Origin of the sequence: Pseudonocardia halophobica (assembly GCF_050948485.1) — a bacterium.
Taxonomy (GTDB): domain Bacteria; phylum Actinomycetota; class Actinomycetes; order Mycobacteriales; family Pseudonocardiaceae; genus Pseudonocardia; species Pseudonocardia halophobica.
The window spans coordinates 4137751-4194048 of record NZ_CP192046.1 but is presented as its reverse complement, the minus strand read 5'-3'; the positions used below and the strand labels follow the sequence as shown (position 1 = coordinate 4194048).

The following is a 56298-nucleotide window of genomic DNA, read 5'->3' as shown; positions in this document are numbered from 1 at the left end:
GCCGCGCTGGAGACCCTGGCGGTGGTCGCGTACCGGCAGCCCGTCACCCGTGCGCGGGTCGCGGCGGTGCGGGGTGTGAACTGCGACGGCGTGCTGCGTACGCTGCTCACGCGCGGTCTGGTGGAGGAGGCCGGTGTGGACGGGCCCACCCAGGGGACGTTGTTCCGCACCACCGAGCTCTTCCTGGAGCGGCTGGGGCTGTCCTCGCTGGAGGACCTGCCGCCGCTGGCCCCGCTGCTGCCGGACATCGACGCGATCGACGAGCTGTAAGAGAAGGACCCCGTGAGCAGGACCCCGAGAAGGACCCCCGCATGAGCCGCCCCACCCGCCCCGACTCCTCCGCGCAGGCCGAGGGGGTGCGGCTGCAGAAGGTGCTGGCCCAGGCCGGCGTGGCCTCGCGTCGCGCGGCCGAGGAGCTGATCGCCGCCGGCCGCGTCTCGGTCGACGGCGAGGTCGTGCGCGAGATGGGTCGCCGCATCGATCCGGACACCGCCGTGGTGCACGTCGACGGCTCGCGCATCCAGCTCCGGGACGACCAGGTGTACCTGGCGCTGAACAAGCCCGCCGGGATGCTCTCCACGATGTCGGACGACCGGGGCCGGCCCTGCGTCGGCGACCTCGTCATGCAGCGCACCGAGCTGCTCAACCAGGCCGGGCGGCTGTTCCACGTCGGGCGGCTGGACCAGGACACCGAGGGCCTGCTCCTGCTGACCAACGACGGCGAGCTGGGCCACCGGCTCATGCACCCGTCGTTCGAGGTGGCGAAGACCTACGTCGCCGAGGTGATGGGCCAGGTCGCCCGGGACGTCGGCAAGCGGCTCCGCGAGGGCATCGAGCTCGAGGACGGCCCGGTCCGGGTCCACTCGTTCCGGCTGGTCGACTCCCTGCCCGGCCGGTCGATGGTCGAGCTGGTGATCCACGAGGGCCGCAAGCACGTCGTCCGCCGGCTGCTCGACGAGGTCGGGCACCCGGTGCAGCGGCTGGTCCGCACCGCGATCGGCGAGGTCCGCCTCGGCGACCAGCGGCCCGGCAAGCTCCGCCCCCTCAACCAGAACGAGGTGGGTTCGCTCTACAAGGCCGTCGGGCTGTAGGGGGCGGCGGTGGCGGTCCGGGCGATCCGCGGCGCGATCCAGGTCGACGGCGACTCGCGGGAGGAGATCCTCGAGGGCTCGGCCGAGCTGGTCGGCGCCGTGCTCAAGCGCAACGAGCTGACCAGCGACGACGTGATCTCGATCCTGTTCACGGCCACGCCGGACCTCACGGCGGAGTTCCCGGCCTACGCGGCCCGGCTGCTCGGGCTCACGGACGTCCCGCTGATGTGCGCCACCGAGATCGCCGTGCCCGGGGCGATGCCGCGGGTGCTGCGGCTGCTCGCGCACGTGGAGACCGACCTCGCGCGGGCCGACCTGCGGCACGTGTACCTGCGCGGGGCCGCGGCCCTGCGCCGCGACCTGCCGTCCTGACCGCCCCCCGAAGGCGCCCCGCGCCCCGCCAGGCACAATGGTCGGTGGCCCGTGCCCGGTCGTCAGCCGCCGGTGGAGGGTTTCCGAACATCTGCACGAGGGGTGAGGCATGACCGGGCCGACAGCGTCCACGGCGTCGACCGGGTCGACGGGACCGGCGGATCCGCCGGGGGACGGCGTCCTCAACGACGTCGTCGCGATGGACGGGCCCTCGGGCACCGGCAAGTCGACCGTCTCGCGGCGGCTGGCCCGCACGCTGCACGCCGCCTACCTCGACACCGGCGCGATGTACCGGGCCGCCACGCTGGCCTGCCTGCGGGCCGGGCTCACCGCGGACAGCGACCCCGGGCGGATCGCCGCCGTCGCGGTCGGGGCGGAGCTGGAGTCGGTGACCGACCCGGCCGCGCCGCGGATCCTCCTGGCGGGCGAGGACGTCGAGGCCGAGATCCGGGACGAGCCGGTGACCAGGGCGGTGTCGGCGGTCTCCGCGGTGCCGGAGGTGCGGACCGCGCTCGTCGCCCGGCAGCGGGAGCACATCGACCGCGCCCTCGCCCGTGGCCGCGGGATCGTGGTCGAGGGCCGCGACATCGGCAGCGTGGTCGCGCCCGAGGCGAAGCTGAAGGTCTACCTGACCGCGTCCGAGGAGGTCCGGGCCGCGCGCCGGGGCCGCCAGGACGCCAAGGCCGGACGCGTGAGCGACCCCGCGAGCACCCTCGCCGACGTCCAGCGCCGGGACCGGCTGGACTCGACCCGCAAGACCTCGCCGCTGCACGCGGCGGCCGACGCGCTCGTCGTCGACACGGACGAGCTGTCCGTCGACGCCGTGCTGGTGGAGCTCCTGCGGCTGGTCCGGGAGCGTGGGCTCGTCACATGAGCACCACCCCGGTCGACGGCGCGGCCGACCTCCCCGCCGGTGCCGACCCGAGGCTGCACGACCTGGCCCGCTGGGTCGGGACGTGGTGCTTCCGCCCCGTGCTCCGGGTCCACGTCCACCACCGCGAGCGGATCCCGGCGACCGGCCCCGTGGTGCTCGTCGCGAATCACAGTTCGCTGGTCGACGGACCGCTGATCTTCGGACTACTCGGGCGGCGTTCGGTGTTCCTGGTCAAGCAGGAGATGTTCACCGGCATCCTGGGTAGGGGGCTGCGCGGGATCGGGCAGCTGGCCGTGCGGCGCGGCGAGCCCGACAGGGCGCCCCTGACCGCGGCGCTCGGCGTGCTGCGCGGGGGAGGGCTCGTGGGGGTGTTCCCCGAGGGCACGCGCGGCAGCGGCGACGTCGCGGCGGCCCAGCAGGGCGCGGCCTGGCTGGCCCGCACCTCCGGCGCGCAGGTCCTCCCGGTCGTCTGCCGGGGGACCCGCCGGCCGGAGGGGAGCGGGCGGCGGTGGCGCCCGCGGGTGGACGTGCTGGTGGGCGAGCCCCTGCCGGCCCCCACCGGGAGGGGCCGCGCGGAGCTCGCCGCGGCCACCGAGACCGTCCGCGGCGCCCTCGCCGCGCTGGTCGCGGACCTCGACGCGATACGAGCCACGAACATTCGGAGTAGTGCCTGATGGACGACACGATCACCGGCGGCGACCGCGCCGCCATGGCGGAGCTGGGCCTCGACCCGGACGACTTCGCCGGCGCCGACGACGAGTTCGGCGACGGCGGCGAGGGCGCCGCCGAGCAGGGCCCGACGCCGGTCCTCGCCGTCGTCGGGCGCCCCAACGTGGGCAAGTCCACGCTGGTCAACCGCTTCCTGGGCCGCCGCGAGGCGGTCGTGCAGGACATCCCGGGCGTCACCCGCGACCGGGTCTCCTACGACGCGCTGTGGAACGGGCGGCGGTTCACCGTCGTCGACACCGGCGGCTGGGAGCCCGACGCCGTCGGCCTGCAGAAGGAGGTCGCCGCGCAGGCCGAGCTGGCCATGCGCACGGCCGACGCGATCCTGCTCGTCGTCGACTCCCGGGTGGGCGCCACCGAGGTCGAGGAGGCCGCCGCCCGCGTGCTGCGCCGCTCCGACCGGCCGGTCCTGCTCGCCGCGACCAAGGTCGACGACGAGCGCGCGGTCGCGGACACGGCCGCGCTCTGGCGGCTGGGGCTCGGCGAGCCGTACCCGGTGTCCGGCCTGCACGGCCGCGGCTCCGGCGACCTGCTCGACGCGGTCCTCGAGGCCCTGCCCGAGACCCCGCGGGAGACCTTCGGCGCGACCTCCGGCGGGCCGCGTCGCGTCGCCCTGGTCGGGCGGCCCAACGTCGGCAAGTCCTCGCTGCTCAACCGGGTCTCCGGCGAGGTCCGCTCGGTCGTGCACGACGTCGCCGGCACCACCGTCGACCCGGTCGACTCGCTCGTGGAGCTCGACGGCGAGATCTTCCGGTTCGTCGACACCGCCGGCCTGCGCAAGCGGGTCAAGACGGCGTCGGGCATGGAGTACTACGCCTCGCTGCGCACCCAGGCCGCGATCGAGGCGGCCGAGGTCGCCCTCGTGCTGCTCGACGCCAGCGAGCCGATCTCCGAGCAGGACCAGCGCGTGCTGGCCATGGTCGAGGAGGCCGGCCGGGCGCTGGTGATCGTGTTCAACAAGTGGGACCTCGTCGACGAGGACCGCCGGCTCGCGATGAAGCGCGAGCTCGAGCGCGACCTCGTCCGGGTCCGCTGGGCGGAACGCATCAACATCTCCGCGCTCACGGGCCGGGCGATGTCCCGGATCGCGCCCGCGATGCGGACCGCCCTGGCCTCGTGGGACCAGCGGATCCCGACCGGCCGGCTCAACAGCTGGCTGTCCGAGGTGATCGCCGCGACCCCGCCCCCGGTGCGCGGCGGCAAGCAGCCCAAGGTCCTCTTCGCCACCCAGGCCGGCACTCGGCCGCCGACGTTCGTGCTGTTCACCAGCGGTTTCCTCGAGGCGGGGTACCGCCGGTTCCTGGAGCGCCGGCTGCGTGAGGAGTTCGGGTTCGAGGGCTCGCCGATCCGGCTCTCGGTCCGCGTCCGGGAGAAGCGGGACCGCAAGGGCAAGCGGCGCTGACCGTCCCGGCAGGGTGAGTCCTCCCTCGGACGATCCCCGACCGACTACCCTCCCCCCATGGCCGTTGACTCCCCCAGCGGTCCCTCCGGACCCGTGCGCGTCGTCCTGGCGGACGACGAGTCGCTGCTCCGGGCGGGTCTGCGCACCGTGCTGGAGGCACGGGGGACCGTGGCCGTGGTGGGGGAGGCGGCCGACGGCGACGGGCTGATCGCCGCCGTCGACGAGCACCGGCCGGAGGTCGTGCTGGCCGACGTGCAGATGCCCGGCCGCTCGGGGCTCGACGCGCTGCGGGTGCTCTGCGCGCGGCCCGACGCCGTGCCGGCGGCCGTGCTGACGACCTTCGACCTCGACGAGTACGTCACCGAGGCGCTGCGGATCGGGGTGCAGGGGTTCCTGCTCAAGGACGCCGAGCCCGAGGCGCTGATCCGCGCCGTGCTCGACCTCGCGGCCGGGGGCGCGGTGCTGGACCCGCGGATCACCGCCCGGCTGCTGCCGCGGCTCGTCCCCGAGCCCGCGCCGCGGCCGCCGCGCCCGGCCGACCTGACCCTGCGCGAGACGCAGGTGCTGCGGCTGCTGGCCGACGGCGAGTCCAACGCGACCATCGGGTACCGGCTGGGGCTGGCCGAGGCGACGGTGAAGAAGTACGTGTCGGCGCTGCTGGTGAAGCTGGGCGCGGAGAACCGGGTGCAGGCGGCGCTGCTCGCGCAGAGCTGGGGGGCGTGAATGCCGCAAGGGGACGGACGGCGGGTGGTGCGGGGGGTACCACGGCGTGGTGGACCGGCCTGGCGGGTCGGGATCGAGCTCGTCGCGGTCGGCGTACCGGCGGTCTTCGTCCTGCTCGGCGCGCCCGGCCCGTATTCCTGGTCGGTCACCGCGGGCCTGGTCGGCTGCGCACTGCTGCCGCTGCGGCACGTGCGGCCGTGGCTCGCCGTCGTCGGGTCGCTGTGGGCGATCTGCGGCGGCCTGGGCTGGCCCGCGCAGATCGTCGCGCTGTTCGCGCTCGGCCGCCGGACCCGGCTCGGCGCCACCGTGCCCTGGCTGGTGGTGGTCGTCCTCGCCGCGGTGGTGCCGGTGCTGCAGCGCGAGGTCCTCAGCTGGCAGTCGGTGATCCTCACCGTGGTCTTCGCCGTGCTCTCCGCCGGTAGCCCGCTCGGGTTCGGCCTGCTCACGGCCACCCGGGAGCGGCTGACGGCGAGCCTGCGCGAGCTGGAGGACGCCCGCGAGGCCACCGTCACCGCTCGGGAGAGCGCCGCCCGCGCCGAGGAACGGGCCCGGATCGGCCGCGAGGTGCACGACGCCGTCGGCCACCACGCCACGCTCATCGCGGTCGGGGCGGCCGCGCTGTCCGCGTCCACCGAGGAGCAGCGGACCCGTGAGGCGGCGAAGCTGCTGCGGACGCACGCCAAGGAGGCGCTGGCGGAGATGCGCAGCGCGCTCGGGCTCGTCGGGCCGGCCCCGGCCGGCGCGGCCGGGCTCGGCGGGCTGGTCGACCGGGCCCGCGAGACCGGGCTCGACGTGGAGCTCGTCGCCCTCGGCATCGCCCGGACCCTGCCGGTGGCGCCCGACCAGGTCGTCTACCGGGTGGTCCAGGAGGCGCTCACCAACGCCGCCCGGCACAGCCCCGGCTCCGCCGTGCGGGTCGAGGTGGACTGGCGGGTCACGGACCGGATCCGCGTCGAGGTCGTCAACGGGCCCGCCGGGCGCCCGGTGCGGGGCACCTTCGGCACCGGCGGGGCAGGGCTCGCGGGGCTCGCCGAGCGGGTCGGCGCCGTCGGCGGGGAGCTCGCGAGCGGGCCCGATGCGGGCGGCTTCCGGGTGTGCGCGGTGCTGCCGCTCGCGCCCGAGACGCCGCCGACGGGGGAGCGCCGGGTCGAGCTGCCGGACCGTGCCGCGACCGGGCGGGACACGGACACGGGACCGATCCCCATCCCCTGAACGGGTCACACCGTGATCACCACCGCGCGTCCCGAAAGGGGCGCGTGACTACGCCGGCCACGTCCCGAGGACCGTCCCGCCCCCCTGGTCGGGCGGTGGTTACCGACGGGTACCCACGAAAGTCGCCTTCACGGGGCGACGGACGGCGGTGGTGCCGCCGGGCCGTCCGAACGAGACTGACGGGGACCGTCACGGTGGTGCCCCACCGTGTGGCCCTCGGCGGGTCGTTCGCGGACGAGTTGGGGGAGCCAGGTCCGGGCCGGTGCAGGGAGACGATCGGTGGTGCGGTAGGCTGATCGAGCCCTCACGGGGGCGGCCGGGACGTGGCGCAGCTTGGTAGCGCACTTGACTGGGGGTCAAGGGGTCGCAGGTTCAAATCCTGTCGTCCCGACGGTCGGCGGAGGCCGGTGTCCATTCGACGGGGACACCGGCTTCCGTCGTTCTCCGTGCAGGTTCGCCGTCCACGAGAGCGGCGCGTCCGATCATGTGGTGATCATCTCCCTGCTCGTCCGTGATCGACGAGACGTCCGGCTCGGGACCGGACCCCACCGTCCGGTGACCGGCGCCGCGGCTGTCGTCGGCACGGCGGCGATTGACCGCCGACGTGAGGGGAACGTCTCTGCCGAACGTGGAGCGCGATGGAGGCGGAGATGGCCCAGGACCAGTTCAGCCAGCAGGACCCGACCGAGCAGCACGCCGCGCCGGGCAGCGGCGACCGTACCGTCGAGTGGCCGGGGCGCACCGCCGACATGGACGTCCGGCCCGACCACGGCGAGGAGACCTACCGCGGGACCGGTCGGCTCGAGGGGAGAAGGGCGCTGATCACCGGCGGTGACTCCGGGATCGGCCGCGCCGTCGCGATCGCCTTCGCCCGCGAGGGCGCCGACGTGCTGATCACGTACCTGGAGGAGGAGAAGGACGACGCCGAGGAGACCGCGCGCTGGGTGCGCGAGGCGGGCCGGACGGCGATCACGGCGGCCGCCGACCTGCGCGAGGAGCAGACCTGCCGCGAGGTCGTGGCGCGTGCGGTCGACGAGCTCGGCGGGATCGACGTGCTGGTGAGCAACGCCGCCTACCAGATGTCGCAGGACGGCGGCATCGACGACATCACCACCGAGCAGTTCGACCGCGTGATGAAGACCAACGTCTACGCGTTCTTCTGGCTCGCCAAGGCCGCCGTCCCGCACATGTCCCCCGGGGCCTCGGTGATCGCCACGACGTCCGTGCAGGCCTTCCAGCCCTCCCCGCACCTGCTCGACTACGCCACCTCGAAGGCCGCGATCGTCAACTTCGTCAAGGGCCTGGGCCACAACCTCGTCGACCGCGGGATCAGGGCCAACGCCGTGGCCCCCGGACCGGTCTGGACCCCGCTGATCCCGGCCACGATGGACGAGAAGAAGCTGGACTCCTTCGGTGCGCAGGCGCCCATGGGCCGCGCCGCGCAACCCGCCGAGCTGGCCCCGTTCTACGTGTTCCTCGCCTCGCAGGAGTCCAGCTACATGACCTCGGAGGTGCTCGGCGTCACCGGGGGGTCGCCCATCACCTGACGATGCTCGGCAGGAACCGCCCGCGGTCGACCCGACGGGTGGACACTGCCCTGATGTCCCACGGCGGCGTCGCCCTGCGCCTGCTCGGTGACCTCGAGGTCACCGGGTCCGGCGGCCCCGTGACGCCGCGGGCCGGCCAGGAGCGGCTCCTGCTGGCCGTGCTGGCGGTGGACCGGGGCAGCCCGGTCGGCCGGGACCGGCTCGTGGAGGTGCTGTGGCCGGACCGGGCGCCGGCGGGCGCGGTGAACGCGGTCCAGAACTACGTGCTGCGGCTGCGGAGGGCGTTGGAGCCGACGGCGCTGCGGATCGTGAGGGCCGCGGGCGGGTACCGGCTGGAGGTGCCCGCCGCGCGGGTGGACGCCGAGGTGGCGGAGCGGCTCGTGCAGGAGGGGCGGGCCGCCATCGCCTGTGGGGAGCCTGCCCGCGGGGAGGCGGCGTTGCGCACGGCCGTCGGGCTCTGGCGCGGCCCGGTCCTGGGCGAGTACGCCCACCTGCCCTTCGCCGAGACGGAGTGCCGGCGGCTCGAGGAGCTGTACGAGTCGGCCTGCGAGGACCGCGCCGACGCCGAGCTCGCGCTCGGTCGCCACCGCGCGGTGGCCGGTGAGCTGCAGGCGATGGTCGAGCGGGCACCGTTGCGGGAACGTCGGTGGGCGCAGCTGATGCTCGCGCTCTACCGCGACGGTCGTCAGGCCGAGGCGCTGTGCGCCTACCGGACCGTGCGCGCGACGCTCGCCGACGAGCTCGGCATCCCACCCGGCCCGGCGCTGGCCGCCCTGCACGAGCAGATCCTCCGCCAGGACCCCGCCCTCCGGCCACCGCGCACCGCCGGGCCGGGGTCCGGCCGGGTCGGCGGCGGCCTCGTGGGCCGGGCCGCCGAGCTCAGCGCGCTCGCCGACCGGTTCGAGGCGGCTCGGGGTGGGCACGGTTCCGTCACCGCGGTGGCGGGGGAGCCGGGGATCGGGAAGACGGCCCTGCTGCGCGCCTTCGCCGAGGCGGCGGCGGCCGGGGGCGCAGCGGTGCTGCGTGGGCGCAGCCTCGAGGGGGAGTGGCAGCCTGCCTACCGTGCGGTCGCCGAGGCCGTCGACGCCCACCTCGCGGCCCTGTCGCCCGCCGAGCTGACCCGGGCCGCCGGGCCGTTCGCGGACGTGCTGGTCCGGCTGGTGCCGGGGCTGGCCCGGCGGGGCCTGACCGCGGACCACCGGGTGGACCCGTCCCCGGACGAGGAGCGGATCCGGATCCTCGACGGCGTCGCCCGCTTCCTGGTCACGCTGTCGGCCGACCGGCCCGTCGCCCTCGTCCTCGACGACCTCCACTGGGCGGACGCCAGCACGCTGGCACTGCTGCGGCACCTCGCCCGCGACGTCGGCGAACGGCGGATGATGATCGTCGGTGCGTACCGCAGCGACGAGGCCGGCCCCCTCCTCGGTGATGCGCTGGCCGCTCTGCGGTCGGAGGCCGACCCGACCGTTCTCCGGCTGGCGGGTCTGGACCGGTTCGTGCTGCGGGACCTGCTCGGCGCGGTCTCCGGGGTCGGTGTGTCGGAAGCGCTGGCCGGCGCGATCGCACGGCGGACGGGCGGAAATCCGTTCTTCGCCCGGGAGCTGCTCCGGCAGCTGCGCGAGGACGGGGCGGTCCGGCCCGGTCCGGACGGGCTCCTCGCGGGGACCGTCGCGCCGGACGCGGTGCCGGAGGGGGTCCGCCAGGTTCTCGCCCGGCGCCGGAGGCGCCTGCCGGAGGCCGCCGACCTCCTGCTCGACCACGCCGCCACCTTCGACGGGCCCTTCCCGTTCGCCACGGTCGCCCGGGTGGCCGGGCTGTCCGAGGACCACGCCCTCGACGCGCTCGACGTGGTCCTCGCGGCCGGTCTCGTCGAGCCCGATCCGGCACCCGACCGTTACCGGTTCGGGCACGCGCTGATCCGGGAGGCGGTTCTCGCCGACCTCAACCCGTCGCGACGCCTCCGGCTGCACCGCAGACTCGCCGAGGGTCTCGACGCCGACCGGGCGTCGGGCTCGCCCGGGATCGGCGCGGGGGAGGTCGCGGCGCAGTACCACGCCGGCGCCGCGCTCCCGGGCGGCGGAGCAGGCGTCGGCCGGGCGATCGAGGCGGCCGACGAGGCGGAGGCGGCCGCGGCGCACCAGGAGGCGGCCCGCTTCCTCGCGATGGCGGCCGACCTCGCGGTCCTGGACGCCGACCGGCGGACCACGGTCGTCGCGCGGCTGGGGCTCGCCCAGGTGTGGGCCGGGAACTTCGACGCGGCCGTCGAGGCCGCGAGCGAGGCGGCCGAGCGGCTCGCGGCGGGCGACCCGGCCGCGGCCGCCGCCTACCTCGCCACAGTGGCTTCCGCCCTGGCCAGCGCGGACAGCGACGAGCACGCGTGGGGCCTCGCCGCCCGGGGACTGCGGCTGACGGGCGGCCGGCGCGACGCCGTCTGGGCCACGCTGACGGTGCACGAGCTGGACCGCCGGGAGGCCGCCGACCCGACGTTCCCCGGGATCACGCTCGACCACGCCGACCGCCGTGAGGCGCTGCGGATCCTGCTCGCCGAGGGGTCGCTCGCCGACCGTCCCGACCTCGCGCGGCTCGCGGTGGCGGCGACCTACGGCCGGCGCGACCGCATCCCGGACACGCTCGCCGCGGACCCGACCGTCCGGCTCCTCGTCCTCGGCGACCTGCACGGCGCCGTCCCGTTGATCGAGGACGCCGTCGCCGCGGCCCACGACCGGGGCCGCCGCGCCCTGGAGGGCTATCACCGGACGCTGCTGGCCCGGGCCCACGCCGCGCTCGGCCGGATCGAGGACGCGCGCTCGGGCCTGGCCGAAGCGCGCGCACTCGCCGCACGGTCCGGCTACCCGGGGTGGGGCTGGCAGCGGATCCACGACATCGGGACGCTCGACGCGATCGCCCACGCCACGGACGTCGGCTGGACGGACGTGCTGGCGCAGCTCGACCAGGCCTACGCCGCGGCGAACGGGCCGGGCCGGCGGCTGGAGGCGTCGGCGAGCGCCTGCGGGGCCAAGGCGGCGGCGCGGCTGGGCCGCACGGACGAGGCACTGCGCCGCTGCGCGCGGGTGCTCCCCGGCCTGCGGCGCGCCCCGGCCTGGGCCATGAACCACCTCCGGACGCTGAGCGACGCCGTCGAGACGCTGTGGCTCGTCGCCGGGCCCGGCCCGCACCACCATCCCGACGTCCCCGTGCTCGACCGGATCGCCCGCGACACGGCCCTGCCCGCCGACTTCCGGTTCCCGATGATGGACATCCACCTCACCCTGGCCCGGCTGGCCGCACTCGACGGCCGCCCCGCCGAGGCGACCAGTCTCCTCGACCGGGCCCGGACCGCACTCGACGAGCGGGGCGCCCGGCCGCTGCGCGCGATCGTCGATCACGACGCAGCCCTCGTCGCCTCCTACGACGGCCGTCCCGACGAGGCCGCCGGCCTGAGAGCGTCTGCGGTGGCCGTGTTCGAGCAGCTCGGCATGACCGGCTGGGTCCGCCGTGCCGAGCGAACTCGCGTGAGTGCGCGGTGACCGCGGCGAGACCGGTCCGGAGCAGCATGACGCCTCCGACGAACACGGAGGTGCGGGATGCCCGCGATCAGCAGTGCCGAGGCCCCTGCGGTCATCGACGGCGGTGGGGTCGAGCTCAAGGGCCACGAGATCGGCGGCGAGATGACGGTCGGATTCGTCCGGTTGCCGCGTGGCACCGACCTCGGTCCGGCTCTCGAGGGCCTGCCCGGTGACCTGTGCCCGTGCCCGCACTGGGGCTACGTCCTCTCCGGACGGATCGAGGTGCGCTCCGAGGACGGCGCCGAGCTGGTCACGGCCGGCCAGGCCTTCTACTGGTCACCGGGCCACGCGCCGATCGCGCTGGAGGACACCGAGTACGTCGACTTCTCACCGACCCGGGAACTCGCCCCGGTCGTCGCCCACCTCACCCGTTCTCCCGGCTGACCCGGCCCGGAACAGGAGCCCGACGGTGGGGAAGGCCGACGTGATCACGATGCTCGGCGTGCCGGTCACACTCACGAGCAGCGCCTCCGACGGGCGGCTCGCCGTTCACGACCAGTCCCGGCTGCGCGGCGCCGCCCGCCATGCGCGACTCGTACTCCCCGGGACGATCGGCGAGGTCATCGCCCGGGAGCTCACCGCCTACGCGGACTTCGGACGGCGTTTCCGGAACGACCCCCTGATCGATCGACTCGCCCAGGAGGTCCTGGCCATCCGTCCGCCCGGATCCCGTTCCGTCTGAGCCGTTCCTTGTCGCCGATCCCCGTTCCCGGGACACTCGCCCACGCTCCTGAGGAGGGGCGAGCGTAGACGAGGCGGCAGGGGAGGCGCTGTCGATCCGGCTCCTGGGCGGCGTCGCGGTCGGCGTCGGCGTCCGGTGGGTCGGCGACGGCGCGTGGCGCCTGCGCAAGACCCGCACCCCTGATGAAGCTGCTCGCCCTCGAGCCGGAGCGGCGCGTCCACCAGGACCGGTTGTGCGAGCTGTGGTGGCCGGGCCACGACGGGGCCGCCACCCGCAACAACCTGCACCAGGTCCTGCACGCCGCCCGGCGGGCGCTCGGGACGGTCGGGGTCGACGGCGGGATCGTCCTGCGTCGTGAGCTGGTCGCGTTGGCGCCGGGCCGGCCGGTCGTGCGCGCGGACGACGAGCACGACCCCGAGCTGATGTGGGGGCTGCGGGGCGGGCGGGGGCAACTTCGGAGTGGTCACCGGGTTCACGTTCGCGCTGCACCCCGTCGCCGAGGTCACCGCAGGCCTGGCGCTGTTCCCGCTGACCCGGGCGGCCGAGGTGGTGGCCTTCTACCGCGAGTACGTCACCGGCCTCCCGGACGACTTCCGGACGCTGCTGGGCTTCCTCACCGCGCCGCCCGCGGAGTTCGTCCCGCCGGACCTGCGGGATCGGCCCGTCGTCGCCGTCGTGGGATGTCACTGCGGCGCGGCGGGGGACGCCCAGGACCTGCTCGCTCCGCTGCGGGCCCTCGGGCCGGCCGCGGACCCGTTCGGGCCGATGCCGTACCCGGTCTGGCAGACGGCCTTCGACGCGAAGGTCCCGGCCGGGCGCCGGTACCACTTCGCCGGCGGGTACACCTCCGGCTGCCCCGACGACCTGGTCGGGGTCGTCGTCGAGGCGGTCCGGAACCGCCCGTCGACCGCGAGCGAGTTCCACCTGCACCACATGGGCGGCGCGGTCGCCCGTGTCGGGGCGGAGGAGACGGCCTACCCGGGGCGGGACGCCGCGTTCACCTTCAACGTCATCGGCATCCGGGACGACCCCGTCGACGACGGGGCGAACCAGGCGTGGGCCAGGGACCTGGCCCGCGCGACGGCGCGCCACGGCGAGGGAGGCGGGTACGTCAACTTCCTCACCGAGAACCAGGAAGCCCTGCGGGACACCTACGGCTCACGGCGCTACGCGCGGTTGGTGGAGCTCAAGCGGCGCTACGACCCCACCAACCTGTTCCGTCTCAACCAGAACATCGCGCCGTGCCACGTGGTCGCGGCGGCCGCGGAGGGGTCGGCCGCCGCGCTCAGGGCTACCGGGCCGATCTCTCGATCTCGCCCGCGACGACCGGATCGGCGAGGTACTCGGCGATGTCGTGCGCCCGGTCCTTCGGATTGCCCGTCCGCACGTCACGGACCTGATCCCAGTCGTCGCCCAACGGGCAGCCGATGGCCACGGCATCGGCTGCCGCCCAGGCGTTGAGCCACGACCCGACGCGCGCAGGGCGCACGGGACCCCCGGCGAGGAGCCGCTTCTGCACCGCGTCCAGTCCGAGCGGACTGCCCGCGGTCACCAGGACCGGGACGTCGAGGCGATCGGGAAGCTGTGTCAGAAGATCGATCGCGACGACGCTGCCGAGGCTGTGGCCGACCAGGACGAGCTCGCCGTCGTCCGGCAGGCAGCCCCGAACCGCGTCGAGCACTGCGGTTCGCACGGAGTCGCGGTCGAGGTAGGCCGCGACGTCACGGAGGACGGCCGCGATCACGAGATCGTCGAGACCGCTCCGGTCCGCCAGCCACGAGAGCGGGCCCTGCAACGCTTCGACGAGACCGCCGAGAAGCCCGCCCTCCTGCGCGGTCCGGCGCTCCTCGAGCGGCATGCCGGCGCGCGCGGCCGCCTGGTCGATGAGCTCGGCGTAGACCACCCGGGTGGACGATCCGGTGGGGGCGAAGGTCTCGGCGGCCGTCGGGGCGGGCGCCCGCTCGGGCACGTCGAGAGCGGAGATCAGTGCGTCCCCGTAGAACGGGAACCAGACGTCGGCGGCGTCGAGGGGGGCCAGTCCACCGGCGGCGAGCCCGCGCGCGAGTCCGCCGGCCCACGCCGCCCGCAACCGGACGGGGTCCTGGCCTTCCTGACCCCGGCCGTGCAGGAAGACGACGGCGCGGCACCCGCGGGCTCGGCCGATCAGGCCTGCCGTCCGGCGTTCCGTGATCGGGGTACTTCCCACCGGCACGCGCGCGCGGGGACGCTGCGAAGGGACGGCGGCGGGGGTCAGGTCGACCTCGCCCGGCACCGCGCCGCTCGGGACGGCCTGGGGCCCCAGCTCGGTCAGCACCCCGCGTTGTGCGGGGGGCAGTTCGATGTCGTCGAGGTGCGTGAGCAGCACGCTGACCCGCACACCCTCGTTGGCGATCCAGCTCTGCCCGTCCGGACCGGGCACGCCGGCATGGTGCAGGGCCACGACCTCCCACTGGTCGTTGAGGACCGGGGAGCCGGAGTTCCCGGGCTCGGTGTCGGTGCGGTAGTGCAGATAGTCGGGCAGCTGGTTGAGCAGGGCGTTGTCGCGGACCGCGACCTCCTTGGCCCGGCCGTTCGGATGCCCGACGATGTTGACCGGCTCGCCGATGACGATCTTCCCCTGGTTGGCGATCAGTCGGTGCCAGCCGTGCACCGAGCCGGGCCTCCGGCCTCCGTCGCCCTGCGCGACCGCCACGAGGGAGAAGTCGAGATCGACGTGTGTGACGAAGAGTGTGGCCGGGTCCAGGTCGTACCGGTCGGCCCGCTTCGTCACGCCGTCGACGTCGAGCTCGAGATCGAACTCGACGAACGACGAGGTGGCGGTGTCGGGATCCGGGAGGACGTGGTTGTTCGTCAGGAGGAGCCGCTCGCCCACGAGGAAGCCCGTGCCGAAGCCGGCGAGTCGCCCGGACTCCAGGATGGAGATTCGCCCGACGGCTCGCGCCGCACGCTCCCCCCGGGCGAGGAAGTTGACGCTCTGCAGTTCGCTCGCGGCCCCGAGGATCCGTTCGAACAACACGGTCGGCCGGAGTGCGTGCCCGTCGGAGAGGGCGTGCGAGAGTGCGCTCGCACCGACCTCGCCGTTGGCCAGCAACCGGGAGGCGCGGGCGCGGAGCTGATCCTCGTCGTCGACGACGACCGGAGTACCCGCTGCCTCCTGGCGGCGCCGGATCTCCTCGCGTTCGGCGGCTGTCCGCCGGTACCGCTCAGCCACACGCTCCTGCTGCTGCCGCACATCCATCGGTGCCTCCCGGACGGACAGGAGCCGGTGAGGTCACACCGGCCTGAAGATCTCGGTGGCGCTCGACGCAGAAGCGGGGCGTCCACTCCTAGAGGACGACGTTGCTGAAGTCCTCGTGGATACGTACGCGCTCCGGAGCGGCTTCCCAGCCACCGGAGTCGAGGGGCAGCTCGTACGGCTGCAGATGGGTGAAGTTCAGCTCGGTCCTGCCGACGAGGTCGCCGAGGCGGACCCGGTAGACGCCCGCGTCGAACGCCGCCTCCCGGCCGAGCATGTCCTCGATGAGACGGGTCTGGTCGAGCAGATAACCCGCAGCGGCGAGACCGTTCCCGCTCTTCACGTAGACGAGGATCTTCCAGAACGCGAGGGGTAGACGGACGCCCTTGTAGAGGGGGTCCCGGACACCGAACACCGGCCCGGTGAACACGGTGACCTTCCGCTCCGCCGCATCGGCGTTGTCGAGGATGTAGTTCTCCAGACCCTGCCACAGCTCGCCGGACTGGTTGAACCGCTCGTGCTGAGGGGAGCAGTTGGTGAAGTGGAAGGTGTCGTCGTTGCCGCGGCGCGCCTGCGGACCCCACACGGGGTCGAGCCGGCGGACGAGGTGGCCTCGGTCCAGCGCGTTCCGCGCGTAGAGGTCTTCACCGATCTGCTCGGACTCGGCTATCCGGGGATCGAAGTACCATTTGTCACGGCCGCGCTCGAGCTCCTCGGACTGCGCCCCGTCGATGTTGACCGCTGTGTAGTAGGCGAGCTGCCTGCGTCGATTCATGACGAGGCTGAAATGGGTGTAGGGCAGGACCGTCGAGTCCGCCCCGGCAGTGGCGAGGACGTTCTCGGCTGCGTTCTGCCGCTGCTCGGAACTCAGCGTCGGCAGCGGTACGGGCGTCCCGAGGAAGTCTGCCGCGTAACCGGTGTAGCCGGCGTAGTAGTCCAGGGGACGTGCCGCCTCCAGGCCGGCCGGCGCGATCTCCGGAGCGACGCGAACGGCGTCGACGACACGGGCGGTCCCCGACGGCTCGGGCGGACCGAACGTCACCGAGACCTGCAGGGGGATCGACAGCGTGACCTCGTGGGTGGTCATCGGGCCGACCCTGCTTCGGTCGTTCGATCAGTGGGCCGGCGCCCGTATCCGTTCCTGTCGATCGACACCATGCTGCACCGTCGTTCTCCTCGTGCGGACCCGCCTCGTCATTCCTGCACGGTCTGCGACGCGGACGTCTCGATCCAGTGTGTCCGGCGGTCGGGGGGTCGCCTGTACGCACGTCTACGTATTGACGTCGTGGCGCGTCCCGGAGCGATTCTTCGGCTGACGTCGTGTTCCCTCGGAAGGGCCGGAGCAATGGGTGCGAGACGGTCGCTCATCGACTCAGTCGAGACCCTGCGCCTGGTTCGGCTCGAATCAAGTGCTGCCGGTCGAGTTCCTTGGGCTGCTATCAGACGTTTCGCCGCTGTGGCTGTCGGAGGGCGTCTTATCGGTCGGCGTCGTGACGTCGCTCTTCTTATTGTTGTCATTCATGTCGTTCCCGCTACACCCCTTGGGCATCCCATTTTTGTCCATGCCGCCGCTGCATCCTGACCCGCCACTGGTCGTGCGCACGTTGTCGACGAAGCGCGTCACATGGAATCCGTTGGCGGAGAGGCTGGCGCACAGGTAGTTGTCGCGGTTGGCGTCGGTGGCCCTGACGTCGTCGGCCGTGGCCGGTGGCTCGATCATGCGCAACATCTCGGGAATGCTCATCATCTTCCAGCCCGCCGAGCAACTCCCTTGCGTCGCGGCGGGTGTGACCGCCGCCGCGAGCTTCACCTCTTGCTGCACCAGGGGGCCCGCCACGAGGCCGGCCGCGGCCCAGGCGGAGGCGCCGACCAGGGCAACGACCAGCGGACCGAGAACCCTCCGAGTGGTCACCGAGCGCGAACGCCCCGCCCTCGATCCGTGGGAATGATGGAGGATCTCGCCATGGGCACTCATCGCCGCCTCCTTGCATGGCCCAGTGCACGAGGCTAGACCTCGGCCCGATCAATTACCGTACGTACATCTGCTTAGGCCGATCGGTAGCACTGTTCCCTTTGCGTCTCCGGCGCGATCGCGTCGAGGTGTGGGGACGGTCATCAGAATTCGTCGAGACAGCTGGCGCGTTGATTGTGCCGCGCACTTCGAGATTCATCACGAACCGGGCTCGGCGAGGTTTTCGGCGTTGAGGAAGAGCGTGGGCATCATCGCGCGGACCGCTCCCACGACCACGCTGTCGCCGGACGAGAGGCTCGCCACCGCGCCCATCGCCATGCCTCGCACCCTCGCTCCGTCCGCGACGGCGTTGAACATCTCGGCGACGTCGAGCCATGTCACGCCGGGGCGCAGTCGCAGGTCGTAGCGGGCCGCCAGCTGCTCGTAGGTCGACGCCCACGCGGCGATCCACTGCTCGTACCGGGCCTTGAGATAGCGCTGTACCCGTGGATGGTTGGGCAACGCGACCCAGACGATGGTCTGCAGACTCCACAGCGGGTCCCGCATCGTCGCGCTCATCACGGCGTCCGCGAGGTACCGTGCGAGCTGGGGGAACGGCAGGCCGGCGGGCAGATTCAGCGCCGCCTCCCGCAACTCGTTCATCGTCCTCTCGGTGAGCGACGGCCGCATGAGGTAGGCGATCAGGTCCTCCGTGTAGCGGCTCTTGTAGCGCCACCGGTCCCGGAACATCCCGACCGTGAGCATCGTGGGGCGGTCCTCGCCCGCGGCGATCTGGTCCGCGCGCTCGATCAGCCGCGCCTGGGAGAGCCCGGCGAACAGCCGGGTGCCGGCGTCGTGCTCGTCGAGCATGTCGGGGCCGCGGTGGTCCAGGAGGTCGTCCCGCAGCAGGTGCAGGCCGATCTCGAGGAACGCCCTGGTCTCCGGACTGTTCGCGATCTTGGTCCGGGTCGTCGGGCGGGCGTCCGCCGCGACGTTGGACAGGATGGTCGACAGGTCCTCGTCCCGCTGCATCGTCTCCTCGCCCGAACCTCCGGACCGCCACCTCCAGCGTAGGACCTCCAGGTCTGGAGGTACCAGGCTCGACCGCAGGCTCTCGTGGCTCCGCGTGCGCGTGAGCGGTCTCGCCCCCGCTCCCGAAAGGGCTTGGACGTGCTCCTGCCTGCGCTCCGAAAGTGGTCCTGACCAGCAGCTCCGGGACCTGAGAAGGGCCACTCAGATGCCTCCACGTGACGTCCGCCGGCTGTCGACGCCCCTGCCGGGTCCCCACCTCACCGCTCCGGACGTCGGGTCCGTGGTGATCGCCGCCGCGGCCGGCGACGAGGGTGCCTGGCGTGCCCTGGTCGAACGCTTCGGGCCGATCGTGCGCCGCGTGGCCCGGGGCTTCCGGCTCGACGAGCGCGACACCCAGGACGTCGCCCAGACGGTCTGGCTGCGGCTCTGGGAGAACCTGGCCTCGATCCGTGAGCCCCGGGCCCTGCCGGGGTGGATCGCGACGACGGCGCGGCACGAGTGCCTCCGTGCCCTGCGGGGCCGTGTCCGGGTCGTTCCGCTCGACGAGTCGGGGCCCGAGCCTCCGACCGATCACCCCGATCCCGACGACGCCCTGCTCCGTGCCGAGGCGGCGGAGGCCGTCCGCCACGGGCTCGCCGAACTGCCGCCCGTCCAGCGGGACCTGCTGGCCCTCCTGGCGGCCGAACCCGACCTGACCTACCGGCAGATCGGCCGACGGCTGGGAATGCCCGTCGGCAGCATCGGGCCGACCCGGGCGCGCGGGCTGGCCCGGCTCGGGGCGACGAGTGCCGTCGTGCGGTACCGGGCGGTGTGAGACGTGCTCAGGACCACGGGACGAACACCGATCTGCCCTCCGGAACGACGCCGGTCAGCTCCGGACAGTGGCGCCGGAGCACCTCGGCCATACCGCCCCGCTCCACCCAGTCCAGACCGAGCTCGGTGTAGACCTCGGGCCGGTAGTCCACCGTGAGGAAGCGGTCGCTCCGGAGCCGTCGGGACGCCATGAGGAGGAAGATGCGGAACGCGGTGTCGCTGAAGCCGAAGCCGGCCGGGGGCTGCTCGGCCAGCAGCCCGACGACGGTGTCCACCCGGTCCACCTCGCCGTACAGCTCGGCGAGCGTGGCCCGGGTCGACGGGTCGTCCGTCAGCTCGGCGAAGCTGCGCACCGGAGGCATGTGCAGGGCGGCGCGGAACTCGTTGTACCGGGGAACCCCGCGGGTCCGGGTGCGGAGGATGTCGACCACCGCGAGATCCACCATCTCCCCGTCCCGCTCGAACGACCGGAGCGCGTTCGGGAAGTTGTGCAGGGAGACCGCTCCCGGGTTCGCGCTGCCGAAGGAGAACACCGCGTCCGGCAGGCCGATCCGGCGGTGGACCTTCTCGGCACCGAGCCCCTGGATGTCGAGGAACTCCGTGCGTTCCCGCTCCCGGCCGGACGCGTGGTCGAGGAACACGTAGTCGTCCGGGATGAGGGGGTGCATGCGATAGACGGTGACGAACTCCTCCGTGAGCGCGAACGGCACCCCGTCGTGCCCGGGCGACGAGCCGGGGATGCCGTGGACCGCGCCGGGATCGAGCAGCCGCAGTCCGAACCGGGTGAGCAGGCGATCCTGTGCACCCCGCCAGTTCACGTTCAGCGCCTGGTCGATCACGTCGGTCGCGAGGACGGCCGGGGTCCACTCCACCGTGTGGATCTTGGCGATGAGCGCGGACACCACCAGGCGGGCGGTCTGGTACGTGCGCTCGGGCCCGAGGCCGGGATACTCCTGTTCGAGCGCGTCGCACACGGCGTTGTGCTCACGGGCGAAGAGCGTCTGCACGATGCTGAGCCCGAGCCACCAGCTGTCCGAGAAGCCGGTCAGCGGGAGGCCGCGATCGAGCGGCAGGTGGCCCCCGTCGAGGACCAGGCGCGCACCCGCGCCCTTGTCCTCCCGCAGCTCGCGGGCGCGCTCCGCGTCCGCGCCGTAGACCTCCGAGCCGTCCCACCAGTGCGAGGTGGCGTTGATGCCGGCGTCCGCGTCCCGGGCGATCAGCATCTCGCGGTCGAGGGGACCCTCTCCCGGGCGGTTCCGCCACGGGCGGCCGGCAGGAAGGGGAAGCCTGATCGGATCGTCCGCGAGGGGCTTCCGCCGGTGGTTGACCCAGTCGTGGACCTGGAACTGGATCCACGCGGCGGCGAGGACGTTCAGCGACGGTGCGGGGATGAATCGTCCGCGCGTCATCAGCCGGTCGGCCACCGAGATCGGGTCGGGCGATCCGAGCACCGTCGGCCCGTTCGCCATGTTCCGGCCGAAGGCCGTGCCCACCGAACCCATCGCGGGCTCGGACAGGTCGTTGTCCCGCCCGGTGTAGGTCCGCGCCGTACGGGCCTCCGCGGACGGGGTCGCCGGCGACCGCACCTCCACCGAGTCCGGCCGCGCCGGATCGATCAGGTTGTGCTGCCGCAACCGCCGCCGCATGAGGGAGAGGTTCAGCAGCGCGAGCGGCGTCGGAAGCGTGTGCCACGGACGGACCCGGTCCACCACGCGGAACACCGTGCCCGCCGCCGCGGCGGCGAGGACCTGCCTGCGGGGCTCGTCCTCGGGGTACCGCTCCGCCGAGCGACAGGCGCTGCTCGCCTCGTACGCCGCCCGGCGAGCCCGGTTGAGGTTCCCGAGGGGGCGGAAGTCGTCCGTGGTGTTCCACGGGTTGAAGGCGAGACGTTCGACGCGGTGCTCGGCGAGCACCGACTCCGCGCTCGCGCACTCCCGCTGCGGCAGCACGAGCCTCGCGACCGGTTCCCACGGTGCGTCCCAGCGCTTCGCCGTGTCCTCGACCGGGGTCCGTCGCCCCGAGACGAACCGCTGCACCTCGAACGCGAAGACCACCTCGCCGGCGCTCAGCCGTCGGGCGAGGTCTCCTCGCAGCCGGCTCGCACCGTCGACCTTCGCCGCAGCGGGGGTGGCGAGCGGTCGGAGCCGGTACCGGACCGGGCCGGCGGAGCCCCAGAGGATCGCCCCGCGCGACCAGTACGTCTCCTCCGCGAGGCTGTCCACCGTCCTGGCCGATCTCGCGAGGTTCCGCACGATGCGCAGCGTCGCCCGCGGTCCGACCCGCAGCGGCAGCCTCGTGAGGAGCCCGACGAGCTTCCCGGTCCGGGAGGTCCGGCCGGCCGTTGCGACGGCCATCGCCACGAACTCGCGCGCATTCGCCGCAGGCGAGACCTCGAAGTTGGTCATGAGCAGGTCGTGGCTCACCCCGTCCGCGTGCACCCGGGCGGCCAGGCCGTACAGATCCGGTTCGGTGTCGGGGCGCGGCATCCCGCTCGCGGCGGAGAGCCTCACCGTGACCGGCAGCGTGGCGCCCGGGACGAAGCACCCCTGCCGGAGGTCGGGGTCGAGAGCCGGCCCGATCTCCAGGCGGGCGTCCTCGACACCCAGGAGCGGCCGGGCGTGGAAGGCCCGGCGGACCGACCGGAGGCCGGCCCGGCGCCTGTTCCGCTCCTGGACCCGCATGATCTCCCGGGCCATCGCCTCGAAGATCGGGATCTCGGCCGCCGGGGAGCCACCGTCGTACCGCTCGTACCGGCTCGTTCTCGTGACGTCCATGTCGCGGTCCTTCCGGTCGGAGCCCGTCTCCCGGTGGGAGGCGAACCCGTTTTCGCCTGATACCGGTCGGTGACGTCGAGCTTCCGGAGCACCGCGGTGGGGCGGCCGCCGCGACCGCGGCGCACGGACCGACGAGGTGACCCGCTCGGGCGTGGGTCGTCGGCCCGCCATCGCCGTTGCAGCGCGTGCGGACGGTCCCGGGATCCGTCGAGCCGCCGCAGGTAGCTCGGCGCACAACGCTAGCCCCGGCGTCCGGCGAGGACCGTACGTACATCTGCCTACGCCGGTCGGACGTGTCGTGCCGCTGTCCGTCGGTCGCCCACCCCCGAGCGGAGCTCGGCGCCTGGTCGGATCTGCCCGCTCAGCCCAGGTACTCCTCCGCCCCCAGGTCCAGGGCGTGGGTGAGGTGCCGCTCGGCCATCGTCGCGAACATCCGACGGCCGCGGTCGTCCACGCCGACGAGCATCGACGCCCCGATCGTCATGCCGACGCCGCAGAGGGCGGCCCGGCGGTGGTCCTCGCGCAGCCGTGCGAGCGGGTAGTCCTGCACCCCGTGCGCGGTCAGCGCGCGGTGGTAGCCGGCCAACAGGGCGTCCTCGTGGGCGCGCCGGTCGGCGACGGTGAGGCTCGCGCCGAGCAGGTAGGCCACGTCGCTCGCCGCGCTCGCCTGTCCCACCGTCTGCCAGTCGACGACCACCGGCCTCCCGGCTCCGAACAGGACGTTGTCGACGCGCAGGTCCCCGTGGGCGAGGCAGCGCGGGGCGGTGTCCCGTTCGGCCCAGACCGGCAGGGTCTCGACGAAGCGGGCACCGAGCTCCGCGCCGCCCGCCGGCAGGTCCGGGCCGTACTCGGCCTGGAAACCGGGCCACAGCCGGGTGAGCAGCGCACCCGTCGCCTCCCGCTCGGGGTGGGGGCGGCGCAGCCAGTCCTCGGCGTCGAGCCGTGGGTCGGCCCAGTACGCCGCGTGCAGCCGGGCCGCCTCGGCCAGCACCGCGGCCGCCTCGTCCGGTGTGCAGCCGGCGAGCTGGTCGCCCTGCCGGGCCGGGGCCAGGTCGTCGAGCAGCAGCGTGAAGTCGCCGGTCGCCTCGTCGTACGAGGCGAGCCGGCAGCCCGGCAGCCGGAGCCCGGCGCCCGCGGCGAGGCGCTGGTAGAAGCGCACCTCGCGCCGGTACTCCCCGCCGGCGCGGCCGCGTTCCCGGCTCTTCGGGTCGGGCGACGGGAACTTCCCGACGACCGTCGCCGGTCCGGCGCCGGGCGTGTCCCAGGTGAGATGGAACCGGACGCTCTGCCCGACCAGGCCGGTCCCGATCCGTTCCGCCCGCACCGTGGTGACCCGGGCCGGGCCTCCGAGCGCGCCCGTCAGCCACTCGGGCGTGACGGCCGCGGGATCGGCGACGGGGGCGGGCAGCTCCGCGGTGCTCACCGCGCGGCCGGCGCGTCGAAGGCGCCGGTGAAGCCCGACGGCCGGTGCGGCCCGATGGCGAGGTGCTCGAACACCCCGATCCCGCTGCGGCCGTCGCTCTCCACCCGGACCAGCTGCTGGACGTGCACGTTCTCCGGCGCGGCCGGGTCGAGGTCGGCGGTGCGCCACTCGGAGCCGCCGGTCTCCTGCTCGCCGTGCCACACGCCGTGGGCCCAGGCGGGGTGGAAGTAGCCGATGCCGCGCATCCGGAAGGTGAGCAGCGGGGTGACGCGGGTGGTCCGCTCCTTGCCGTCCCAGCCCGCGGTCCGCAGCGTCGCGGCCCGGGCGAGCCGGGCGCCGGGCTCCCACTCGATCTCGACGTCGGCGGTCCGGGCGTGCTCGAGCGGGGTCGACTCGTCGGCCCCGGGCCGCAGCGGCACCACGCAGGCGCTCTCGTAGACGTGCCGGCCCTCGGCGTCGTCGACCAGTGCGAGGTGCGTGCAGTGGTCGTCGAAGTGCAGCGGCGCCCACACCCAGAAGAACTGGGGCGGTTCGGCGGGCGGCGCCCCGCCGGCCGGCTCGCCGACCGCCCGTACGCCCCACGACCGGTCGCGCGTCCCGGGCGCGCCGCTGCAGGTCAGCTCGGCGTCGCCGCTGCGGAACCGGCCCTCCCACGTGCCCCACTGGGTCAGCCGGGTGTAGTCCATCGTCGGGGTCACTCCGGTGTGCCGGATGATCCGCGGCTCCTCGACGGCGGGCGTGCGGGCCCGGAACACGAGGTCGGCGGCGAGCGCCTGGTCCGGGGCGTCGACGCGGACCCGCAGCACCCGCAGCGGCTCGACCACCTCGACCGTGATCGGTCCGACCGCCGTGGCCGCGGCCCGGTCGAGCGGGGCGCGGGCCGACGAGTGGACCGAGCGCTGCACCCCCTCGTGGAGCACGCTGAACGACGCGTCGACCACGCGCCGGTTCGGGTAGAGGCCGAGCGCGAGGGCGAAGAAGAAGCCGCCGTCGGGGTCGTAGCCGTTGAAGAAGTACCGGTCGTAGTAGTTCCGGTCGCCCGTGCCGGGGACCGCGACCGGCTCGGCCGTCTGGTGGAGCGGATAGTCGTCGAACGTCGTGATCACGCGGACCGCCTTCCCACGCCGCCCCGTCGCGGCGTGCCCGCCCCGGACGTTATGAGCCGGTGCGCGGCGCGGTCAAACACCTGTATCAAAGAGCCTTCACCCGGCGCGCCCGGCCGGATACCGTCGATCACGTGCCGACGACGTCACCCCTCGTGGACCTGCTCGATCCCGCCGCGTTCGCCGGCGGCCACCCCCACCGGCAGTACCGCTGGCTGCGCGAGCACGACCCGGTCCACCGCCACGCCGAACCGGACGGTCCGGGCTTCTGGGCGCTGACCCGCTACGCCGACGTCCGGGCGGTGGGCCGGGACGCCGAGACGTTCTCCTCGGAGCCGACGATCATGATCGCGGACCCGCTCGAGCCGGGCGACGGCGTGCACAAGATGATGCTGATGGCCGACGGCGCCGACCACACCCGGCTGCGGCGGATCGCCGCAGGGGACTTCGTGCCGCGGGCCGCCCGCCTGCTGCGGCCCCGGATCCGCGAGCTGGCCCGGGAGATCGTCGGCGCGGTCGAGGGGCGCGGCGAGTGCGACCTCGTCACCGACCTCGCCGGGCTGATGCCGTCGTACGTGATCGCCGAGCTGCTGGACATCCCGCACGCCGAGGGCGTGGCGCTCTACGACCTCACCGAGGCGATCCATGCGAGCCCGGACGAGGAGCGGGCCGGCCCGACCGGCGCCGAGGCCGTCGAGCAGATGTTCGCGCACGCCCACGCGCTGTGGGAGCGCAAGCGCGCCCACCCCGGGGACGACCTGGCGAGCCGGATCGTGCACGCCTCGGCCGGCGACCGCCCGCTCGACGAGCTGGACTTCGCCCTGTACTTCCTGCTGCTGATCGACGCGGGCGGGGACACCACCCGCAACCTCGTCGCGGGCGGGATGGAGGCGCTGTTCGCGCACCCCGACCAGCTCGCCGAGCTGCGCGCCGATCCCGACGGGCTGCTGCCCACCGCCGTCGAGGAGCTGCTGCGCTGGGTGAGCCCGGTCGTCCACATGCGCCGGCGGGCCACCCGCGACACGGTGCTCGGCGGGCGGGAGATCGCGGCCGGCGACAAGGTCGTCCTGTACTACGGGGCCGCCAACCGGGACCCGGCCCGGTTCCCCGACCCGGAGCGGCTGGACCTGCGCCGCACCCCCAACGACCACCTCGCGTTCGGCGGCGGCCCGCACTTCTGCCTCGGCGCGCACGTCGGCCGGATGGAGATCGACGCGATGCTCCGCGAGATCCTCGCGCTGCCCGGGCTCGAGCCGGCCGGTCCCGTGGAATGGCAGCGCTCGACCTTCATCGCCGGGCCCCGCCGGATGCCGGTGCGGTTCGTGCCGCGCTGACGCCGCCCGCACACAGAGGCGCCGGCCGGTCGAAGGGCGTCTCGACCGACCGGCGCCTACCTGGCTGCCTGGCGAGCATCTCGACGGACACCACCTCCTACCGGGGCCGGCGGCCGGGGCGGCCGCACACGACAAGGGTCGCTCCGGCGGCCCCGGCGGGGCACCGGCCCCGCGACGCCAAACCGCGGGCGCGGCCTGGGCCCGGCGAGACGGGGCGGGATCCCGCCCCCCGATCCGCGCATGATCCGCCCGCGTGCGGGTAGGCGCACCGGCTGCCGTGGTGAGGAGGCGCCAGATGCCGTGCTGCGCTACCGACCGGGCGCTGCGCCGGGAGAACGAGAACCTGCGGCGGCTGATCGCACTCTCCTCCGCCCTGACGGAGCTGCTCGACGGGGACGAGATCCTCGACCGCGCCATGGCCGCGGTCGCCGCGCTGACCTCCTGCAGCCCGGTCGCCACGCTGCTCGACGAGGGCCGCGGTGGCGCCCGCTCCCCGGACGGGCGCCGCGTCGACCGGCCGGACCTGGCGGCGCGCCTGGCCGAGCTCGGCGACGCCGACGGCGACGTCGCCGCTCAGGCGGGCACCGGCTGGGCCAGGGCGTTCGCGTTGCGCGCCCTGGACGCCCACGAGGGGCACCTCGTGGTGGCGTGCGACGACATGCCGCCCCGGGAGCACCTCGACGTGCTGCGGATCCTCGTCCAGCAGACGAACCTGGCGCTCGGTACCGCCCGGCTGCGCGGCCGCGAGCACGCCGCGGCCCAGGAGATGCGCCGGACCAACGCGTCGTTGGCGGAGGCGAACGCCGGGCTCACCGCCGCCGTCACCGACCTGCGCCGGCGCCGGGACGCCCAGGAGCGGCTGGCCGCCGCGGTGGCCGCGGAGTCGGGGGAGGCGGGCATCGCGGCCGAGGTGCACCGTCTGACCGGCCTGCCCGTGGCCGTCGAGGACGCCGTCGGCGGGCTGCGGGCCTGGGCCGGGGCGGGGCGTCCCGAACAGCCCTGCCGGGTCGAGCGGCGGCGGCGCGCCGCCCTGCTCGACGCGGCCTGCCGCAGCCCCGTCCCGGTGCGCGACCGCGACCGTCTGGTGGCCGTGGCCCGGCCGCGCGAGGAGGTGCTGGGCGTGCTCGCGCTCGTCGACCCCGGCTGCGACGCGGGGGAGTACGAGACCTTCGTCCTGCAGCACGGCGCCCTCATGCTGACCGTCGAGCTCAGCCACCAGCGGAACCTGGTCGAGACCGAGCTGCGGCTGCGCCGCGACCTCGTCGACGACCTGCTCACCGGTACCGACGACGCCGGTGCCCGCGCCCGGGCCGAAGCGCTCGGGCACGACCTCACCAGCCCGCACCGGGTGCTGGTGCTGCGCTGGCCGGCGGAGGAGGGCCTGGTCGGCGCCGTGGAGCAGGCCACCCGGGCCGCCCTCGGCGGGACGGCCCTGCTCACCCGGCGTCCGGACGGCCTCGTCCTGGTGGCGCCCGAGCCCGAGGAGCCGAACGGGAGCTGCCCGTGGCAGGAGCTGTACCGGGCCGTGACCGACCGGCTGCCCGCCGGCGCCGGGAGCGGCGCGGGCGCGATCGGCGTCGGCGCGGTCTGCCGCGACCCGGCCGGACTCGCCCGCTCCTTCCTGGAGGCGCAGCGGGCGCTCACCGTGCGCCTCGGCTCCGGCCAGCCCAGCGGGGTGACCCGGTACGAGGACCTCGGCATCTACCGCGTCCTCACCGTCGACGGCGACGACGGCGAGGTCCGCGGGTACGTCCGGGAGTGGCTCGGTCCCCTCCTCGACTACGACTCGACGAACGGCGCCGAGCTGGTGCGCACCGTGTGGCAGTACCTCGAGCAGGGCGGCAACTACGACGCCACAGCCCGCGCGCTCCTGATCCACCGGAGCACGCTGCGCTACCGGCTGCGGCGGATCAGGGAGATCAGCGGGCTCGACCTGGGCGCCGTGGACACGCGGCTCAACCTGCACGTGGCCGCGCGGGCCTGGCACCTGCTCCGCGGGACCGTGTGAGGGAGGAGGACCGCTCAGCCGGTGTCGGCGGTGGCGTCGTGCGGCGCGCCCACCGGTTTCGACTCCGGTGACCCGCGCTCGCGCAGGAAGACCGCCAGCACGGCGAACGACCCGACGGCCAGCAGCTCGGACTGCCAGTTCTGCAGCGTGCGGTTCCAGAAGTCCGGCTCGGCCAGGTAACCGGCCCAGGACACGGTGTCCTGACGGTCCGCGAGCTGCTCGGCGTTGAACGCGGCCCACCCCGCGACGGTCTGCGCGGTCCACGAGGCCAGGAACACGAGCCCGACGACCAGGCCGAGCGAGCGGGAGTACACCCTGGTGCGCAGGCCACCCGCCGCGGCCGCCGGCGGCGAGTCGCCCCGGGCGTACCGGCCCACGGCCTGCTCCTGATCGGACTCGCGGCCCGCGTCCCCGAGCGGCTTCGACTCCGGCGAGCCGCGCTGCAGCAGCCACACCGTCGCGATCGTGTAGAGGAAGAACTGCAGGTACTCGGACTGCCAGTTCTCGGCGACGTCCACCCCGAAGCTCGACGACGTCACGTACGTCCAGAAGCCGGGGTCCTCACCGCCCGAGGTCAGCTGCTGCTGAATGAAGTCCGCGTACCCGGCGACGGCCTGCCCGCAGAGCACGAGCAGGAAGCCGACGCCGAACGCGAGGCTCAGCGCGTTCTCCCGGAGGAAGCGCCTCATCGGTGGAGCACCCCCGCGGCCATGAACCAGGCCAGGCCGAGGCCGATGATCAGGAGGTAGGCCAGGAAGAGCGCCCGGGTGCCGCTCATGGTCCCTCCAGGGTGCAGACGTAGGGCGCCTCGCCGCGGGGGACGCAGCCGGCGGCGGCGACGCGCCAGCCCCCGGACGTCCGGGTGAGGAACAGGGTGTCCGCGGTCGTCCGGACCTGCGCCCGGTCGGCCCACTCCTCGGCGCCGACGACCGTGCCGCCCGGCAGCGCGACGCGGGCCAGTGCCGTCTCGCACGGGCCGCCGCGCTGGTGCTCCAGCGTGTCCCGCGTCGCGGGCGCCAGCAGGCCGCACTCGGTCCGGACGTCGCCCGCCGCCGCGGCGCCGACGAACTCCCGGGCGACGGTCTCGGCGCCCGAGGACACCGTGCCGCACCCCGTCAGCAGGAGCGGAGCCACGAGCAGGGCCGGCACCGCCGCCGCGGCCCGGTGACCGACCCGCCCGGCACCCGCCGGTGAGCGAGACTCCATGGTCGGGTGTATCCGCGGGCGCGCAGTCCAAACAGGAAGTCGCCGAGCGGCCGGACCTACAACGACATGCGGTGCCGCTCCCCGGTCGCCCACCCCTCCGCGAGCGGGACCGAGTACCAGATCTCCAGTGTCACCGAGGCGAAGAGCCACTCGCCGTCGACGCGGGCGTAGGTGTCGGCGAAGCGGCCGGAGAACAGGAAGCTCGTGCCGTGGTAGATCGGGGTGGCGAACAGGTGGCTGGTGCCGGTGGCCGTGTCCCCGGCGTCCCCGTCCACCTCGACCGAGTGCCCGTGCACGAACTGCCGCACGAACGGCGCCCCCGCGTCGGCGGGGAGCAGCCGCGGGATCGCGGCGAAGAACTCCCCGACGGCCGCGCGGCCCGAGGCCCGGCCGAGGTAGTCGTAGTCGAGCTCGGCGTCCTCGGTGAACAGCCTGCCGATCTCCGCCCACCGGTCCGTGTTGACGAAGTCGTGGAAGCTGTTGCGCAGCCGCCGGATCCGGTCCTGGGACTCCAGGACGTCGACCCTCCGCCGCAGGGCCGCGAGCTCGGCGGCGACATCGGCGGCGAGGTCGGAGCTCATCGGGCCCGGAAGGTGAGCGGCAGCGACTGCATCCCGTGCATCACGTAGCTGGGGTCGTAGCGCGGGACGAACCCGGGCTCGGCGAGCGCGATGTCGTCGAGCCGCTCGAGGAGCACCTCGAACCCGATCCGGGCCACCGCCCGGGCCAGCGGCGCCCCGATGCAGGAGTGCGGCCCGTGCCCGAACGCCTGGTGCGAGCGGAGCTTCTCCCGGTCGGCGTCGTACTCGTCCGGGCGGTCGAAGACCTCCGAGTCCCGGTTGCCCGAGGCGTAGACGACCCAGACGTGCGCGCCGGCCGGGATCGGGACCCCGCCGAGCTCGGTGTCGGCCGTCGCGACCCGGAACAGGCCCTGCACCGGCGACTCCAGCCGCAGGCCCTCCTCCAGGCAGCGCGGCAGGTCCTCGGGGTGCTCCCGGACCCGGGCCATCAGCGCCGGGTCCTCGCAGAGCATCAGCATGAACGACGAGATCAGCTTGGTCGTGGTGTCCGCGCCGGCGCCGATGAGCTGGCTGAAGAACCCGACCATCTCGTTCGGCGTGAGCGGGGCGTCGCCCTCGTTGCGGGCCTGGACCACCGCGGTGATCAGGTCGTCCTTCGGGTTCTGCCGGCGGTCCTCGACCTCGTTCTCGAAGAACGTCCAGAACTCGATCTGCGTCTCCAGCGTGCCGAGCAGCTCCTCGTCCGTCATGGAGGTGCCGATCGTGGAGTTGATCGCGTCCGCCCAGCGCCGGAAGTCCCCGGAGTTCTCCACCGGTACGCCGAGCAGCGTCGCCAGCGCGTGGATCGGGGCGGGGGAGCAGAAGGCGGGGACGAGGTCGACCTGCCCGTCGCCGGCGAACCGGTCGACGAGGGCGTGGCACATCTGCCGGATCTGCGGCTCGATGCGCGCCACGGACCGTGGGGTGAGCGCCTTGTTGAGGATCCGCCGGTGCCGGCTGTGGTGCGGCGGGTCCTGGGTGAACAGGACGTCGCCGCGGCTCATGACCACGCGGACCCGCTCGGCGAACTCCGGCGTCACGCCCGTCATCGCCCGCGTGATCGCGGCGATCGCGCCGGACACCGTGGGGCCCATGGGGTTCTGGCTCGAGAACAGCCGCGGCTGGGTGTTGACTCGTTCGATGTCCGCGTGCCGGGTCACGACGTAGATGTCGTACTCCGGGTCGTGGAAGACCGGGGCGGTGCGCCGCAGCTCCGCGTAGTGGGGGTACGGGCAGCGCATCGCCTCCTGGTCCTGGTCGAAGACGGGTTTGGTCGGTCGGTTCTCCGTGGTGGTCATGCGCGTCCCCCGACTGCGGTGGTGGGTTCTACCTGGCTCCCTGACCCGCGTCGACGCGCAGGACGTGGCCGGTGATCTGGTCGGCGTTGTCCGACGCGAGGAAGAGCACCGCGTCGGTGATGTGCTGCACCTCGGTGCGCCACTTGGCGCCGGGCATGTTGCCGGCGGCGGAGAACATCTCGTACGCGTCGTCCGGCGTCATGTCGACCTCGCCGGCGAGCCCGAGCACCATGCCGGACCCCTGGCCCTCGCCCGGCCGGATGGTGGCCGGCGCGATGCAGTTGACGTTGATCCCGAACTCGGCGAGCTCGAAGGCCCACGCAGAGGTCAGGCCCTCGATGGCGTGCTTGGCCGCGACATAGTGCGAGAGCTGGGCGTGCCCGGACCCGGTGACGCCCGACGAGATGTTGACGATCTTGCCCGCACCCCGACCGATCATGTTCGGCACCACGTACTTCGCCACGTACATGTGGCCCTTGACGATCGTGTCGATCACCGCGTCGAGGACGTGCGAGCGCATGCCCTGGATCGAGTCGAGCGCCGCGACGCCGGCGTTGCACACCAGGACGTCGATGCGCCCGTCGAAGAAGTCCAGCGCCTTCGCGACGGCGGCCTCGACCTGGGACTCGTCGCGGATGTCGCAGGGCAGCGGGATGATCCGCCGGTCCTTCTCCTCGATGGCCCGCACGGTGTCGTCGAGCATCTGCGCCGTGGCGAGCGGGTAGATGTCGGTGATCGGCTCGGTGATGTCGAGGGCGGCGATGTCGGCACCGGCGTCGGCGAAGGCCTTGGCGTGGCTGAAGCCCTGCCCCTTCGCCGCCCCGGTGATCAGCACATTCTTGCCCTCGAGCCCGCGCAGCACTGCGGCCATGGGGTCCTCCTCAGGTGCTGGGGCGTCAGGGGGTGACGACGGGGGCGGGCTGCGAGCCCGACGGCGCGGGTCCGGCCTCGTCGGGGGTGAGGGCGCCGCCGCCGTGGACGTGCCGCGCCGCGGCCTCGCCCGCGCCGCCGTTCGCCGCCGCCCAGCGGACGGAGTCGACGATCATGTCGTAGCCGGTGCAGCGGCAGAGGTTGCCCTCGATGCCCTCGCGGATCTCGGTGTCGTCGGGCGACTCGTTCTCGAGCAGCAGGCCGGTCGCCGCCATGACCATGCCGGGGGTGCAGTAGCCGCACTGCAGGCCGTGGCACTGCCGGAAGCCCTCCTGCACCGGGGACAGCCGGCCGTCGCCGGCGAGGCCTTCGACGGTGAGGACGTCCGCTCCGTCCGCGGCCACCGCCAGCACGGTGCAGGACTTCACCGTCTTCCCGTCGAGCATCACGGTGCAGGCGCCGCAGTTGGAGGTGTCGCAGCCGACGTGGGTGCCGGTGAGCCCGCGGGTGTCGCGCAGGTAGTGCACCAGCAGGAGGCGGGACTCGATCTCGTCCTCGCCCGCGGTGCCGTTGACCGTGATCCGGACCTTGTGGTGGGACATCTCAGCTTCCGTTCTGCTGGAGGACCCGCCAGACCTTCTGGGGGGTGCACGGCATCTCGACGTCCCGGACGCCGAGGTGGGACAGCGCGTCGACCACCGCGTTGACCACGGCCTGCGGCGCGGCGGTCGCCCCCGACTCGCCGAGCCCCTTCGCGCCGAGCGGGTTGAAGCTGGTCCTCGTGACCAGGTGGTCGGTCTCGTAGTGGGGGAGGTCGACGGCGCTGGGCAGCGTGTAGTCGACCAGGGTGCCGGCCAGCGGCTGGCCGTCCGGCCCGTAGGAGACCTCCTCGAGCAGCGCCTGGGCGATGCCCTGCGCGACGCCGCCGTGGATCTGCCCCTTGGCCATCAGCGGGTTGATCACCGTGCCGCAGTCGTCGACGGCGACGTACCGGGCGATCCGGACCTTGCCGGTGTCGCGGTCGATCTCGACCACGCAGCAGTGGGCGCCGGACGGGTAGGAGAGGTTCTGCGGCTCGTGGAAGGCCGTCTCGTCGAGGCCGAGGTCGAAGCCGTCGGGCAGCAGGTGGGGCTTGAACGCCCGCACCGCGACCTCGCGCATGCCCACGGACTTGCCGGGTGCGCCCTTGACCCGGAACTCGCCGTCGACCAGCTCGACGTCGGACTCGTCCGCCTCGAGCATGTGCGCGGCGATCCGCGCCGCCTTGTCCCGCACCTTGATCGCGGCCTTCATCACCGCGGACCCGCCGACGGGCACGCCGCGGCTGCCCATCGTGCCGATGCCCTCCTGCACGGTGGCCGTGTCGCCGTGGATCAGGGTGATCCGGTCGAAGTCGATCTGCAGCTCGTCCGCGACGATCTGCGCGAAGGCGGTCTGGTGGCCCTGCCCGTGCGGGCTCGTGCCGACCTTGATCACGGCGGACCCGTCGACGTTGAGCCGGACGTTGGCCGACTCCCAGCCGCCGACGTAGCCGAACTGCTCGAACAGCGGGGTGGGGCCGAAGCCGCCCATCTCGACGAACGTGGAGAACCCGATGCCGAGCAGCGGCGCCGACGGGTCGTCCCGCCGCGTGGCCTGCTCCTTGCGCAGCTGCGGGTAGTCGACGTGCTCGAGGACCTTGTCGAGCGCGCCGGGGAAGTCCGCCTCGTCGTAGACGATGCCCTCGAACTGGGTGGCGAACGGCATCTCGCCGGGCTGGACGAAGTTGCGCCGCCGCACGTCCAGCGGATCGAGTCCGAGCTCGGCGGCGACGTGGTCGACCACCCGCTCGATCATGAACGACGCCTCGGGCCGGCCGGCGCCGCGGTACGAGCCGACCGGGGTGGTGTTGGTGACGACCGAGCGGAAGCTCGGCGCGATGACCGGGATCTTGTAGCAGCCGCCGGACATGAACGAGGTGAGCGTGGGCAGCCCGATGCCGGTCGCGTCGGGCCAGCCGCCGCAGTCCTGGGTGATCCGCACGCGCAGGGCGAGCAGCCGGCCCTCGTCGTCGAAGCCGACCTCGACGTCGTGCTCCTGGGCCCGGCCGTGGACCATCGAGGTGAGGTTCTCGCTGCGGGTCTCGACGTACTTGACCGGGCGCCGCAGCCGCCGCGACAGCTCAGCGGTGAGGATGAACTCGGGGTAGCAGGAGGCCTTGGCGCCGAAGCCGCCGCCGACGTCCGGCGCGACGACCCGGACCTCCTGCTGGGAGAGCCCGAACATCTGCGCCATCTCGTTGCGCATGTGGTGCGGGGTCTGGGTGGTGGCGTAGATCGTGAGGCCGGAGCTCTGCCAGTCCGACAGGCACACGGTCGGCTCCATCGGCACCGCGGCGCAACGCTGGTTGCGCAGGTGGATCGCGAGCCGGTGCGGGGCCGCGGCGAGCTCCTCCTCGGCGTCCGTGGCCGAGAGGACCTGCTCCAGCACCACGTTGGAGGCCGTGCCCTCGATGATCGGCACCGCGTCCTCGGCGGTCGCGGCGGCGATCGACGCCATCACCGGCAGCTCCTCGTACTCCACGAGGACCGCCTCGGCGGCGTCGGCGGCGAGGTACCGGTCCGTCGCGACGACGACCGCGACGCACTCCCCGACGAAGTGCACCCGGTCCTTCGCCAGGCACGGCCGCTCCATGCCGGGCACGGACCGGTTCGGCGGCAGGCCCACCAGGTCGGCGTTCGTCCACACGCCGAGCACGCCGGGCATGGCAGCCGCCTCGCCGGTGTCGACCGACAGGATGCGGGCGTGTGCGAGGTAGGAGCGCACGTAGGCCATGTGCACCGTGCCGGGGAGGCGGACGTCGTCGACGTACGTGCCACGCCCGGTGAGCAGGGCCGGGTCCTCCTTGCGGACCACCGCCGCGCCGACCATCGAGCCCATGATCCGGACCTCCTCGTCCTGTACCTACCGGCCGTGTGGTGGGTGGTCGGGAGCATGTGCCCCCGGTCACTGCCGACCGACGCTAGGAACCTAACGTCGGTACCCGGCCGTCGCAAGGGGATCAGCACGCCGCCCCGATTCCGGATACCGCGCCCCGAGCGGTATTCGCGCCGTTGCCACTCCCTTATGGTCGTCAGTAGGCTAACGCCGCTCCGATTCGTCGAGGTACGTGCGGGCGGGTGTACGGCGATGCGGCCGCACCTGCGGAACGGGAGGTCCCGTGGTGGAGACGGACCTGGTTATCGTCGGGTTCGGCGGGGCAGGGGCCGCGGCGGCGATCACCGCGCACGACGCCGGTGCCTCCGTCGTCGTCCTGGAGAAGCAGCGCGCGGGCGCGCACACCCCGAGCACGCGGATGTCCGGCGGGCTGGTGATGGCGGCCGACTCGGCCGCGGACGCCGCCGCCTACCTCGACGCCTGCGCGGGTGGGATGGTCCCGGCGGACGTCTCGGCGGCGTGGGCCCGTGGCGCCACGGAGGTCCTGCCCTGGCTGGAGAAGACGGCCGGGCTCACCTTCAGCCGGATCAACACGGTCGAGCACCCGGAGCTGCCCGGTGCGGCGGGTCTCGGTGTGTACCAGCCCGGGCGGGCCGCCTTCCGGCTCGATCCCGCCGCCGGTGCCGGCGACGCGCTGTTCGCCGCCGTCGCGGGGGCGGTGGCCGACCGGGGGATCGACGTCCGCTGGGCGACCCCCGTCGAGCGGCTGACCGTCGAGGCGGGGCGGGTCGTCGGCGTCCGGACGGCGGCCGGGGAGTTCCGCGCGCGCCGGGGCGTGATCCTGACCTGCGGCGGCTACGAGTTCGACGAGGAGCTCAAGCGCGACCACCTGCGCGCCTACCCGGTGCACTTCTACGGCAACCCGGGCAACACCGGCGACGGCGTGCGGATGGCGCAGGCCGCCGGGGCCGGGCTGTGGCACATGAACCAGATGATCGGACGGGCCATCGGCCACTTCCCGCTCGACGGCGGGTGGCTGAACTTCCTGATCGACATCTCGCCGCCCGGGCACCTGATCGTCGACCGGCACGGCCGGCGGTACGCCGACGAGACGATGCAGGCGAAGCTGCTGCACGGCTTCTACTACGAGATGCTCGCCTACGACTACGAGCAGGCCGAGTACTGCCGCATCCCCAGCTACTGGCTGTTCGACGAGCGGCGCCGCACCGCGGGCCCGCTCACCCTGACCCACCTCGGCGCCTGCAAGGTCGGGCTCTACGACTGGAGCCCGGACAACTCCGCCGAGATCGAGCGCGGCTGGATCGGCCGGGGGACCACACCGGGGGAGGCCGGCGCAGCCGTCGGAATGCCCGATCCGGCGTCCCTCGACGACGCGGTGACCGGGTACAACGCCGTGTGCGCCGCCGGTGAGGACCCGTTGGGCCGGGCACCGGAGACGCTGATCCCGCTGGAGCCGCCGTACTACTGCGTGCCGCTCTACCCCGGCGGCTCGAACACCTCCGGCGGGCCGGTGCGGGACGCGGGCGGGCGCGTGCTCGATCCCTACGGCGAGCCGGTCCCGGGGCTGTTCGCGGCGGGGGAGCTGGGGCAGCCGGTGGGGATGCTCTACCCGGCGGACGGCGCCAACCTGTCCGAGGCCTTCTGCTTCGGCCGGATCGCGGCCGGGACCGCGGTGGCGCCGGGCGTCGAGCCGGCCTCAGCCTGACGCCGGCTCCCGCCGCGGCACCCACACCCAGTCGATCTCCGGCCGGTTCTCGATCACCGCGGCGTGCACCCGGCGTTCGGCCAGCCGCCAGCCGGCCGGGGTGCGGGCGAGAACGTCGACGTAGCGCAGGTGGGCGCGCCACTGCCGGCCCTTCCACTCCTCGTGGCTCGCGGTCACGTAGGTGACGGCGGTGGCGCGGTCCGGGTCGGCCGGATTGAAGGTGACCCGGCTCTGCCCGAGCTGGTGGTGGGTGCGGCGAAACTGCGCCTGGCCGGCGGCGATCCGGTCCCGGACCGCGTCCCGTCCTTCGACCAGGCCGCCGCGGCCGGGCCCGTAGTCCGTCACGCAGTCCGGGGTGAAGAGCGCGGCGACGGCGTCGATGTCGTACTCGTCGACCCGCTCGCAGTACAGGGCCATCACGTCGGCGATGGCGGCCCGGTCCTCGAACCTCACGTGCCCTCCCGGAGCCGGGGCAGGATCTCCCTGCCGAACGTCGCGAGCCGCTCCCGCTGCACCTGCAGCGGCTCGGGGAACAGCAGCCGCAGGACGAGGTGCACGTCCGGCCAGCCGCGCAGCGCCGCGAGCACGCCGCGCAGACCGGCCACGACGGCGTCGGCGTCGCCGGTGACCTGCACGTACGCGTCCACGTCCGCCCCGACGGCGACCGAGCGGGAGTACACCGTGCGCCCGGCCTGGATCGCCTCGTAGGCCCGTTGCTGGACGGCGAAGGCCGCGCGGGCCGAGTCGGCGCCACCGCCCGGGGCGTCGAGCACGCAGGCCACGGTGACGGCCCGGGTGAACCCGGGGCGCGGGCTCCCCAGCTGCGCCGACGCGGCGTCGACGATGGCCGGCTCGCCCCGCCCGACGAGGTGCCCGTCGGCGATCCGGCCCGCCCGGTCCACGGCGGCGGCCGCGTACCCGCCGAGCCAGATCGGGATCCGACGCCCGGACGCCGGGGTGACGCGGACGTCGTCCAGCCCGAGGACGGGGCAGGAGAACGGCTCGCCGGTCCACGCCTGCCGCAGCACGCCGACCAGGGCCTCCAGCCGCGCGCCGCGGGTCGCCGGGTCCACGCCGAACGCCCGGTACTCGTGGGCGGCGTACCCGATGCCCAGCCCGAGGACGAGCCGCCCGCCACTGAGCAGGTCGACCACGGCGGCGTCCTCGGCGAGGCGCAGCGGATGGTGCAGCGGGGCGAGGACCACGCCGGTACCGAGGGTGATCCGGCTGGTCACGGGCGCGAGCGCGGCCAGCACCGTGAGCGGGGAGGGGAGATAGCCGTCGGGCAGGCCGTGGTGCTCGGTGACCCAGAAGGAGTCGAAGCCGGCCCGCTCGGCCGCCACCGCGAGCTCGGCGACCTCGCCGTAGCTCCGTCGGGCGTCGGTGCCCTGCCCGGTCCACAGCCCGACGCCGACCTGCAGCGTCATCCCAGCACGTCCCCGAGCCGCTCCCGCCAGACCTGCAGGTCCACGTAGTCCCGGAAGGCGGTGATGAGCCCGGTGGCCGGGTCGACCTCCACCACGCCGTTGCACTCGATGGCGTACTCGCGGCCGTCGATGCGGAACCGATCCACCCGCTCCAGCCAGGCCCGGTGCTCGGCGTAGCTGGCCGTGACGATCTCCCACTCCACGTACTCGGACCGGTCGAGTATCGGGGCGAGGAGCCGCCGCACCCCCTCCGGCCCGCGTACCGGTGGATGGGGCATGTTCGCGTAGGTGGCGTCCGGGGCGAAGCAGGCCGCGGCCGCCGCGGCGTCGCCCGCCCCCACCGCGGCGAGGAACCTCTCGACGACCGCCCGCGCGCTCATCCCCCGAAGACCACCGGGTACGACGCGAAGTGGTCCCGCGCCGAGTGCGGGTCGCGCTGCGGGGCGGCGTCCGGATCCGGCCGCCCGCCCGCCGCGAGCAGGGCCTCCAGCATGAGGGTGACGGTGCCGAGCACCCGCTCGGACTCGCTCACCGGATGTCCCTCGGGCGTGGGCACGCCGCCGGCCAGCTCGGTGCCGATGCAGGCGTGCATGCCGCCGCCGAAGGCGTGGCCCCACCGCGGCACGTCCGCGGGCACCTCGCGCAGCGGGTCGTAGACCTCGGGCCGGTCGAAGACCTTCGGGTCCCGGTTGGCCGCCGCGATGTCGAGGACCACGAACGAGCCCTCCGGGATGTCGGTCCCGCCCCGCAGGCTGATCGGGGCGAGCGCCCGGCGCTGCGCGACGGGACTGGCGGGGTGCAGCCGCAGGGTCTCGTACACGCAGCGCTGCAGCAGCGCCGGGTCGTGCCGGGCCTTGTCCGCCGCGGCCGGCTCCCGCTTCGCCCAGGCGAAGAAGTCGTCCGCGGCGTGCGTGAACGCGTCGGCGGTCGAATGCGACCCCGCCTGCAGGTAGAAGGCGCACTCGCGGCGCAGGACGTCCCGGTCGATCCCCAGCTCGTCCCGGTTGCGCAGCAGCGCGGTGAGCACGTCCCGGGGCAGGTCCTCCTCGGTGATCTCCCCGGCGGCGAACCGGGTGAGCAGGGCCTCCCGGCGCGCGATCGACGGCTGGAGGAAGAGCGCGTCGAACTCCTCCAGCGCCGCGGCCACCTCGGCCCGCACCTCCCCGGGATCGCGGGTGGTGTGGACGATCGTGGCGCCCTCGGAGAACTTCTTCGCGAAGCGGTACAGCGCGTCGACCGCGGCGTCGACCTCCTCGACGCTGCCGGTGGGCTTGTCCAGCCCGGCCACCATCGCGGTGAGGTTCATGATCGTGCGGTAGCCGAGCTCCAGCAGGTCGGCGCGGCCCGCGGCGGCGAACGGGGCCAGGGTGTCGGTGACGACGTCCCGCAGGAACGCCCGCTCCCAGTACCGGAACGTGCCGCGGCGGAACAGCCGGTTCTCCACCCGGCGGCGCCTGCGGTGGTCCGCGCCGTGCAGCACGAGGAGGCTGTCCGCCATCACCACGCCGCCCGCGTCGTACAGGGCCTGCTCGAGATCGTGCTGGCGGTAGGCCTCGCGGACCTCCGCGTAGCCGGCGAGGGTGATCGTCTGCATCGGCGTTCCCCGGTTCACCTCGGCGTGATGGTCCTAACGACGCTAGCACCGGTACGCGGTCCAGGGGGAGCCCGTGCAGCTCGGCGGGCCGGGGAGGGGGCGACGCGGGTCGTGGCGTCGTTAGGGTCTTGACGCCGTCCGGAGCACACGTCAGGGTCGGACGGTCCCCGGGGACCTCGTGAAAGGCGGCACCGTGGCCGGACCCGTACGCAGACCCGTCCGCGTCGAGGCGGACGTCGTGGTGCTCGGCACCGGGCCCGCGGGCATGGCCGCCGTCTCGGCCGCCGTCGCCGAGGGCGCGGACGTCGCGGCCGTGGAGGCCATGCCGCACATCGGCGGCAACGCCGTCTGGTCCACCGGCTACCTCGCCTTCGTCGACTCTGACATGCAGCGCGAGCAGGGGATCGTCGACTCCGAGGAGACCTTCGTCGCCGACGCCCGGGCGATGGTCGAGGCCGCCGAGGACCGGTTCGGTGTGCAGTGGGACGAGGACCTGGTCCGGCTGTTCGCGCGGGAGAGCGCCGAGACCTACCGCGTCCTCGTCGAGCGCGGCGTGCGGTTCAGCCGGTTCATCCCGCGGCCCACGCAGCACACGGTGGACCGGATGGCGGCGGTCGAGGACACCTGGATGCTCGGCCGCGCCTTCCGGCCGGACTTCGAGCGGGTCACCACGCTGTACGAGACCCTCGCGGACCGGCTCGTGACCGAGGACGGCCGGGTCACCGGCGTGCTCGCCCACTCGCCGGACACGGAGTACCTGATCACCGCCCGCCGGGGCGTCGTGCTGGCCACCGGTGGGTACCAGTCCAACCCCGAGCTGCGCCGCCGCTACCAGCCCGAGTTCGTCGCGCGGGCGCCCTACCTGGGCATCGACACCTGCCGCGGCACCGGTCACCTCCTCGGCCAGGCCGTGGGCGGGGACCTGGTGAACATGACGTTCGTCCCGCCGCTGGTGATCGTGTCGTCGTCCGTGGTGGAGGACGCGATCGCCGTCAACGAGGCGGGGGAGCGCTTCCACGACGAGGCCGGCCCCTACGAGGAGCGGGTGGAGCGGCTGCACGCCCAGCCCGGTCGCAGGGCCTGGTACGTCGTCGACGACGTGGTGGCGCGGGAGAAGGAGGGCCTGATCGGGCAGATGCCCGAGCCCCCGGTGCGGGCCGCCACGCTGGACGAGCTGGCCGGCCTCATCGGTGTCCCGGCGGGCGCGCTGCGGTCCACCGTCGACCGCTGGAACGCCTTCCTGGACACCGACGCGGACGTCGATCCCGATCACGGCCGTGTCGTGCTCCCGCCCGGCCGACGCCGCTGTGCCACCGGCCCGTTCAGCGCCGTGCCGATGGTGGAGGGGATCAACTTCTGCTGCGGCGGGTTCCGCGTCACGCAGGACATGCAGGTCCTCGACGTCTTCGGCGCGGCCATCCCGGGCCTGTTCGCGGCCGGGGACTGCGTCGGCGGCCTGAACCCGGTGTCGGACCTGGGCGGCATCCACATCAGCGGCGGGCTCACCCTCGGCCGGGTCGCCGGGCGCGCCGCGGCCCGTGGTGCGGAGGACCGGGCCGAGCACGGCACCGTCCTGCACGCCGGGATGCCGAGCATGCTCGACACCCGCATCGAGCTGGTCCACCTCGATCCCCGGGCCCCCTCCACCCAGGCCACCCGGGCCACCCAGGCATAGGAGCCGCGATGTCCGTCGGAGTGCTGTTCACCCAGGGCCTGGTCACCGGCGACCCGCACACCGTGCTGGGGGAGATCCTCGAGCAGGCCGAGGCCGCCGACCGCCTCGGCTTCTCGGCCGCCCTCACCACCGAGCACAAGTACTCCGACGAGTACTTCGGCTCGCCGCTGCACCTGTCCTACGCGATCGCCGCCCGCACCCGCCGCGTCCGGGTGGGCACCGCGATCGCGATCGCCCCGCTCTACAACCCGGTGGAGCTCGCCCAGGACTCGGCGATGCTCGACCAGCTCTCCGGCGGGCGCGCGTGGCTCGGCCTGGGTGTGGGGTACATGCCCGTGGACTACTCGACGGTGGGCGTGAGCTGGGAGGACCGCGCCCAGCGGTTCGACGAGACGGTCCGGATCCTGCGGGCGGCGCACACGAACGAGCGCTTCTCGTTCGCGGACGAGATCTACTCCTTCGACGAGGTCTCGGTGATCCCACGCCCGGTCCGCCCGGAGGGCGTGCCGCTGCACCTCGCCGCCTGGACGCCGGGCGGGCTGCGCCGCGCGGGCCGGCTGGCCGACGGCTGGATCACCAACGCGCTCATGTCCCTGCCGACGATGGCCGGGATGGCCGCCGACTACCGCGCGGCCGCCGGGGCCGCCGGGCGGACCCCGCACGTCACGTCGATCCGGTTCTGCTGGCCGTACCGGTCGCGCGAGGCCGCGCTGGAGAAGTTCGGCGACACCGCGCTCGCCATGGCGCGCACGCTGTTCGACTACGGAGCGATCACCGACCTGCCGGGCGTCGGCTCGTCCGCGGAGATCACGCTGGAGGAGTTCGTCCGGGACCGGTTCGTGTTCGGCACCCCCGAGGAGTGCGTGGAGACGATCGGCCGGTTCCGCGACGAGGCCGGCGTCGACGACTTCCTGATGATCTTCCGGTACCCGACGGGCCCCGACCACGCGGCCGTGCTCGAGGCGATGGAGCTGTTCGGGGCCGAGGTGCTGCCCGCGCTGGAGGTGGTGCCCGCGTGATCACACACCAGTCGCCCCTGCGGGTCGGGGTGGCCGGGGCGAGCTACGCCCAGGGCACCCACCTGCCCGTGTACGCCGCGCTGGCGGAGGAGGGCGTCGTCGAGCTGGTGGCGGTCGCGACCGCGCACCGGGAGACCGCCGACGCCGTCGCGGAGAAGTTCGGTACCCGGGCGCACGTGGGATTCGAGGCGCTCTGCGCGGATCCGGAGGTCGACCTCGTCGACGTCGCGACGCGGCCGAGCCTGCACCGCGAGATGGTCCTCGCGGCGCTCGCCGCCGGGAAGCACGTGCTCTGCGAGGCCCCGCTCGCACCGACCGTGGCCGACGGCGAGGCGATGCTCGGCGCCGTGGGGGACCGGACGGCGGTGGTCGATATGCAGTCCCGCTTCCGGCCCGGGCTCGCCGAGCTGCGGCGCCTGGTGCGGGACGGGTTCGTCGGGCGCGTCGACAACGTGTCCGTCCAGGCCCTCTACCCGACGTTCACCCAGCCCGCGGCGGTGGCGGGCTCGGGCTGGTGCGCCGACCCGCGGTACGGGGCGAGCTCGCTGCGGGTGCACGGGCTGCACACCACGGACCTCCTGCGCTGGACGTTCGGCGAGCTCACGGACGTGCGCGGGACCGTCGCGACCCGCGAGCCGGAGTGGACCGGCGGCATCCCGGCGACCAGCGTGGACAGTGCGGCGTACACCGCCCGGACCGCGGACGGCGCGGTCGTCTCCGTGCACACCTCCTGGGTCGCGCGCTTCGGCGCGGGCTTCCGGATGGTCGTGCACGGCTCCGCGGGGATGCTGCTGGCCGAGGCGGACGGGCACACCGGCCATTTCCCCGTCCGGCTGACCGGAGCCCGCACCGGGGACGACGGCCCGCGCGAGCTGGTCCCCGCCACCGGGGACGCCACCGCGCCCTTCGCCGCCCTGATCCGGGCCGTCGCCGCGGGTGACCACACCGACCTGCCCACCTTCGCCGACGGCGTGGCCGCCCTCCGCGTCGCCGCCGCCGTCGAGATGCCAGGGCCCGTCGAGGAGGGACCGTGACCACCACCGCCACGCCGATCGTCCTGAGTACGTTCGCCGACGCGCACGACGCCTACCGCAGCAAGGACCTCCGGCAGGCGCTGTACGACGCCGGTGAGGTCGTCATGTCCGGGGTGCTGGTCAACCTGCACGGGCAGGAGCACCGCGACCGGCGCCGCGTGGAGAACCGGATGTTCCGCCGGGAGGTGTTCGAGCGCTACGAGCGCGAGCTGTTCCCGCGGGTCACCGACGAGACGCTGGCCCGGTACGAGGCCGCGGGCGGCGTCGACCTCGTGCACCTCGGGCACGAGCTGATGCTCAACCTGGCCGCGCTCACCGCCGGGATCGACCGGCCGCTGGGCACCACGGAGGAGACCGGGCGGCTCTACGACTACAACGCCCGCTTCATCGAGGGCGCCACGATGGTCCACGCGACCGGGGACCGGGAGGCGCTGCGCGCCACCGTCGCGCAGGCACTGGAGGACTGGGACGCCGAGTTCCTCGCCCCCTCCGCCGCCCGGCGCCACGACCTGCTGGCGCGCGAGGCCGCCGGCGAGGAGGTCGACGTCCCGCGGGACGTCCTGACCACCCTGTTGCGGCACGCGGACGAGCTCGACCTGCCGCGGGAGGTCATCCGCCGCGAGGTCGCGTTCTACCTGCTCGCCGGCGCGCACACCAGCGCGACCGCCTTCGTGCGGACCATCGACCATCTCCTCGGCTGGCTCGAGGAGCATCCCGAGGACGCCGGGGCGGCGCGGACCGACGCGTTGTTCGTGCAGCGCGCGGTGCACGAGACCGTGCGGCTCAACCCCTCCAGCCCCACCGGCATGCGGCGCGCGCTCGCGCCCGTGACCCTGCGCTCCGGGGTCGTGATCCCGGAGGGCGCCACGGTCGTCATCGACCTGCAGGCCCTCAACCGGGACCCGGAGCTCTTCGGTCCCGACGCCGCCGAGTTCCGCCCGCACCGCACTCCGCCGCCCGGCGTGGCGCCCTTCGGGCTGAGCTTCGCCGCAGGCATGCACGTCTGCATCGGGCAGGACCTGGCCGCGGGCGTGGTGGCGCGGCCGGGCACGGACCCGGACGAGCACCTGTTCGGCCTGGTCACCGGCGCCGTGCAGCGGATGTTCAGGGCCGGGGTGCGCCGCGACCCCGACCATCCGCCGCAGCGCGACACCGCCACCGCACGGCCCTACTGGGGCACCTATCCCGTCCTGCTGGGGGAAGGCGCATGAGCTACCGGATCGACGTCGACCGCGACGTGTGCATGAGCTCGGGGAAGTGCGTGGCCGACGCCCCCGACCTCTTCCGCTTCGACGACGAGGAGATCGCCACGCCGGTGCCCGGCGCCCCCGAACCGGGCGACGCGCGGGCGCTCGACCTCGCCCGCGCCTGTCCGTCGGGGGCGCTGACGGTGCACGACGCCGACACCGGCGAGGAGATCGACATCTTCTGATGGACCTGGGCATCGAAGGCAAGCGCGCCGCCGTCGCCGCCGGGACGGCCGGGCTGGGCTACGCGAGCGCCGCGGCGCTGGTGGCGGAGGGCGCGCGGGTCACGATCTGCGGCTCGGACGCCGGCCGCGCCGAGGCCGCGGCGCAGGCGCTGGGTGGCGGGACCGAGTGGCGGGTCGCGGACCTGTCCGGGCCGGAGGGCGCGGAGCAGTTCGTCCGCGAGGCCGGCGACCCGGACATCCTGGTGGTGAACGGGCCCGGGCCGGTGCCGGGGACCGCGCTGTCGGCCACGCTCGAGGACTACCGGTCCGGGGTGGAGCGCAGCCTGCTGGCCGTGATCGCGATGTGCGGCGCCGCGGTGCCGGGCATGCGGGAGCGGGGCTGGGGACGCGTCGTGGCGATCACCTCGCTGGGGGTGCGGCAGCCGTACCCGAACCTCGCGCCGTCCAACGCCGCGCGGGCGGGTGCGACCGGGTTCCTCCGCACGTTGGCCCGGGAGGTGGCGGCCGACGGCGTCACGGTGAACTCCGTGCTCCCGGGCCTGCACGAGACCGCCCGGGTCCGCTCCGTCTACGGCGAGGACGGCTCACCCGCGCTGACAGACGCGCTCGCCACGATCCCGGCGGCCCGGCTGGGCCGCCCGGCCGAGCTGGGCGCCGTGGTCGCCTTCCTCTGCTCGGTGCACGCGGGCTACCTCACGGGGGCCGCGGTGCCGCTCGACGGCGGGGCGTACCACGGGTTGCTCTGACCACCGGGACCGTGCCGGGCGACCGTTGACGGAGTAGTCGTCAGGTATCTAACGTCGTCATCGGCGGGTGCCCCCGCCCCCGCCGACGACGACGTCCCCGGAGCACCCCGTGACCGCCACCGTTCCCGACCCGACCACGACCCGCGCCGTCCGGAGGACGGTCCTCGGCGGGACCGTGGGCTCCTTTGTGGAGTTCTACGAGTTCTCCGCCTACGCGGTCCTCGCCACCACCCTCGCCGCCGTGTTCTTCCCGGCGGCCGACCCGACGACGGGACTGCTGTCCTCGCTCGCCGTGTTCGCCGTGGCCTTCTTCGCCCGGCCCCTCGGCGGGTTCGTGTGGGGCGCGCTCGGCGACCGGATCGGCCGCAAGCGCACGCTCGCGCTCACCGTCCTGCTCATGTCCGTCGCGACCACGCTGATGGGCGTGCTGCCGGGCTACGCGTCGATCGGCGTCGCGGCCCCGATCCTGCTGATCGCACTGCGGTTCCTGCAGGGCGTCTCCGCGGGCGGCGAGATCTCCGGGGCGGTGTCCTTCATCGCCGAGCACTCGCCGTTGCACCGCCGCGGCCTGTACGTCGGGCTGATCTCGGTCGGCTCGGTCGTCGGCACCCTGCTCGGCAGCCTGTTCCCGGGGATCCTGCTGCTGGTCCTGTCCACCGAGCAGATGCAGGCCTGGGGCTGGCGGCTGCCGCTGCTCGTGGCGCTGCCGATGGGTGTCATCGGGCTCTACATCCGGCGCCGGCTCGACGAGACGCCGCACTTCCTGGCGCTGAAGGAGGAGCGGGCGCGCGAGGCCAACCCGATCGGGGCCGCCCTGACCGGCCGCGGGAACGTCCGGCTGCTGGTGAAGTCCTTCCTGCTGATCGCCGTGAACGCGGCGTCCTTCTACATGATCGTCGGCTACCTGCCGAGCTTCGCGTCGAAGAGCCTGCAGCTCACCGGGTTGCAGGCCTTCGCGCCGTCCGTGATCGCGCTGGCCGCGTGCCTGCTCGCCGAGGTGCTCGGGTCCTGGTGGTCGGACCGCGTCGGGCGGCGGCCGGTGCTGCTGATCAGCGGCGTCGGGTTGCTGGTGCTGTCCTGGCCGGCCTTCCTGCTGATCACGTCCGGCTCGTTCGGGCTGATCACGATCGGGCTCGTGGTGTTCGGCTTCCTCGCGGGCGGCTACGCGGCCGTCACCAACTCGACGCTCACCGAGATGTTCCCGACGAAGGTGCGCGTGACCGGCCACGGCATCACCTACAACCTGTCCGTGGCGCTGTTCGGCGGATCGGCCCCGTACCTGCTGACCTGGCTCGGCGGGGTCACGGGCAGCACCATGGTCGGCGCGGTCTACGTGATGGTCCTGGCGCTGGTCTCGCTGCCGGCGGTGCTGGCGGTCCGGGAGACCGCCGGCCGCCCGCTGCGCACGAACTAGACCCGACCGGGGCGTGTCTCCCACCGTCGGCGGCCGGCGAAGTGGGTCTACGGCGGCGTCACCTCAACCCGCTGTCCTGGCCGGCCCGGCACGACGAGACCCTGCTCTACGAGGCGATCTACACCTTCCACCCGGACTTCGCCGGCTCCCCGGTCTGGTGGCGCCGACCCCGAGCGCGAGTGGGGCCTGGCCACGATGGAGGGCGGCGACGTCATGCCGATACGACCTGGACTCCGGGGTCTTCATCTACGCCAAGGCCGGTTTCGGTGACTACGTCGGGTTCAACTCCGCGATCGGCTTCTGGGCGAGCGCGGTCTGCGGCAACGCCTTCTACTGGGGTGTTCATCACCGCGACACTCGCAGGTTCTTCCCCGCCTTCGGCGACGGCGCCACGGTCCTCGCGGTGGCGGTCTCCACCATCGGGGTCTGGCTGTTCCACTACCTGGTCGCGCGGGGAGTGCACGACGCCGCCGTGATCAACCGGATCGTGACGGTCCTCAAGATCCTGCCGATCCTCGTGTTCATCGTCGTGCTGTTCGTGGCGTTCGACGCCGGCGTCTTCTCCGCCAACTGGATCGCCACCGGCTGCGGCGACCTCGGCTCGCTCCACGAGCAGGTCCGCAACACCACGATCATCACGACGTTCGTCTTCATCGGCATCGAGGGCGCCAGCGTCTGCTCCCGCTACGCCAGGAGGCGCCAGGACGTCGGCAGGGCGACCGTCCTGGGTTTCCTGAGCGTGCTCTCGATCTTCGCCCTGGTGACGCTACCGAGGTACGCGGTGTTGCCGCAGCCGGAGATCGCCGGCACGCGCCAGCCGTCGATGATCGGTCTGTTCGAGTCCGTCGTTGGCGGCTGGGGCCGCTGGTTCGTCAGGGCGGCCGTCATCGTCTCCGCCCTCGGCGCCTACCTCGCGTGGACCCTGATGGCCGCCGAGGCGATGTACATCCCGGCCCGCAACGAGGATCTGCCGGCCTTCCTCGCCAAGGAGAACGACAAGAAGACCCCGATCACCGCCCTCGTCGTCACCTCGCTGGCGATCCAGGGGCTCCTCGCCGCGACACTGGTCCTGACCGACGCGCTGAACCTGATGCTCGACCTGTCCACCGGCCTGGCGTTGATCCCCTACTTCCTCGCCGCCGCCTACGCGCTGAAACTCGGGCTGACGGGCGAGTCCTACGAGAACGTCGACGCCAGGACCCGCCGCAAGGAGACGATCTTCGCGGGGATCGCGACCGCGTACACGGTGTTCCTCTTCGAGGCGGCCGGTCTGAAGTTCCTGCTGCTGTGCACGGTGATCCTCGCCCCGGCCACACTGCTGTACGTCAAGGCCCGCAGCGAGCGGGGCCGCCGGCTGTTCGCCGTCACCGAGATGGCGCTCGGCGTCCTCATCGTGGCCGCGGGCATCACCGGCGTCGTCGGCCTGTGGGCCGGCTTCATCACCCTCTGACCACCGCTGCTTCCACCAGCTCACCCGTGCCCGACTCGAGCCCGACTCGAGCCCGGCTCGAGCCCGATCCCTGGAGCCGGCATGAACCGCACCGGAGTCGTCGGGACCGTCCTGCTCACCCTGCTGGCGCTCGCCGGCTGCGGCTCGACGCAGGCCGGCTCGCCGAACCTCGACCAGGCCCGGACCGAGCTCGCCGGCGTCGACGGGCAGGCCGGCCAGCTGCGGCTGCTCGACGTGGTCATCGCGTCCCCCGGCGGGCGCGGCAGCCTCCACATCGCCGGCGACGACGCCGCACTCCTCCTGACCATCGCGAACGACGGCAAGGCTGCGGACATGCTCACCGGGGCCGGCGCCGAGGTCGCGGAGCAGGTCGTCCTCCGCCACGGCGATGCCCCGCCGGATCCGCGCCTGCGGGTGCCGCTACCTCCCGGCGACGTCGCGGCCCTCCGCCAGGTGACCGGGCCACACCTGGAGCTCTCGGGGCTGCGGGAGACCCTGCGCAGCGGCTCCAGCGTCCCGGTCGGCCTCGTGTTCCGCGACGCCGGCACGGTGACCGTCGACGTGCCGGTCGCCACCTACGTCGACGTCCGACCGGACAAGTACCTGGAGCCCGTTGCCGCGACCACCCGCTGACCCGGGGCGATCGGCCGTGGTGGGCGTGCTCAGCTCGTTCGCGTGCTAGAGCCGCAGCAGGCGGGCGGCGTTGCGGGTCAGCGTCTGCGCGAGGGCTCCGGCGGGGTGGTCGTCCCCGCCGGAGTCCCAGCCCGCGAAGTTGGTGCCGAAGACCAGGCGCTCGGTGCCGGCGTGGTCGACCAGCAGCTGCAACGACTGCGAGTCGTGCACATGGGTGTCGAACCAGATCCGCCGGTAGTAGTGGTCGAACCCGTTGTCGCGCAGGGCCTGGCCGACCCAGGCCCGCTTCGCGACGGCGCGGGCGAAGCGCCCGGACAGGAACGCCGCCGCGCCCCCGCCGTGGGACACGCACACGTCGAGCCCGGGATGCCGTTCCAGCACCCCGCCGAACACCAGCGCCGCCACGGCGAGTGTCTCGTCGTAGGCGAAGCCCAGCATGAGGTCGAGATCGAACCGGCGCAGCCGCGGATCGTCCGCGGGACCGTTCGCACCCAGCGGTGACGGGTGGACGAACAGCGGGACGTCGAGGTCCACCAGCGCCTCGTACAGCGGGTCCAGCGCCGGGTCGTCGAGCGTCCGGCCCGCCGGGTCGGTGTCCATGTAGACCCCGGACATCCCCAGGTCCCGGACGGCCCGCCGAGCCTCCGCCACCGAGGCGGCGACGTCCTGCACCGGCAGCTGCGCGGTCGCGAGCAGACGCCCCGGGTGCTTGCCGACGAGCTCGGCCAGGGCGTCGTTGTGGGCGCGGGCGTACGCGGCCGCGTCGGCCGCGGGCAGGCCGTCGAAGTAGGTGATCGGGTTCGGGGACAGGACCTGCAGGTCGATCCCGGCGGCGTCCATGGCCGCCAGCCGCACGTCGACGTCCATGAACGGGCTGCCCGCGTACCGCACGCCGTGCAGCCGGTAGTCGCCGACGCGGTAGAAGGGCGTGCCGTCCGGGGAGGTGCCCAGCTCCGGTCCCGCCGCCCCCGCCGCGCCCTCGGTCATCGCGAGCACGGCGTGGGCGTGGACATCGATCACGCGGGGGCCGTCGACCGGCTCAGACATGCGACATCCGCTCGAGCTGCTCCTCGGTGAGGGCCAGCGAGCGGGTCAACGGGCAGGCGGCGAGGAACCGCACCTGGTCCGACGAGCGGGGCTTCTGCTCCGGGATCGGGGTGGTCAGGTCGATCCGCCTCCCGTCCTTGATCACCTCGTGGATGCGGGTCCTGTCCTGCAACACCGTCACGTCCGCGAGCGGGTCGCCGTCGATCACCAGGGCGTCCGCGATCTTTCCGTGCTCGAGCGTCCCGACGTCGTCCGTCCGCATGGCGAAGGCGCCGTTGCGGGTCGCGGCCACGATCGCCTCCATCGGCGACATGCCCATGTACTCCACGAACATCTCCAGCTCGCGGGCGTGCCACTCGCCGACCGGAGTCACCGCGAAGCCCGTCTCCGAGCCGGTCAGGAACGTGACGCCGGCGGCGTGCGCCTTGGTGAGCTGCGCGGCCGTCACCTCGATCTCGGCCCGGAACACGTCGAGCAGCTCCGGCGCGGTGCCGATCTTCTCGCCGTAGTCGGCGAGGTTGCCGAGCAGGGTGAAGGTGGGGCACATGGCCGAGCCCGCCTCGACGACCGCCTCGATCGCCTCGTCGTCCAGGTAGGAGGCGTGGTAGATCAGGTCGACGCCCGCCCGCGCCGCGTCCCGGGTGGAGTCCGAGTTCCGGCAGTGCGCCACGACCTTGGTGTTCAGCTCGTGCGCGGTGTCGCAGACGGTCCGCAGCTCGTCGAGGTTCCAGACCTTGACCTCGGGCCCCTTCATGGAGGGGATCAGCCCGGTGACCATGATCTTGATCCAGTCGACGCCGTACTTGATCTGGCGGCGGATCTCGTTGACCATCACGTCCCGCCCGGTGACCACGGTGGCGTAGCCGGTCGTGCCCTCGTCCTTGATCATCCGGCCCGCGGTGCCGCCGAGCATCGTCATCAGCGCCTGGCCGCCCGCGCGCATCCGCGGACCCTCGACGATCCCGGCCTCGATGGCGTCCCGCAGCTCGCAGCCGATGTTCCACAGGCAGTCCGCGTCGAGCACGCTCGTCACGCCCGCGCGGAGCACCTTGCGCGCGTTGTAGGCGGAGAGCATCGAGCTGTAGGCCTCGGTGCGGTGGTGGAAGAGCTCGTCGTTGCCGGTCGGCTCGCCGAAGGTGAGGTGGGTGTGCGCGTCGATCAGGCCGGGCATGACGGTCTTCCCGGTGGCGTCGATCCGCTCGTCGACCCCGCTCGCCTCGGCGTCCGCGAGGGCCTGTGCGCCGAGCGAAGTGACCCGACCGTCCCGGATCAGCACCGCCTCGTCCGGCCGTGCGGCCGAACCGGTGCCGTCGACGAGCGTGCCGCCGCTGATCAGGATGCTGCCGCCCACGGGGCCTCCCAGGAACGTCGTCGTGACGGGGACGTCCCGCACCATACGCCGTCAGAACCATGACGACTACGCGCTCGGGGGCGCTTCCGGCCCGGAAACGTGGACGCGCGGGCGGGCCGGGGGCTAGCGTCGTCAGGGAACCAACGCCGCATCGAGGCCGCGTGTCGGCCGGGCGGACGTCCGACGAGGGGAAGTGTGCCGTGACGCGTGGATGGGCCGTGGTCACCGGGGCCGGCAACGGGATCGGTGCCGTCATCACCCGGCACGCCGTCAAGGAGGGGTACCGGGTCGCGGCGTGGGACCTCGACGCCGCCGGCCTCGACGCGCTGGCCGCCGAGCTCGGCTCGGCGTGCGTGCCGACGGTCGTCGACGTCGCGGATGAGGACTCGGTCTCCGCGGCCGTCGCCGCGCTGCCGGAGGCGCCGTCGCTGCTCGTGAACAACGCCGGCATCGCCCGCTTCGGCCCGCTGCTGACGCTGCCGGCCGCGGAGTGGCGGGCGGCGCTCGACGTGAACCTGACCGGCACCTTCCTGGTCGGCCGGGCCGTGGCCGCGCGGATGATCGAGGCCGGCGGCGGCGCGATCGTGAACATGGCGTCGATCAACGGCATCGCCGCGGCGCCCAACGCCGGCGCCTACACGGCGTCCAAGGCCGGGATCGTGAAGCTCACCGAGCACATGGCGCTCGAGTGGTCGGGCCAGGGGGTCCGGGTCAACTGCGTGGCGCCCGGCCTGATCAACGCCGGCATGTCCGACGCCATCTACGCCGACGAGGAGGTCCGCCGGCTGCGCCAGGCGCGGGTGCCGCAGGGCCGGCTCGGCACGGCCGACGACGTGGCCGACGCCGTGCTGTTCCTCGGTTCGCCCAAGGCCGGCTACATCTCGGGGCAGACGCTCGCCGTGGACGGCGGCATCACCAAGACGGCGCTGGCGTCCATGCCGCGGCCGAAGTCGGTGGACTCGGTGGGGGTCGAGGACGACGCCGCGGCGCGCGAGGGTGGCTGAGCAGCGGACATGGTCGCGGGGGAGTCCCGGGCCGCACGGTCCGGATGGGACGATGGCCACATGTCCCAGCAGAGCGTGATCGAGGAGCTGCAGCGCCTCGGGATGTCCGGCTACGAGGCGAAGGCCTACGTCGCCCTGGTCGCGGCGGGGACCCCGTTGAACGGCTACGAGGTCGCCAAGCGCTCCGGCGTCCCGCGCTCCACGGTGTACGAGACGCTCGCGAAGCTCGTCGCGCGGGGCGCGGCGTACGAGGTCCGGGCGGGGGAGGGCGTCGGGTACATCTCGCTGCCGCCGTCCGCGCTGCTGGACCGCCTGCGCCGCGAGTTCGACCAGTCGATCGACGCCCTGAGCTCCGCGCTCCCGCAGGTCGCGGCGCCGTCGCAGGTGCGGTTGGTGCACAACCTGTCCGACCGGGAGTCCCTGCTCGCCCGGGCGGAGGACGTCGTGGCCGCGGCACGCACCGACCTGTTCCTCTCCGGCTGGCCCGCCGAGATCGCGCCGCTGAAGAGCACGGTGCGCCGGGCCGACGCGGAGGGCGTCGAGGTCACCGTGGTGACCTTCGGGGAGGACCCCGAGCCCGTCGGCACCACCTACCCGCACCGGTTCTCCTCGCCCGAGGTGGTCCTGGAGAACCTCGGCTGCCGGCTGCTGGTGGTCGCCGCGGACCGCGAGCAGGCGGTGATCGGCGGGGTCGTGAACGGGGACGCGTGGGGGGTCTACACCGACGATCCGGCCGTCGTGCTGGTGGCCGTCGAGTACGTGCGGCACGACATCGCCATGCACCTGATCGCGGAGAAGTTCGCGCCGGAGGACTTCGAGACCTTCTGGAAGTCCGATCCCGCGCTGCGCAAGCTGCGCGCCGACCACGGCATCCCGGCCGCCCTGCTGGCCCGCGGGCCGGGCGGGGCGTCGGCGCCGCCGCGCCGCGGGCGCCGCGCCTGACCCTGTTCACGGCGTCACCAGGACCTTCACGACGTCCTCGGGGTGCTCGATCGCGTACCCGAAGGCGCCGGCCACGTCGGCGAGCGGGACCTCGCGGCTGACGAACCGGGCCACCGCCGCCCGCTGCGCGGCGACGACCTCGAGGGCCTCGGGGAAGAGGCCGGCCCGGGCGCCGACGATCGTCACGCCCTCGAACAGCACCCGCGGTACCGGCACCACGAGATCGTGCGCGGCGACCCCCACGACCACGAGCCGCCCGCCCCGCCCGGTCCCGGCCAGTGCGGCGTCGAGCCCCGGCCGCGTTCCGGACGCCTCGAACGCGACGTCGGCGCCCTCGCCGCGGGTCCAGTCCGCGACCGCGTCCGGGTCCGGTGCGGTGACCCGCTCGGCCCCCAGTTCCGCGGCGAGCGCGCGGCGGGCCGGGACCGGGTCGCTGACCAGCACCGCGTGCCCGCGGGCGGCGGCGGCCACGGTGATCGCCAGCCCGATCGGCCCGCCCCCGACGACCGCGAGCCGCTCGTCGCCGCGCAGCTCGGCCCGGGCGAGCGCCATCGCCGCGATCGAGAACGGCTCGACGAGGGCGGCCTCGACGGCGGTCAGGCCGCCGGCGCCGTGGAGCTGCCCGACCGGGACGACGAGCCGGTCGGCCAGGCCGCCCGGCAGCGCCACCCCGAGCGCGCGGAAGGAGGCGCACGCCGGCCAGGCGCCGCGGGTGCAGGGCCGGCAGCGCCCGCAGGGGATCGCGGGGTCGACGGTGACGGTCTGCCCGACCTGCAGCGGGCCGTCGTAACCGCGGGGGAGCGCGGCGAGGGTGCCGCCGACCTCGTGGCCCTGGCGGAGCGGGAAGCCGGTGTCGTGCCGCTCGCCGAGGAACATGTGCAGGTCCGTGCCGCACAGCCCCACGGCGCCCACGTCGACGACGGCGTCGTCCGGGCCGGGATCGGGGTCGGGCACCTGCTCGACCCCGATCGTGCCGGGGGCGGTGGTCACGGCGGCGCGCATCGGCCGGGCCTCCTCGGGGTGTGCGGCGCTCGGGGCCTCGGCTAGGCGTTCGTGACGCCCAGGCTCAGGCCGCCGTCGATCGTGAGCACCGCGCCCGTGGCCCACTCCGCGGCGAGCAGGTACTCCACGGCCTCGGCGACCTCGTCCGTGGTGCCCGGGCGGCCGAGGGCGTGGGCGGGGCCGAGGGACTCCATGCGCTCGGCGGCCTGGGCGTCGTCGAACAGCCCGGCGCGCTGGTTGATCTCGGTGAGCACCCCGCCCGGCCGCACGCACCCGACCCGCACGCCCTGCGGCCCCAGCTCCGCGGCGAGCACGCCGGTGAGCGTCTCGAGGGCCCCCTTGGTGGCGGCGTAGGGGGAGGCGCCGGGGAAGGCGCGCTGGGTGTGCACGGAGCCGAAGAACACGATCGCGCCCCGGGACTTCCGCAGGTGCGGCAGGGCGAGCCCGCTGAGCAGCATCGGGCCGATCGTGTTGGAGGCGAAGACGGCGTGCAGCTCCTCCTCGGTGAGCTCCTCGAGCGCGCCCCGGTACATGTTCCCGGCGCCGTGCACCACCGCGTCGAGCCCGCCGCCGTGCGCCACCGCCGCGGCCACCATGGCCTCCCGGTCGGCCGCCACGGTGACGTCGCCGACCACCCCGTGGGCGCCGGCGGCGGCCGCGACGGCCTCGACCTTGGCGGCACGGCGCCCGGAGAGCGTGACCCGGGCGCCCGCCTCGGCCAGGCGGTGCACCACGGCCTCGCCGATGCCGGAACCACCCCCGGTGACCAGCACGGACATGCCGTCGATCGGACGACCCACCTCAGCTCCCTCCGGTGACGACCGCGGACGCGGCCTTGCGCAGCAGCACCGCGCGGTCGAGCGGCGCGTGCTCGGCCGCGAGGACGTCGGACTGCACCTCGACGGCGAGCGGCACGCCCGCCGGCAGCGCGGCGAGGAACCCCGCCAGGTCCAGCACCCCCTCGCCGGGCGGTACCCGGTCGTGCCGCGCCTCGTGCGCGAGCAGCTCCGCGGACTCGTGGTGCGAGCCCGGCCCGACGTCCGTCAGCTGGGCGTAGCCGACGAGCTCGGCCGGCCACGGTGCGTCGAGGGGTTCGCGCATGCGCTGCAGGTGCAGCACGTCGGGAAGCACGGCGGTGCCCGGCACGGCGCGGGCGATCCGCTCGGCGGCCGCCCGGGACCGGACTGCGGTGAAGGCCATGGGCTCGAGGGCGACCCGGGTGGCGGAGCCGGCCAGGATCTCGGCGAGCGCGGCGACCGACGCCGTGGTCCGCGCCTCGTCGGGGTCCTCGGAGACGGTCAGCAGGAAGGCCGCGTCGAGGACGGCCGCGGTGTCGGCGAGCCGGCGGTCCGCGTCCGTGACGCCGGCGGGGCCGAGCCGCACCACCTCGACGTCGAGCAGCCGGACACCGGTGCGCCGCACCGCGTCGGCGACCGCCGGCGCCTGCGCGCGGGGATCGGTGAACCGCACTCCGGCCAGCGGGAACCCGGCCTCGGCGGCGCAGCGGACCACGCCGTCGGGCGAGAGCTCGAGGACGCTGCCCGCCGAGAGCGACAGCGTGGGGGACGACGGCCCGGCGGGGTCAGCCACGGGTGGTCCAGCGCAGGGCGCGGCGCACGATCTCCCGGTGCGCGGGGACCTCGTAGGAGGGCGGGTGGTGGCCGAGGGCGTCGTAGACGACCCGGCCGCCGCCGTGCTCGCGGGCCCACAGCAGCGGCCGCGGCGGCCCGTCCGTGCCCGGCGTGGCCGCGTGCAGCAGGCCGGTGACCTGCCGCGTGCGCAGGTCGCCGTACACCTCGTCGACGATCGCGAAGTCGTCGACGCCCGCGACGAGCGGGTGCTCCGCCGCCACCGTGACGGCGACCTCGGGGCCGAGCGGCGGGTGGTGCGAGTGCCCCCACTCCCAGTGGCCGCCCAGCGCGTCCCCCCACTCCGGCCAGTCGTCGAAGCAGATGGCGGCGGTGTGCATCCCGAGGACACCGCCGCCCGCGGCGAGGTGCGCGGCCAGGGCCTCGCGGGCCACGGGGGAGGGGCTCGCGCCCTCCTCGGCGGCGCGGTCCCGGTAGCGGTCCGGGGTCCCGGGG

The 56298-nt window shown here is 74.0% G+C and carries 51 protein-coding genes, 1 tRNA gene and 2 pseudogenes (2 of these 54 cut by a window edge); 30 read left to right on the top strand and 24 right to left on the bottom strand.

Translation table 11 applies throughout. The features are described 5' to 3' along the window. From scpB to ACQP04_RS19975, 14 genes and pseudogenes are all read left to right on the top strand, one after another. Positions 1–270, top strand: the 3' portion of a protein-coding gene (scpB, locus tag ACQP04_RS20040; protein ID WP_433502090.1) for an SMC-Scp complex subunit ScpB. 402 nt of this gene lie to the left of the window's left edge; 270 of the gene's 672 nt are visible here — the last part of the coding sequence; its start codon lies beyond the left edge, outside the window; it ends in the stop codon at positions 268–270. A gap of 41 nt (positions 271–311) precedes the next feature. Next, a complete protein-coding gene (locus tag ACQP04_RS20035; protein ID WP_433502089.1) occupies positions 312–1091 on the top strand; it encodes a pseudouridine synthase in 780 nt (259 codons plus the stop codon). Positions 1092–1100: 9 nt separating this feature from the next. Then, positions 1101–1463 carry a chorismate mutase gene (gene aroH / locus ACQP04_RS20030; protein WP_037038527.1) on the top strand — a complete coding sequence of 121 codons (363 nt, stop codon included), beginning with the start codon at positions 1101–1103 and terminating at the stop codon, positions 1461–1463. Positions 1464–1662: 199 nt separating this feature from the next. Further along, positions 1663–2337, top strand: coding sequence for a (d)CMP kinase (gene cmk, locus ACQP04_RS20025; protein ID WP_433508403.1), 675 nt, complete (start codon positions 1663–1665; stop codon positions 2335–2337). After that, positions 2334–3011, top strand: a complete 678-nt coding sequence (locus tag ACQP04_RS20020) for a lysophospholipid acyltransferase family protein (protein WP_037038529.1) — start codon at positions 2334–2336, stop codon at positions 3009–3011. Before cmk ends, ACQP04_RS20020 begins: the two co-directional genes overlap by 4 nt. Beyond that, complete coding sequence (der, locus tag ACQP04_RS20015; protein WP_433502088.1) at positions 3011–4465, top strand: ribosome biogenesis GTPase Der; 1455 nt, start codon at positions 3011–3013, stop codon at positions 4463–4465. The genes ACQP04_RS20020 and der overlap by 1 nt, the downstream gene beginning before the upstream one ends. 57 nt (positions 4466–4522) lie before the next feature. Continuing rightward, positions 4523–5188, top strand: coding sequence for a response regulator (locus tag ACQP04_RS20010; protein WP_433502087.1), 666 nt, complete (start codon positions 4523–4525; stop codon positions 5186–5188). Between the two features lie 27 nt (positions 5189–5215). Next, positions 5216–6400, top strand: a complete 1185-nt coding sequence (locus tag ACQP04_RS20005; RefSeq protein WP_433502086.1) for a sensor histidine kinase — start codon at positions 5216–5218, stop codon at positions 6398–6400. A 317-nt stretch (positions 6401–6717) separates the two neighbouring features. Then, positions 6718–6791 (top strand) — tRNA-Pro (locus tag ACQP04_RS20000). 259 nt (positions 6792–7050) lie between these two features. After that, on the top strand, positions 7051–7947 hold the full coding sequence (locus ACQP04_RS19995; RefSeq protein ID WP_433502085.1) for an SDR family oxidoreductase: 897 nt from the start codon (positions 7051–7053) through the stop codon (positions 7945–7947). A 53-nt stretch (positions 7948–8000) separates the two neighbouring features. Continuing rightward, positions 8001–11474, top strand: a complete 3474-nt coding sequence (locus ACQP04_RS19990; RefSeq protein WP_433502084.1) for a BTAD domain-containing putative transcriptional regulator — start codon at positions 8001–8003, stop codon at positions 11472–11474. 57 nt (positions 11475–11531) lie between these two features. Then, positions 11532–11897, top strand: a complete 366-nt coding sequence (locus tag ACQP04_RS19985) for a hypothetical protein (protein WP_433502083.1) — start codon at positions 11532–11534, stop codon at positions 11895–11897. Positions 11898–11922: 25 nt separating this feature from the next. Then, a complete protein-coding gene (locus tag ACQP04_RS19980) occupies positions 11923–12195 on the top strand; it encodes a hypothetical protein (RefSeq protein ID WP_433502082.1) in 273 nt (90 codons plus the stop codon). Between the two features lie 765 nt (positions 12196–12960). Beyond that, positions 12961–13419 (top strand): annotated as a pseudogene (locus ACQP04_RS19975) (BBE domain-containing protein); the annotation flags it as partial. 67 nt (positions 13420–13486) lie between these two features. On the opposite strand, the gene ACQP04_RS19970 reads toward ACQP04_RS19975, so the two are convergent. The 4 genes from ACQP04_RS19970 to ACQP04_RS19955 all read right to left on the bottom strand — a co-directional run bounded on the left by ACQP04_RS19970 (position 13487) and on the right by ACQP04_RS19955 (position 18413). Then, positions 13487–15433, bottom strand: a complete 1947-nt coding sequence (locus ACQP04_RS19970; protein WP_433502081.1) for a trypsin-like peptidase domain-containing protein — start codon at positions 15431–15433, stop codon at positions 13487–13489. Positions 15434–15521: 88 nt separating this feature from the next. Continuing rightward, a complete protein-coding gene (locus ACQP04_RS19965; protein WP_433502080.1) occupies positions 15522–16517 on the bottom strand; it encodes a DNA/RNA non-specific endonuclease in 996 nt (331 codons plus the stop codon). A gap of 318 nt (positions 16518–16835) precedes the next feature. Next, positions 16836–17405 carry a hypothetical protein gene (locus tag ACQP04_RS19960; RefSeq protein WP_433502079.1) on the bottom strand — a complete coding sequence of 190 codons (570 nt, stop codon included), beginning with the start codon at positions 17403–17405 and terminating at the stop codon, positions 16836–16838. Between the two features lie 195 nt (positions 17406–17600). Further along, a complete protein-coding gene (locus ACQP04_RS19955) occupies positions 17601–18413 on the bottom strand; it encodes a hypothetical protein (RefSeq protein ID WP_433502078.1) in 813 nt (270 codons plus the stop codon). A 205-nt stretch (positions 18414–18618) separates the two neighbouring features. Between ACQP04_RS19955 and ACQP04_RS19950 the strand changes: the two genes are divergently transcribed. Then, entirely contained in the window at positions 18619–19227 is a 609-nt protein-coding gene (locus ACQP04_RS19950) for an RNA polymerase sigma factor (protein WP_433502077.1), read from the top strand. A 7-nt stretch (positions 19228–19234) separates the two neighbouring features. Here ACQP04_RS19950 and ACQP04_RS19945 read toward each other — a convergent pair whose 3' ends face one another. From ACQP04_RS19945 to ACQP04_RS19935, 3 genes are all read right to left on the bottom strand, one after another. After that, positions 19235–22000, bottom strand: coding sequence for a peroxidase family protein (locus ACQP04_RS19945; RefSeq protein WP_433502076.1), 2766 nt, complete (start codon positions 21998–22000; stop codon positions 19235–19237). 361 nt (positions 22001–22361) lie between these two features. Beyond that, positions 22362–23423, bottom strand: a complete 1062-nt coding sequence (locus ACQP04_RS19940; RefSeq protein WP_433502075.1) for an aminoglycoside phosphotransferase family protein — start codon at positions 23421–23423, stop codon at positions 22362–22364. Continuing rightward, on the bottom strand, positions 23420–24529 hold the full coding sequence (locus ACQP04_RS19935) for a hypothetical protein (protein WP_433502074.1): 1110 nt from the start codon (positions 24527–24529) through the stop codon (positions 23420–23422). The genes ACQP04_RS19940 and ACQP04_RS19935 overlap by 4 nt, the downstream gene beginning before the upstream one ends. A gap of 131 nt (positions 24530–24660) precedes the next feature. On the opposite strand from ACQP04_RS19935, the gene ACQP04_RS19930 reads away from it, so the two are divergent. Continuing rightward, positions 24661–25860 carry a cytochrome P450 gene (locus ACQP04_RS19930; protein ID WP_433502073.1) on the top strand — a complete coding sequence of 400 codons (1200 nt, stop codon included), beginning with the start codon at positions 24661–24663 and terminating at the stop codon, positions 25858–25860. A gap of 295 nt (positions 25861–26155) precedes the next feature. Next, a complete protein-coding gene (locus ACQP04_RS19925; protein WP_433502072.1) occupies positions 26156–27868 on the top strand; it encodes a helix-turn-helix domain-containing protein in 1713 nt (570 codons plus the stop codon). A 14-nt stretch (positions 27869–27882) separates the two neighbouring features. On the opposite strand, the gene ACQP04_RS19920 is transcribed toward ACQP04_RS19925, so the two are convergent. The 7 genes from ACQP04_RS19920 to ACQP04_RS19890 all read right to left on the bottom strand — a co-directional run bounded on the left by ACQP04_RS19920 (position 27883) and on the right by ACQP04_RS19890 (position 34721). Further along, the gene (locus tag ACQP04_RS19920) at positions 27883–28557 is read right to left on the bottom strand and encodes a DUF6766 family protein (protein WP_433502071.1); all 675 of its coding nucleotides are present in this window, start codon (positions 28555–28557) and stop codon (positions 27883–27885) included. An 85-nt stretch (positions 28558–28642) separates the two neighbouring features. Then, positions 28643–29074: a hypothetical protein gene (locus ACQP04_RS19915; RefSeq protein WP_433502070.1), complete on the bottom strand. Its 432-nt coding sequence runs from the start codon at positions 29072–29074 to the stop codon at positions 28643–28645. 56 nt (positions 29075–29130) lie between these two features. Further along, positions 29131–29655, bottom strand: a complete 525-nt coding sequence (locus tag ACQP04_RS19910) for a nuclear transport factor 2 family protein (RefSeq protein WP_433502069.1) — start codon at positions 29653–29655, stop codon at positions 29131–29133. Beyond that, positions 29652–30932, bottom strand: a complete 1281-nt coding sequence (locus tag ACQP04_RS19905; RefSeq protein ID WP_433502068.1) for a cytochrome P450 — start codon at positions 30930–30932, stop codon at positions 29652–29654. The genes ACQP04_RS19910 and ACQP04_RS19905 overlap by 4 nt, the downstream gene beginning before the upstream one ends. 28 nt (positions 30933–30960) lie before the next feature. Further along, positions 30961–31803, bottom strand: coding sequence for an SDR family NAD(P)-dependent oxidoreductase (locus tag ACQP04_RS19900; RefSeq protein ID WP_433502067.1), 843 nt, complete (start codon positions 31801–31803; stop codon positions 30961–30963). A gap of 25 nt (positions 31804–31828) precedes the next feature. Next, on the bottom strand, positions 31829–32404 hold the full coding sequence (locus ACQP04_RS19895) for a (2Fe-2S)-binding protein (RefSeq protein WP_433502066.1): 576 nt from the start codon (positions 32402–32404) through the stop codon (positions 31829–31831). Position 32405: 1 nt separating this feature from the next. Further along, a complete protein-coding gene (locus tag ACQP04_RS19890; protein ID WP_433502065.1) occupies positions 32406–34721 on the bottom strand; it encodes a xanthine dehydrogenase family protein molybdopterin-binding subunit in 2316 nt (771 codons plus the stop codon). 280 nt (positions 34722–35001) lie between these two features. Here ACQP04_RS19890 and ACQP04_RS19885 point away from each other — a divergent pair, with 280 nt between their 5' ends. Further along, the gene (locus tag ACQP04_RS19885; RefSeq protein WP_433502064.1) at positions 35002–36444 is read left to right on the top strand and encodes an FAD-dependent oxidoreductase; all 1443 of its coding nucleotides are present in this window, start codon (positions 35002–35004) and stop codon (positions 36442–36444) included. Here ACQP04_RS19885 and ACQP04_RS19880 read toward each other — a convergent pair. From ACQP04_RS19880 to ACQP04_RS19865, 4 genes are read right to left on the bottom strand one after another with little or no spacing between them, the layout of a single operon-like run. Next, the gene (locus ACQP04_RS19880; RefSeq protein WP_433502063.1) at positions 36436–36897 is read right to left on the bottom strand and encodes a nuclear transport factor 2 family protein; all 462 of its coding nucleotides are present in this window, start codon (positions 36895–36897) and stop codon (positions 36436–36438) included. The genes ACQP04_RS19885 and ACQP04_RS19880 overlap by 9 nt on opposite strands. Next, positions 36894–37871: an LLM class flavin-dependent oxidoreductase gene (locus ACQP04_RS19875; protein WP_433502062.1), complete on the bottom strand. Its 978-nt coding sequence runs from the start codon at positions 37869–37871 to the stop codon at positions 36894–36896. Before ACQP04_RS19875 ends, ACQP04_RS19880 begins: the two co-directional genes overlap by 4 nt. After that, a complete protein-coding gene (locus tag ACQP04_RS19870; protein WP_433502061.1) occupies positions 37868–38251 on the bottom strand; it encodes a nuclear transport factor 2 family protein in 384 nt (127 codons plus the stop codon). The genes ACQP04_RS19875 and ACQP04_RS19870 overlap by 4 nt, the downstream gene beginning before the upstream one ends. Continuing rightward, positions 38248–39465 (bottom strand): cytochrome P450, encoded by a 1218-nt coding sequence (locus ACQP04_RS19865; RefSeq protein ID WP_433502060.1) that lies wholly within the window; start codon positions 39463–39465, stop codon positions 38248–38250. The genes ACQP04_RS19870 and ACQP04_RS19865 overlap by 4 nt, the downstream gene beginning before the upstream one ends. A 193-nt stretch (positions 39466–39658) precedes the next feature. Between ACQP04_RS19865 and ACQP04_RS19860 the strand changes: the two genes are divergently transcribed. The 10 genes and pseudogenes from ACQP04_RS19860 (at position 39659) to ACQP04_RS19815 (ending at position 48868) form a co-directional block, all read left to right on the top strand. After that, entirely contained in the window at positions 39659–41140 is a 1482-nt protein-coding gene (locus ACQP04_RS19860) for an FAD-dependent oxidoreductase (RefSeq protein ID WP_433502059.1), read from the top strand. A gap of 8 nt (positions 41141–41148) precedes the next feature. Then, positions 41149–42159, top strand: a complete 1011-nt coding sequence (locus tag ACQP04_RS19855) for an LLM class flavin-dependent oxidoreductase (protein WP_433502058.1) — start codon at positions 41149–41151, stop codon at positions 42157–42159. Next, a complete protein-coding gene (locus tag ACQP04_RS19850; RefSeq protein WP_433502057.1) occupies positions 42156–43193 on the top strand; it encodes a Gfo/Idh/MocA family protein in 1038 nt (345 codons plus the stop codon). The genes ACQP04_RS19855 and ACQP04_RS19850 overlap by 4 nt, the downstream gene beginning before the upstream one ends. Beyond that, positions 43190–44404: a cytochrome P450 gene (locus tag ACQP04_RS19845; RefSeq protein WP_433502056.1), complete on the top strand. Its 1215-nt coding sequence runs from the start codon at positions 43190–43192 to the stop codon at positions 44402–44404. Before ACQP04_RS19850 ends, ACQP04_RS19845 begins: the two co-directional genes overlap by 4 nt. After that, positions 44401–44625, top strand: coding sequence for a ferredoxin (locus tag ACQP04_RS19840; protein WP_433502055.1), 225 nt, complete (start codon positions 44401–44403; stop codon positions 44623–44625). The genes ACQP04_RS19845 and ACQP04_RS19840 overlap by 4 nt, the downstream gene beginning before the upstream one ends. Next, positions 44625–45371, top strand: coding sequence for an SDR family oxidoreductase (locus ACQP04_RS19835; protein WP_433502054.1), 747 nt, complete (start codon positions 44625–44627; stop codon positions 45369–45371). The genes ACQP04_RS19840 and ACQP04_RS19835 overlap by 1 nt, the downstream gene beginning before the upstream one ends. A gap of 109 nt (positions 45372–45480) precedes the next feature. Further along, positions 45481–46785: an MFS transporter gene (locus ACQP04_RS19830; protein ID WP_433502053.1), complete on the top strand. Its 1305-nt coding sequence runs from the start codon at positions 45481–45483 to the stop codon at positions 46783–46785. A 41-nt stretch (positions 46786–46826) separates the two neighbouring features. Continuing rightward, positions 46827–46907, top strand: a pseudogene (locus ACQP04_RS19825) (hypothetical protein); the annotation flags it as partial. A gap of 35 nt (positions 46908–46942) precedes the next feature. Continuing rightward, the gene (locus ACQP04_RS19820; protein WP_433502052.1) at positions 46943–48235 is read left to right on the top strand and encodes an amino acid permease; all 1293 of its coding nucleotides are present in this window, start codon (positions 46943–46945) and stop codon (positions 48233–48235) included. Between the two features lie 81 nt (positions 48236–48316). Next, the gene (locus tag ACQP04_RS19815) at positions 48317–48868 is read left to right on the top strand and encodes a copper chaperone PCu(A)C (protein ID WP_433502051.1); all 552 of its coding nucleotides are present in this window, start codon (positions 48317–48319) and stop codon (positions 48866–48868) included. Between the two features lie 45 nt (positions 48869–48913). Here the strand turns inward: ACQP04_RS19815 and ACQP04_RS19810 are convergent, their stop codons facing one another. Then, positions 48914–49915 carry an amidohydrolase family protein gene (locus ACQP04_RS19810; RefSeq protein WP_433502050.1) on the bottom strand — a complete coding sequence of 334 codons (1002 nt, stop codon included), beginning with the start codon at positions 49913–49915 and terminating at the stop codon, positions 48914–48916. After that, positions 49908–51266 (bottom strand): amidohydrolase family protein, encoded by a 1359-nt coding sequence (locus ACQP04_RS19805; RefSeq protein WP_433502049.1) that lies wholly within the window; start codon positions 51264–51266, stop codon positions 49908–49910. Before ACQP04_RS19805 ends, ACQP04_RS19810 begins: the two co-directional genes overlap by 8 nt. 200 nt (positions 51267–51466) lie before the next feature. Here ACQP04_RS19805 and ACQP04_RS19800 point away from each other — a divergent pair, with 200 nt between their 5' ends. Together ACQP04_RS19800 and ACQP04_RS19795 are read left to right on the top strand one after the other, a co-directional pair. Continuing rightward, positions 51467–52270, top strand: coding sequence for an SDR family NAD(P)-dependent oxidoreductase (locus ACQP04_RS19800; RefSeq protein WP_433502048.1), 804 nt, complete (start codon positions 51467–51469; stop codon positions 52268–52270). A gap of 60 nt (positions 52271–52330) precedes the next feature. Then, positions 52331–53212, top strand: a complete 882-nt coding sequence (locus ACQP04_RS19795; protein WP_433502047.1) for a TrmB family transcriptional regulator — start codon at positions 52331–52333, stop codon at positions 53210–53212. A gap of 6 nt (positions 53213–53218) precedes the next feature. Here ACQP04_RS19795 and ACQP04_RS19790 read toward each other — a convergent pair whose 3' ends face one another. The 4 genes in view from ACQP04_RS19790 to ACQP04_RS19775 are tightly spaced (at most 41 nt apart) and all read right to left on the bottom strand, a layout consistent with a single transcriptional unit that may run on beyond the window. Continuing rightward, on the bottom strand, positions 53219–54214 hold the full coding sequence (locus ACQP04_RS19790) for a zinc-dependent alcohol dehydrogenase (RefSeq protein ID WP_433502046.1): 996 nt from the start codon (positions 54212–54214) through the stop codon (positions 53219–53221). Between the two features lie 41 nt (positions 54215–54255). Beyond that, positions 54256–55014, bottom strand: coding sequence for an SDR family NAD(P)-dependent oxidoreductase (locus ACQP04_RS19785; protein WP_433502045.1), 759 nt, complete (start codon positions 55012–55014; stop codon positions 54256–54258). Position 55015: 1 nt separating this feature from the next. Beyond that, entirely contained in the window at positions 55016–55804 is a 789-nt protein-coding gene (locus ACQP04_RS19780) for a sugar phosphate isomerase/epimerase family protein (RefSeq protein WP_433502044.1), read from the bottom strand. Continuing rightward, positions 55797–56298: the 3' portion of a ThuA domain-containing protein gene (locus ACQP04_RS19775; protein ID WP_433502043.1), read on the bottom strand. Its footprint extends 194 nt past the window's final position; 502 of the gene's 696 nt are visible here — the last part of the coding sequence; the start codon falls outside the window, past its right edge; it ends in the stop codon at positions 55797–55799. Before ACQP04_RS19775 ends, ACQP04_RS19780 begins: the two co-directional genes overlap by 8 nt.

Excerpts from the sequence above, each read along its gene's own strand:
- ACQP04_RS20010 (WP_433502087.1), top strand. The coding sequence starts at position 4,523 with ATGGCCGTTGACTCCCCCAGCGGTCCCTCCGGACCCGTGCGCGTCGTC.
- ACQP04_RS19810 (WP_433502050.1), bottom strand. The coding sequence starts at position 49,915 with ATGTCTGAGCCGGTCGACGGCCCCCGCGTGATCGATGTCCACGCCCAC.
- ACQP04_RS19890 (WP_433502065.1), bottom strand. The coding sequence starts at position 34,721 with ATGGGCTCGATGGTCGGCGCGGCGGTGGTCCGCAAGGAGGACCCGGCC.
- ACQP04_RS19985 (WP_433502083.1), top strand. The coding sequence starts at position 11,532 with ATGCCCGCGATCAGCAGTGCCGAGGCCCCTGCGGTCATCGACGGCGGT.
- ACQP04_RS19910 (WP_433502069.1), bottom strand. The coding sequence starts at position 29,655 with ATGAGCTCCGACCTCGCCGCCGATGTCGCCGCCGAGCTCGCGGCCCTG.
- ACQP04_RS19795 (WP_433502047.1), top strand. The coding sequence starts at position 52,331 with ATGTCCCAGCAGAGCGTGATCGAGGAGCTGCAGCGCCTCGGGATGTCC.
- ACQP04_RS20020 (WP_037038529.1), top strand. The coding sequence starts at position 2,334 with ATGAGCACCACCCCGGTCGACGGCGCGGCCGACCTCCCCGCCGGTGCC.
- ACQP04_RS19905 (WP_433502068.1), bottom strand. The coding sequence starts at position 30,932 with ATGACCACCACGGAGAACCGACCGACCAAACCCGTCTTCGACCAGGAC.
- ACQP04_RS19915 (WP_433502070.1), bottom strand. The coding sequence starts at position 29,074 with ATGGAGTCTCGCTCACCGGCGGGTGCCGGGCGGGTCGGTCACCGGGCC.
- ACQP04_RS19920 (WP_433502071.1), bottom strand. The coding sequence starts at position 28,557 with ATGAGGCGCTTCCTCCGGGAGAACGCGCTGAGCCTCGCGTTCGGCGTC.
- ACQP04_RS19950 (WP_433502077.1), top strand. The coding sequence starts at position 18,619 with ATGCCTCCACGTGACGTCCGCCGGCTGTCGACGCCCCTGCCGGGTCCC.
- ACQP04_RS19990 (WP_433502084.1), top strand. The coding sequence starts at position 8,001 with ATGTCCCACGGCGGCGTCGCCCTGCGCCTGCTCGGTGACCTCGAGGTC.
- ACQP04_RS19995 (WP_433502085.1), top strand. The coding sequence starts at position 7,051 with ATGGCCCAGGACCAGTTCAGCCAGCAGGACCCGACCGAGCAGCACGCC.
- ACQP04_RS19925 (WP_433502072.1), top strand. The coding sequence starts at position 26,156 with ATGCCGTGCTGCGCTACCGACCGGGCGCTGCGCCGGGAGAACGAGAAC.
- ACQP04_RS19965 (WP_433502080.1), bottom strand. The coding sequence starts at position 16,517 with ATGACCACCCACGAGGTCACGCTGTCGATCCCCCTGCAGGTCTCGGTG.
- ACQP04_RS19895 (WP_433502066.1), bottom strand. The coding sequence starts at position 32,404 with ATGTCCCACCACAAGGTCCGGATCACGGTCAACGGCACCGCGGGCGAG.
- ACQP04_RS20035 (WP_433502089.1), top strand. The coding sequence starts at position 312 with ATGAGCCGCCCCACCCGCCCCGACTCCTCCGCGCAGGCCGAGGGGGTG.
- ACQP04_RS19835 (WP_433502054.1), top strand. The coding sequence starts at position 44,625 with ATGGACCTGGGCATCGAAGGCAAGCGCGCCGCCGTCGCCGCCGGGACG.
- ACQP04_RS19960 (WP_433502079.1), bottom strand. The coding sequence starts at position 17,405 with ATGAGTGCCCATGGCGAGATCCTCCATCATTCCCACGGATCGAGGGCG.
- ACQP04_RS19945 (WP_433502076.1), bottom strand. The coding sequence starts at position 22,000 with ATGGACGTCACGAGAACGAGCCGGTACGAGCGGTACGACGGTGGCTCC.
- ACQP04_RS19855 (WP_433502058.1), top strand. The coding sequence starts at position 41,149 with ATGTCCGTCGGAGTGCTGTTCACCCAGGGCCTGGTCACCGGCGACCCG.
- cmk (WP_433508403.1), top strand. The coding sequence starts at position 1,663 with ATGGACGGGCCCTCGGGCACCGGCAAGTCGACCGTCTCGCGGCGGCTG.
- ACQP04_RS19865 (WP_433502060.1), bottom strand. The coding sequence starts at position 39,465 with ATGCAGACGATCACCCTCGCCGGCTACGCGGAGGTCCGCGAGGCCTAC.
- ACQP04_RS19970 (WP_433502081.1), bottom strand. The coding sequence starts at position 15,433 with ATGGATGTGCGGCAGCAGCAGGAGCGTGTGGCTGAGCGGTACCGGCGG.
- ACQP04_RS19900 (WP_433502067.1), bottom strand. The coding sequence starts at position 31,803 with ATGGCCGCAGTGCTGCGCGGGCTCGAGGGCAAGAATGTGCTGATCACC.
- ACQP04_RS19955 (WP_433502078.1), bottom strand. The coding sequence starts at position 18,413 with ATGCAGCGGGACGAGGACCTGTCGACCATCCTGTCCAACGTCGCGGCG.
- ACQP04_RS19870 (WP_433502061.1), bottom strand. The coding sequence starts at position 38,251 with ATGAGCGCGCGGGCGGTCGTCGAGAGGTTCCTCGCCGCGGTGGGGGCG.
- ACQP04_RS19875 (WP_433502062.1), bottom strand. The coding sequence starts at position 37,871 with ATGACGCTGCAGGTCGGCGTCGGGCTGTGGACCGGGCAGGGCACCGAC.
- ACQP04_RS19815 (WP_433502051.1), top strand. The coding sequence starts at position 48,317 with ATGAACCGCACCGGAGTCGTCGGGACCGTCCTGCTCACCCTGCTGGCG.
- der (WP_433502088.1), top strand. The coding sequence starts at position 3,011 with ATGGACGACACGATCACCGGCGGCGACCGCGCCGCCATGGCGGAGCTG.
- ACQP04_RS19790 (WP_433502046.1), bottom strand. The coding sequence starts at position 54,214 with ATGCGCGCCGCCGTGACCACCGCCCCCGGCACGATCGGGGTCGAGCAG.
- ACQP04_RS19840 (WP_433502055.1), top strand. The coding sequence starts at position 44,401 with ATGAGCTACCGGATCGACGTCGACCGCGACGTGTGCATGAGCTCGGGG.